The organism is Mechercharimyces mesophilus (genome assembly GCF_059818345.1).
Genome location: NZ_JCBAPH010000004.1, coordinates 57,672 through 115,342 on the forward strand (window position 1 = coordinate 57,672; position 57,671 = coordinate 115,342).

Annotated in this window: 54 protein-coding genes and 3 tRNA genes (2 of these 57 cut by a window edge); 43 read left to right on the plus strand and 14 right to left on the minus strand. The window is 45.2% G+C overall.

The genetic code is table 11. The features are described 5' to 3' along the window. The 4 genes in view from AC6RGY_RS11630 to AC6RGY_RS11645 are tightly spaced (at most 19 nt apart) and all read right to left on the minus strand, a layout consistent with a single transcriptional unit that may run on beyond the window. Positions 1-146, minus strand: partial view of a YheC/YheD family endospore coat-associated protein gene (locus tag AC6RGY_RS11630; RefSeq protein ID WP_499863192.1) — the start only. 1,165 nt of this gene lie to the left of the window's left edge; only the first 146 of its 1,311 coding nucleotides appear in the window; its start codon is at positions 144-146; the stop codon falls past the left edge of the window. A gap of 19 nt (positions 147-165) precedes the next feature. Continuing rightward, positions 166-1,545 (minus strand): YheC/YheD family endospore coat-associated protein, encoded by a 1,380-nt coding sequence (locus tag AC6RGY_RS11635; RefSeq protein ID WP_499863193.1) that lies wholly within the window; start codon positions 1,543-1,545, stop codon positions 166-168. Next, positions 1,542-2,663 (minus strand): YheC/YheD family endospore coat-associated protein, encoded by a 1,122-nt coding sequence (locus tag AC6RGY_RS11640; protein WP_499863194.1) that lies wholly within the window; start codon positions 2,661-2,663, stop codon positions 1,542-1,544. Before AC6RGY_RS11640 ends, AC6RGY_RS11635 begins: the two co-directional genes overlap by 4 nt. Continuing rightward, positions 2,660-4,087, minus strand: a complete 1,428-nt coding sequence (locus AC6RGY_RS11645; protein WP_499863195.1) for a YheC/YheD family endospore coat-associated protein — start codon at positions 4,085-4,087, stop codon at positions 2,660-2,662. Before AC6RGY_RS11645 ends, AC6RGY_RS11640 begins: the two co-directional genes overlap by 4 nt. A gap of 165 nt (positions 4,088-4,252) precedes the next feature. On the opposite strand from AC6RGY_RS11645, the gene AC6RGY_RS11650 reads away from it, so the two are divergent. The 4 genes from AC6RGY_RS11650 (at position 4,253) to AC6RGY_RS11665 (ending at position 7,316) form a co-directional block, all read left to right on the plus strand. Then, positions 4,253-4,594: a YlbF family regulator gene (locus AC6RGY_RS11650; protein WP_499863196.1), complete on the plus strand. Its 342-nt coding sequence runs from the start codon at positions 4,253-4,255 to the stop codon at positions 4,592-4,594. Between the two features lie 18 nt (positions 4,595-4,612). Next, the gene (locus tag AC6RGY_RS11655) at positions 4,613-5,302 is read left to right on the plus strand and encodes a metal-dependent hydrolase (protein ID WP_499863197.1); all 690 of its coding nucleotides are present in this window, start codon (positions 4,613-4,615) and stop codon (positions 5,300-5,302) included. A gap of 217 nt (positions 5,303-5,519) precedes the next feature. Continuing rightward, entirely contained in the window at positions 5,520-5,804 is a 285-nt protein-coding gene (locus AC6RGY_RS11660) for a hypothetical protein (protein ID WP_499863198.1), read from the plus strand. A 198-nt stretch (positions 5,805-6,002) separates the two neighbouring features. Then, positions 6,003-7,316, plus strand: a complete 1,314-nt coding sequence (locus AC6RGY_RS11665) for a DRTGG domain-containing protein (RefSeq protein ID WP_499863199.1) — start codon at positions 6,003-6,005, stop codon at positions 7,314-7,316. Between the two features lie 55 nt (positions 7,317-7,371). Here AC6RGY_RS11665 and AC6RGY_RS11670 read toward each other — a convergent pair whose 3' ends face one another. The 4 genes from AC6RGY_RS11670 to AC6RGY_RS11685 all read right to left on the minus strand — a co-directional run bounded on the left by AC6RGY_RS11670 (position 7,372) and on the right by AC6RGY_RS11685 (position 8,994). Further along, positions 7,372-7,671, minus strand: a complete 300-nt coding sequence (locus AC6RGY_RS11670; protein WP_499863200.1) for a YtpI family protein — start codon at positions 7,669-7,671, stop codon at positions 7,372-7,374. 38 nt (positions 7,672-7,709) lie between these two features. Beyond that, on the minus strand, positions 7,710-7,910 hold the full coding sequence (locus AC6RGY_RS11675; protein ID WP_499863201.1) for a YtzJ family protein: 201 nt from the start codon (positions 7,908-7,910) through the stop codon (positions 7,710-7,712). 250 nt (positions 7,911-8,160) lie between these two features. Next, positions 8,161-8,661, minus strand: a complete 501-nt coding sequence (locus AC6RGY_RS11680) for a hypothetical protein (RefSeq protein ID WP_499863202.1) — start codon at positions 8,659-8,661, stop codon at positions 8,161-8,163. Between the two features lie 3 nt (positions 8,662-8,664). Next, positions 8,665-8,994 (minus strand): YtrH family sporulation protein, encoded by a 330-nt coding sequence (locus tag AC6RGY_RS11685; protein WP_499863203.1) that lies wholly within the window; start codon positions 8,992-8,994, stop codon positions 8,665-8,667. Between the two features lie 511 nt (positions 8,995-9,505). On the opposite strand from AC6RGY_RS11685, the gene AC6RGY_RS11690 reads away from it, so the two are divergent. Further along, the gene (locus AC6RGY_RS11690) at positions 9,506-10,567 is read left to right on the plus strand and encodes a serine hydrolase (RefSeq protein ID WP_499863204.1); all 1,062 of its coding nucleotides are present in this window, start codon (positions 9,506-9,508) and stop codon (positions 10,565-10,567) included. Positions 10,568-10,712: 145 nt separating this feature from the next. On the opposite strand, the gene AC6RGY_RS11695 is transcribed toward AC6RGY_RS11690, so the two are convergent. The 4 genes from AC6RGY_RS11695 to AC6RGY_RS11710 all read right to left on the minus strand — a co-directional run bounded on the left by AC6RGY_RS11695 (position 10,713) and on the right by AC6RGY_RS11710 (position 14,828). Next, complete coding sequence (locus AC6RGY_RS11695) at positions 10,713-12,257, minus strand: L-lactate permease (RefSeq protein WP_499863205.1); 1,545 nt, start codon at positions 12,255-12,257, stop codon at positions 10,713-10,715. Positions 12,258-12,494: 237 nt separating this feature from the next. After that, complete coding sequence (locus tag AC6RGY_RS11700) at positions 12,495-12,893, minus strand: hypothetical protein (protein WP_499863206.1); 399 nt, start codon at positions 12,891-12,893, stop codon at positions 12,495-12,497. Positions 12,894-13,085: 192 nt separating this feature from the next. Beyond that, positions 13,086-13,829 (minus strand): MBL fold metallo-hydrolase, encoded by a 744-nt coding sequence (locus AC6RGY_RS11705; RefSeq protein ID WP_499863207.1) that lies wholly within the window; start codon positions 13,827-13,829, stop codon positions 13,086-13,088. A gap of 81 nt (positions 13,830-13,910) precedes the next feature. Next, a complete protein-coding gene (locus AC6RGY_RS11710; protein ID WP_499863208.1) occupies positions 13,911-14,828 on the minus strand; it encodes a helix-turn-helix transcriptional regulator in 918 nt (305 codons plus the stop codon). Between the two features lie 375 nt (positions 14,829-15,203). On the opposite strand from AC6RGY_RS11710, the gene AC6RGY_RS11715 reads away from it, so the two are divergent. The 10 genes from AC6RGY_RS11715 (at position 15,204) to AC6RGY_RS11760 (ending at position 27,660) form a co-directional block, all read left to right on the plus strand. Further along, positions 15,204-15,764, plus strand: coding sequence for a GNAT family N-acetyltransferase (locus AC6RGY_RS11715; protein WP_499863209.1), 561 nt, complete (start codon positions 15,204-15,206; stop codon positions 15,762-15,764). Between the two features lie 206 nt (positions 15,765-15,970). Then, positions 15,971-19,483 carry a DNA polymerase III subunit alpha gene (locus AC6RGY_RS11720; protein WP_499863210.1) on the plus strand — a complete coding sequence of 1,171 codons (3,513 nt, stop codon included), beginning with the start codon at positions 15,971-15,973 and terminating at the stop codon, positions 19,481-19,483. A gap of 119 nt (positions 19,484-19,602) precedes the next feature. Then, on the plus strand, positions 19,603-20,109 hold the full coding sequence (locus AC6RGY_RS11725) for a phosphatidylglycerophosphatase A family protein (RefSeq protein WP_499863393.1): 507 nt from the start codon (positions 19,603-19,605) through the stop codon (positions 20,107-20,109). A gap of 140 nt (positions 20,110-20,249) precedes the next feature. Further along, a complete protein-coding gene (gene ystJ, locus AC6RGY_RS11730; RefSeq protein ID WP_499863211.1) occupies positions 20,250-21,488 on the plus strand; it encodes an NADP-dependent malic enzyme in 1,239 nt (412 codons plus the stop codon). Positions 21,489-21,516: 28 nt separating this feature from the next. Then, positions 21,517-22,182 (plus strand): FadR/GntR family transcriptional regulator, encoded by a 666-nt coding sequence (locus AC6RGY_RS11735; protein ID WP_499863212.1) that lies wholly within the window; start codon positions 21,517-21,519, stop codon positions 22,180-22,182. Positions 22,183-22,270: 88 nt separating this feature from the next. Continuing rightward, positions 22,271-23,131 (plus strand): acetyl-CoA carboxylase, carboxyltransferase subunit beta, encoded by an 861-nt coding sequence (gene accD / locus AC6RGY_RS11740; RefSeq protein ID WP_499863213.1) that lies wholly within the window; start codon positions 22,271-22,273, stop codon positions 23,129-23,131. Further along, positions 23,128-24,093 (plus strand): acetyl-CoA carboxylase carboxyltransferase subunit alpha, encoded by a 966-nt coding sequence (locus AC6RGY_RS11745; protein WP_499863214.1) that lies wholly within the window; start codon positions 23,128-23,130, stop codon positions 24,091-24,093. Before accD ends, AC6RGY_RS11745 begins: the two co-directional genes overlap by 4 nt. An 89-nt stretch (positions 24,094-24,182) precedes the next feature. Beyond that, a complete protein-coding gene (gene pfkA, locus AC6RGY_RS11750; RefSeq protein WP_499863215.1) occupies positions 24,183-25,142 on the plus strand; it encodes a 6-phosphofructokinase in 960 nt (319 codons plus the stop codon). 15 nt (positions 25,143-25,157) lie between these two features. Further along, positions 25,158-26,912 carry a pyruvate kinase gene (pyk, locus tag AC6RGY_RS11755; RefSeq protein ID WP_499863216.1) on the plus strand — a complete coding sequence of 585 codons (1,755 nt, stop codon included), beginning with the start codon at positions 25,158-25,160 and terminating at the stop codon, positions 26,910-26,912. Between the two features lie 355 nt (positions 26,913-27,267). Then, a complete protein-coding gene (locus AC6RGY_RS11760; RefSeq protein WP_499863217.1) occupies positions 27,268-27,660 on the plus strand; it encodes an FxsA family protein in 393 nt (130 codons plus the stop codon). 113 nt (positions 27,661-27,773) lie between these two features. Here AC6RGY_RS11760 and ytvI read toward each other — a convergent pair whose 3' ends face one another. After that, positions 27,774-28,931, minus strand: coding sequence for a sporulation integral membrane protein YtvI (gene ytvI, locus AC6RGY_RS11765; RefSeq protein WP_499863218.1), 1,158 nt, complete (start codon positions 28,929-28,931; stop codon positions 27,774-27,776). Positions 28,932-29,345: 414 nt separating this feature from the next. Between ytvI and AC6RGY_RS11770 the strand changes: the two genes are divergently transcribed. From AC6RGY_RS11770 to AC6RGY_RS11835, 14 genes are all read left to right on the plus strand, one after another. Next, positions 29,346-30,458 carry a citrate synthase gene (locus AC6RGY_RS11770; RefSeq protein ID WP_499863219.1) on the plus strand — a complete coding sequence of 371 codons (1,113 nt, stop codon included), beginning with the start codon at positions 29,346-29,348 and terminating at the stop codon, positions 30,456-30,458. Positions 30,459-30,579: 121 nt separating this feature from the next. Next, positions 30,580-31,878 carry an NADP-dependent isocitrate dehydrogenase gene (gene icd / locus AC6RGY_RS11775; protein ID WP_499863220.1) on the plus strand — a complete coding sequence of 433 codons (1,299 nt, stop codon included), beginning with the start codon at positions 30,580-30,582 and terminating at the stop codon, positions 31,876-31,878. A 17-nt stretch (positions 31,879-31,895) separates the two neighbouring features. After that, positions 31,896-32,831, plus strand: a complete 936-nt coding sequence (gene mdh / locus AC6RGY_RS11780) for a malate dehydrogenase (protein WP_499863221.1) — start codon at positions 31,896-31,898, stop codon at positions 32,829-32,831. A gap of 77 nt (positions 32,832-32,908) precedes the next feature. Beyond that, the gene (locus AC6RGY_RS11785; protein WP_499863222.1) at positions 32,909-33,385 is read left to right on the plus strand and encodes a PH domain-containing protein; all 477 of its coding nucleotides are present in this window, start codon (positions 32,909-32,911) and stop codon (positions 33,383-33,385) included. Then, complete coding sequence (locus AC6RGY_RS11790) at positions 33,378-34,850, plus strand: PH domain-containing protein (protein WP_499863223.1); 1,473 nt, start codon at positions 33,378-33,380, stop codon at positions 34,848-34,850. Before AC6RGY_RS11785 ends, AC6RGY_RS11790 begins: the two co-directional genes overlap by 8 nt. 186 nt (positions 34,851-35,036) lie before the next feature. Further along, the gene (locus AC6RGY_RS11795; RefSeq protein ID WP_499863224.1) at positions 35,037-35,507 is read left to right on the plus strand and encodes a MaoC/PaaZ C-terminal domain-containing protein; all 471 of its coding nucleotides are present in this window, start codon (positions 35,037-35,039) and stop codon (positions 35,505-35,507) included. A gap of 267 nt (positions 35,508-35,774) precedes the next feature. Further along, positions 35,775-36,485, plus strand: a complete 711-nt coding sequence (locus AC6RGY_RS11800) for a response regulator transcription factor (protein ID WP_499863225.1) — start codon at positions 35,775-35,777, stop codon at positions 36,483-36,485. After that, on the plus strand, positions 36,486-38,258 hold the full coding sequence (gene pnpS, locus AC6RGY_RS11805) for a two-component system histidine kinase PnpS (RefSeq protein ID WP_499863226.1): 1,773 nt from the start codon (positions 36,486-36,488) through the stop codon (positions 38,256-38,258). Between the two features lie 143 nt (positions 38,259-38,401). After that, on the plus strand, positions 38,402-39,355 hold the full coding sequence (locus tag AC6RGY_RS11810) for a PstS family phosphate ABC transporter substrate-binding protein (protein ID WP_499863227.1): 954 nt from the start codon (positions 38,402-38,404) through the stop codon (positions 39,353-39,355). A gap of 92 nt (positions 39,356-39,447) precedes the next feature. Next, positions 39,448-40,380 carry a phosphate ABC transporter permease subunit PstC gene (gene pstC / locus AC6RGY_RS11815; protein WP_499863228.1) on the plus strand — a complete coding sequence of 311 codons (933 nt, stop codon included), beginning with the start codon at positions 39,448-39,450 and terminating at the stop codon, positions 40,378-40,380. Between the two features lie 14 nt (positions 40,381-40,394). Next, a complete protein-coding gene (gene pstA / locus AC6RGY_RS11820) occupies positions 40,395-41,297 on the plus strand; it encodes a phosphate ABC transporter permease PstA (RefSeq protein WP_499863395.1) in 903 nt (300 codons plus the stop codon). Between the two features lie 15 nt (positions 41,298-41,312). After that, positions 41,313-42,071, plus strand: a complete 759-nt coding sequence (gene pstB, locus AC6RGY_RS11825; protein WP_499863229.1) for a phosphate ABC transporter ATP-binding protein PstB — start codon at positions 41,313-41,315, stop codon at positions 42,069-42,071. Positions 42,072-42,088: 17 nt separating this feature from the next. Next, the gene (gene phoU, locus AC6RGY_RS11830; protein ID WP_499863230.1) at positions 42,089-42,745 is read left to right on the plus strand and encodes a phosphate signaling complex protein PhoU; all 657 of its coding nucleotides are present in this window, start codon (positions 42,089-42,091) and stop codon (positions 42,743-42,745) included. Positions 42,746-43,013: 268 nt separating this feature from the next. Then, positions 43,014-44,516, plus strand: coding sequence for an SBBP repeat-containing protein (locus AC6RGY_RS11835; RefSeq protein ID WP_499863231.1), 1,503 nt, complete (start codon positions 43,014-43,016; stop codon positions 44,514-44,516). 30 nt (positions 44,517-44,546) lie between these two features. On the opposite strand, the gene AC6RGY_RS11840 is transcribed toward AC6RGY_RS11835, so the two are convergent. After that, positions 44,547-45,023: an acyl-CoA thioesterase gene (locus AC6RGY_RS11840; RefSeq protein ID WP_499863232.1), complete on the minus strand. Its 477-nt coding sequence runs from the start codon at positions 45,021-45,023 to the stop codon at positions 44,547-44,549. Positions 45,024-45,311: 288 nt separating this feature from the next. Between AC6RGY_RS11840 and polA the strand changes: the two genes are divergently transcribed. The 14 genes from polA to AC6RGY_RS11910 form a co-directional block, all read left to right on the plus strand. Beyond that, positions 45,312-47,960 (plus strand): DNA polymerase I, encoded by a 2,649-nt coding sequence (gene polA / locus AC6RGY_RS11845; protein ID WP_499863233.1) that lies wholly within the window; start codon positions 45,312-45,314, stop codon positions 47,958-47,960. Between the two features lie 41 nt (positions 47,961-48,001). Then, the gene (mutM, locus tag AC6RGY_RS11850; RefSeq protein ID WP_499863234.1) at positions 48,002-48,826 is read left to right on the plus strand and encodes a DNA-formamidopyrimidine glycosylase; all 825 of its coding nucleotides are present in this window, start codon (positions 48,002-48,004) and stop codon (positions 48,824-48,826) included. Between the two features lie 91 nt (positions 48,827-48,917). Beyond that, on the plus strand, positions 48,918-49,583 hold the full coding sequence (gene ytaF, locus AC6RGY_RS11855; RefSeq protein ID WP_499863235.1) for a sporulation membrane protein YtaF: 666 nt from the start codon (positions 48,918-48,920) through the stop codon (positions 49,581-49,583). 13 nt (positions 49,584-49,596) lie between these two features. Continuing rightward, complete coding sequence (gene coaE / locus AC6RGY_RS11860; RefSeq protein ID WP_499863236.1) at positions 49,597-50,220, plus strand: dephospho-CoA kinase; 624 nt, start codon at positions 49,597-49,599, stop codon at positions 50,218-50,220. Next, positions 50,169-50,807: a lytic transglycosylase domain-containing protein gene (locus tag AC6RGY_RS11865; protein WP_499863237.1), complete on the plus strand. Its 639-nt coding sequence runs from the start codon at positions 50,169-50,171 to the stop codon at positions 50,805-50,807. The genes coaE and AC6RGY_RS11865 overlap by 52 nt, the downstream gene beginning before the upstream one ends. Positions 50,808-50,907: 100 nt before the next feature. Continuing rightward, the gene (locus tag AC6RGY_RS11870; RefSeq protein ID WP_499863238.1) at positions 50,908-51,948 is read left to right on the plus strand and encodes a glyceraldehyde-3-phosphate dehydrogenase; all 1,041 of its coding nucleotides are present in this window, start codon (positions 50,908-50,910) and stop codon (positions 51,946-51,948) included. A gap of 66 nt (positions 51,949-52,014) precedes the next feature. Beyond that, a complete protein-coding gene (gene nrdR, locus AC6RGY_RS11875; RefSeq protein WP_499863239.1) occupies positions 52,015-52,512 on the plus strand; it encodes a transcriptional regulator NrdR in 498 nt (165 codons plus the stop codon). A 71-nt stretch (positions 52,513-52,583) separates the two neighbouring features. Then, the gene (locus AC6RGY_RS11880; protein WP_499863240.1) at positions 52,584-54,119 is read left to right on the plus strand and encodes a DnaD domain protein; all 1,536 of its coding nucleotides are present in this window, start codon (positions 52,584-52,586) and stop codon (positions 54,117-54,119) included. Beyond that, a complete protein-coding gene (gene dnaI, locus AC6RGY_RS11885) occupies positions 54,116-55,045 on the plus strand; it encodes a primosomal protein DnaI (RefSeq protein ID WP_499863241.1) in 930 nt (309 codons plus the stop codon). The genes AC6RGY_RS11880 and dnaI overlap by 4 nt, the downstream gene beginning before the upstream one ends. A 72-nt stretch (positions 55,046-55,117) precedes the next feature. Continuing rightward, a tRNA-Phe gene (locus AC6RGY_RS11890) sits at positions 55,118-55,193 on the plus strand. A 3-nt stretch (positions 55,194-55,196) separates the two neighbouring features. Then, positions 55,197-55,271: transfer RNA gene (locus AC6RGY_RS11895), tRNA-Gly, on the plus strand. Between the two features lie 5 nt (positions 55,272-55,276). Next, positions 55,277-55,365: transfer RNA gene (locus AC6RGY_RS11900), tRNA-Leu, on the plus strand. Positions 55,366-55,800: 435 nt separating this feature from the next. Further along, positions 55,801-56,394, plus strand: coding sequence for a nitroreductase family protein (locus AC6RGY_RS11905; RefSeq protein ID WP_499863242.1), 594 nt, complete (start codon positions 55,801-55,803; stop codon positions 56,392-56,394). Between the two features lie 1,276 nt (positions 56,395-57,670). Continuing rightward, position 57,671, plus strand: partial view of an HBL/NHE enterotoxin family protein gene (locus AC6RGY_RS11910; RefSeq protein ID WP_499863243.1) — a 1-nt sliver only. The gene runs 1,181 nt beyond the window's last position; a 1-nt sliver of its 1,182-nt coding sequence is all that appears in the window; its start codon straddles the right edge of the window (only 1 of its three bases is visible, at position 57,671); its stop codon lies beyond the right edge, outside the window.

Consider the following 57,671-nt stretch of genomic DNA (forward strand, 5'->3'; position numbering starts at 1 on the left):
TTGGCATGGGAGAGCGAAAGGTTGGTCGTAAATTTTTTTCCGATCTGGGCCGAAAATGTGCTGGGAAGTTGTAATTTAGACCGCTCAGAGGGAATGAAAACGGGTGATTTCACCTGTCTACTTAAAGAAAGCCATCCTGTCTGCATGGTAATGTTTCTCCTCCCATCAAACGAAATTCGTTAATTTGAGGCTGTACTCAGTGATCAAGCGTGCAGATTGCACCCCGGCTTCTCGTAAACTAGGATGAACAAACATATGTCTACCCGGTTTGGAGTTTACTTCAAATAACCAAACATGGTTATTTTGATCAATTCCGATATCCAGTCCTAACTCTCCGATGGGACCGTCAATATATTTTTCGACCGTCTCCGAAATGAGAATGGATGACTTTCGTAGCGCTTTTTCTGCAAGGGAGGCTTGTGAGCCAAAGATATCGCGTAAGAGATTGGTGGTGGAGACGAGGGAGCCACCTGTACGAACATGAGTGGTCACGCTTCCCGTTCCGGATACTTTGGAACCAATACCGACAACTTGCCATGCGCCTTCGCGATTTTTGTTCATGTGTATCCGAAAGTCCACAGGGCGATCGTGGTATTTCACCAAACGAATGCCTTGTTGCACAAGGTATTGATTGAAGCGGACTTTTTGATGTCCGAAATGTTGTTGAATCAGTTGATCAATAGTGGAGAACTTGCGTAAGATGTTGCGCTCACCATTGCGGAAGCGACAGAAGTAACCTTTATTCCTGTTCTTTGTAATTCGTAAAATGCCCAACCCAAGGCTACCGCGATTGGGTTTGAGATAAACCATGTGGTGTTTATTGATCATGTAACGAATCAGCTCGATCGTAGGAGAGATATAAGTTTCAGGGATAAAGTAGGAGGTCTGGGGCTGTTGATAAAGAATTTCATGAATGGACCATTTGTTAAAGAAACCTTGGTTAAAGACAGGGCAAGTACCCATGTTTTTGATTCGAGAAAGGCAGGATTGAACTTGTGGGAGTGATTCCGCTTTTCGATTGGGAATGCGCTCATAGATTACATCGGGCAGGGGAGCCGTTCGTTTGCTCCATCCATACTCGCCATCGGAGTTTCTTTGATAAAACCAACCTGTCGTGGTTTGACTACTCCAGTTCACCATTTCTGGAGTGAAAACATAAAACATGGGATGTTCTTGCTTAGAGGCAAGTAGAAAGCTGCGAAAGGTTTTGGAGCGTTCACCGAAGGGCTTAACATAAGATCCGGTGTAGCCGGTGGTCAATATTGCAATAACAGGTCCCAGGCGAAGATGACGAGCGTGATAATGAACACGTAATTCCGATAGAGGAGGGAGGGCCAGTTGACGGGCGATACTAGGGTGAAAATAGACGGCTTTTTTTTCACTGTTTACCGTGCTTACACGCATGATGAGCGTCTTCTTGCCCACGGAGACCTTAATGGACTGTCCGCGTTTACATTTCCATTGTTCAAACAAAGGTTGGGATAAAATAATCGCTTTGGTGGGGGCTTTGGAAACACATTGGACTTTACAGATGAACGAGCTCATTGTTTCCCTCCTACTGTGCCTTCCAATAATGTGTTGGCGTATTGTATGGGAAGCTCGATGGAACGAATACGAACCTTACGTTCTCCTGTTCGTACGAATACCGAGCGTCCAGGTTTAGAATTCGCCTCTAACAACCATACTTTTCCTGTTCGATCAACACCAACATCCAGTCCGAGCTCAATGAGTCGCCCGTGTTTTTGTTCAATAGAAGAGGGGACCTTTTTGGCCAGCCAATCGATGGCATGCAAGATCTCTTCTTTTTGACGAGGAAAGTTTCTTGTTAGAAATGGATTTAAGCGCTCTGCGCTCCCTCCACCGTGCAGATTGGAAGTGAGCGTATGGGGTTTTCCCAATCGAACAGCCTTACCCGTGGTTTCCCACTGTAACTTGCTGTTTTTCTGTACGAGAATTCGAATATCGAAGGGACGATTGTCTTTGGTTGAAAGGGAGAGGAAGGGTTGATATATATAGCGAGTGGTACCGATGAAAGAGTTAAGCCAATGCTCCATCTGTTTTGACTTATGAAAATTAAAGTGGAAAGGTTGGTTTTCTTGTGATCGTCCACGCACGAGGATGGATTGGTCTTCCGGAGTAATCGAGACAATTCCTCGGCCATGGCTTCCTCCATTTGGTTTGAGCAAACAGGAGCCTTGTTTTTTCAGAAACTGTAGAACTTGCTGTGCTTCTTTCCAGCGATAGGTGAGGGGTAAGTAGGGAGTTAGTTCTGGGAAGCTTTTTAGAAGTTCATACGTTCGCCATTTTCCACTCAGTGGCCTTCCGAGTATTTGGCATTCCGAATCGTGATGTATTTTGGAGACGTACGGTTTGTAGTAGAGGAAATGCTGCGTGCTGATGTAATAACAGCGATCGTAAATAATCTTAGGAATAGAGCTTTTTGTTTCTATCCAACGATCCTTCTTCTTATGATAAGTCCAGCCAATAACAGTGCGTGTACTCCAGTTGACTGAACGGGGAGAGAAAACGATGAGGCCCACTCTTAGCTTTTCCCCTTCACGTGTGAGAGCACGAAAATAACTTTCCTCAAAGAAGGGGGGAGAATGGTTGGCTTTACAGACGATCACTCCTAATTGTTTTTTATATGGATGATGTTCATTCATATCGACTTCCTCCATGACCTCAAATTGTTTGAGCGGCTCGGTTTAGGTACAAGTATCTCTTGTTTGGATAGATAAGAGGTGTACTCGATAAGCTTTCTCGCGGAAGGACGGGGAATGTTCTGTTCTTCAGTAACAGTATCATCGGTTTTGGAGGGTTTGGAGTTAATCTCTAAAAGCCATGCTTTTCCATTTGTATCTAATGCCAAGTCGATTCCTAGTTCAGCAAAATGACCGGGACAAATCTGATCGAAGGATTCAACGATCGTTTTTGCTTGGTGAGCCAGGTGCTTCACAGTGGGTTTATTGGGTGTGATCAGTTCAGATAACACTTCACTTGCCTTACGAACGATCCCTCCTCTGGCTAGGTTAGATACGACATGTTGATCATCGGCTACCCGACCTACAGCGGAAGTGATTGACCAGTCCCCTCGGCGGTTCTTTTGTGCTAGTACGCGAAAATCGACGGATCGCCCTTCTAAGCGCACGAGATTGAGTCCTTGTTGAATGAGATAGGGGTTTTTCCCTATTTTCTTTCTTAGAGCACGGAGGATGTCATTAATGGATTCAAAGGTGTGAACAATGGGGGTACCATCTCGGTTGGTATATTGCACGGTATAGGTTTCATTGGGGTAACTAACACGCATGACCCCACTTCCGTGACTGCCGTTGTTGGGTTTGAGGAAGACGGTTTTGTATTTATTGAGAAGAGGAAGGAGCAAAGGTGCTGAATAGACATGGGTTTCGGGAAGCATATCCTGTACTTCTGGCACATTTTTCAACAAGTCGTGTACTTGTTTTTTATTTAAAAACCGTTCGTTGAACAAAGGGATATAAAAAATATCTTGTATTTGTTGTAAGGTGAGTTTTAGAGAGGATTTGTTTTCTACACGACGGGAGGTAATCCGGTTATAGATGATATCGGGTAGCGGGGTTTTTTTTAATGTCCATTTGTTATCATGGAACATCATTCCATATGCTGTTTCTGCATTCAAAGATATATCGGAAGGTTTAAAGACAGTAACAAGAACGCCTTGATTTTGACCAGCAACGACGCATTCCTCAAAAAAACGTGTCATCCTCCCTGCTTTTGCATCGTCAGAATCGGGATGAATATCGGTATTAATTAAAATACCTAACAGGGTTCCCAGCTTGAGAAGGTATCGTTTTGGATTGTATTGTAGAGAGAGGTTCGTTCCCGTTATGATATTTAAACGGTTGACCATACGAGAGCCCATACTAATATATGAGGTCTGGGTTTGCTCTGGGTATGCCACGCCTTTGAGCATGGTAGATCCAAATGAAACCCATATGGGGTGCGGAGGAAGGCCCAGTGACTTAGCTACTTGTAGGTTGATAACAAAATGCATGGGGGATGGTAACCAATGATCAGGAACCATTCTTATTTTCTTACGTATTTGACCCATCGAGATCCCCTTCCCCTGTAAGTGACTACTTCATCGTATGAAGGCATGTATCTTGCGGTGAAAAAAAGAGGCTTGTCAAACAGGGATGATTTGGCTCTATGTGGTATAACCATAAGAAGAGGGGCATAAAGCTGGTGATGTTCGCTATTAGAAAGGGTGAAAAACATGAAAAATCCGTACGATGCTGCGCATGATTTGGCCAAGGTTTTAAGTGAGACAGAAGAATTGCAAGCGTTGGAAAATGCATTGAAAGCAGTAAAGTTGGATCCAGCACAGGAAGCGCTCTTAAATGAGCTACGACAAAAGCAAGCCGAATTGACAAAGAAACAAATGAGCGGAGCGGGGCTGAGTGATGAAGAGAAACAAGCCGTGAATGCATTGATGGAGAGGGTAAACGGCTCTCCGGCGGTACAGAATTTCATGCAAGTAGAACAACGAGTCGGTCTCTTAATTCAGGATATCAATAAAATTGTATCGGAGCCGATCGAGAAGATTTTTCAGCAGTAGAGAGAGAAGGAGGAACCCATGCAAATCACATTCCATGGTCAAAGTTGCTTTGAAATTCATCAGAAAAATCATCGCCTCATCATCGATCCCTTTCTTGAAGGGAATCCCATCGCTGTAGCGAAGCCAGCAGAGATCAAAGTAGACACCATTTTATTGACACACGGTCATGGAGACCATGTAGGTGATACTGTTACGATCGCCAAGCAAAATGATGCTACGGTCATTGCTCCTTTTGAGCTGGCCACCTGGATTGGATGGCAAGGAGTAAACGTGCATCCCATGCATATTGGAGGAAGCCATTCATTTGATTTTGGCCGAGTCAAATTAACTCCTGCGTTTCATGGGTCTGCCTATATCGATGAAGAGAAGAAGGAAATCATCTACACAGGAATGCCTTGTGGACTATTGCTAACTCTTGAAGAGAAAACGATCTATCATGCGGGAGATACTGCGTTATTCCAGGATATGAAAATGATCGGTGAGCGTGCGGATATTGAACTGGCACTTTTGCCGATTGGCGATAATTTTACCATGGGACCAGAGGATGCAATGACGGCAGCCCATTGGTTACAAGCGAAACGGGTTATCCCGATGCACTATAATACGTTCCCCCTCATTGAACAAGATGGGGACGGATTTGTGGACCGTTTACGAGGAGCAGGGATTGAAGGAATGGTCCTCGAACCAGGAGAGATGACTACTTTGTAGTTTATTTTACCATTACAGAAACTCAACGACTCTTCAACGAAGGCTCACGAAATTGTTACTAAGTCGTAATCTCATTGTAATCAAGAAATCGTATAATGAAAGCAAGATAAAACCCCCTTATAAAAGAGATGTGCTTTCGTGGCACATCTCTTTTTCTGCATAGAGGAAGAGGCTTGTACATAGATATGAAAGAGGAGAAAGAGAGAAGTGAAGGAGCGTGAAAATAGTGTGGAATCGTTTTGGATTGGCTCTAGTCATGGCATTAAGCCTGCTGGTTATTGCCGTGATACGCATACCGTCCCCCGGATGGGAAAAACCCTCTGCACTTTTTTCTACTTTATGGATTGGCTTTGCCCTGCTAGTCATAGCAGCAAACTGGCGGAGGGTGCTGACTGAGAGTGAATTAAAGAAGAGGAAGGCCGAGCAAGCAAGACGAAAGCGATGGCTGCATACGCAAAGTGAAAGCTCCCACCGTTCATTACGCAAGGCAAGCGGAAGATAAAAAAAAGAAGCAATCGGACCTCAAAAAAGAGCGAGAAGGCTCTCAGTTCCACATAAAACTTCCTTCCTTGTGAGGAAAGGAAACACTTTCCGAGAGGAGAGCATGGAAGATGCCTCTTCTTTTTTGTTCTGATTAGGGATTGCGTGTATAATGTGGATAAAAAGCGTGCCAGCGTGACTTAAGAAAGAGGGTTTTCCAGTGGCCACGAAACATGAACAAATCTTACTTTTTATTGAGAACCTCGAAGTGGGTCACAAAATCTCAGTACGCCAAATTTCGCGCGAATTGGGAGTCAGTGAAGGGACGGCCTATCGTGCGATAAAAGATGCCGAAGCAAAAGGGTTGGTAAGTACCATCGATCGTGTGGGGACGGTGCGCATCGAGAAGAAACAACGATCGGAAATTGAACGCCTTACCTTTGCCGAAGTGGTTAATATTGTAGAGGGTAATGTATTAGGAGGACGTTCAGGATTACATAAATCTTTGAACCGATTTGTCATTGGGGCGATGAAGCTGGAAGCGATGATGCGCTATGTGGAACCAGGGCACTTATTGATTGTGGGTAATCGCGACAATGTTCACCGCATTTCATTGGAGCATGGGGCGGCGGTGTTGATTACGGGAGGCTTTGACGCGACGGAGGAAGTGAAAGAGTTGGCAGATGAACTGGACTTACCCGTCATCTCTAGTAGTTACGATACCTTTACCGTAGCCTCCATGATCAATCGGGCCATTTACGACCGCTTGATCAAGAAGGAAATCCTTTTGGTTGAAGATATGTTGGGTGATGAACCCGAACCTGTCAGCTTAGCGCTCACGGATCCTATTTGGAAATACGATCAAAGTGTACTAGACTCCGGTCACAGCCGTTATCCGATCGTAGATGAAGCGGGGCGCGTGCAAGGGATCGTAACGGCAAAAGACGTCATGGGGCATCCCTCTCATGAACGTTTGGAGAGAATCATGACCAAAGACCCGATTACGGTTCATCCGCAGACCTCGCTGGCAACAGCGGCACATAAGATGGTGTGGGAGGGAATAGAGCTTCTACCAGTAGTAAATGATCAGCGCCATCTCTTGGGTGTGATCAGCAGGCAGGATGTTATTAAGTCCCTTCAGTATATGCAGAAACAGCCTCATGTAGGGGAAACGATCAATGATTTGATCTTCCAGCGGTTTGTCGAAGAAGAAGATGAACAGGGTGTACAAGTTTTCCGTGGCCGCGTAACGCCACAGATGACGGATGCTTTAGGCAACATGAGTACAGGGGTGTTGTCGGGATTGATGACCGAGGCCGCTTTTCGTCAGCTACGCCATCGTCAACGGGGCGATATGGTGTTAGAGAGCTTAACGATCTATACGCTAAAGCCGGTACAACTGGAGAGTGAAATTTATATTCGTCCCCTGATCATGGATGTTGGGCGCAAAGTAGGCAAGGTGGATGTAGAGGTCTACCATGAGGGACAAATTGTAGCGAAAGGAATTCTGAGTGCGCAGATGATGGAGCGTTGAGAGGGGTACTCAGGAAACGAAAAATGATCACCCCGGTGGTTACTCCCGGAGGTGATCATTTTGTACTTGTGTCCGTTTGCGCATGGTTTTTAAAGAACTGCCAGTTTCGAATCCCCACGATCAGATTAAACCCTCCAATAAGGCAGATGAAGCAGATAATGAGTAATCGGAGGACGCCACCGCTATAGAGAAAATTGACTGCGCCGATGGCAAGAAAGAGTAGCCCCATAAAGACATTCATCTTTGCCTGGTGTAGGCCGCGTTGCTGCGTATTGGTGGCGCGTCGGAAACGAATGCTGTGGTAAGTGGTGAAAACGAGCGTTACGATTACAAAAGTAACAAGTAGGGTATTCACTGCGGTGCCTCCTGATACAGCTTAGTAAACATGACGGCTTAGCTGAGAGTCCGTTCTTTGCTTTCCTCAGGAATAAACCAATTGCCATGAGGGGTTCGATCGATATACACAGGGATATCCAGGTGTTGGAGTTCCTTGATGAGCAATTGGGTAATCTCATCCGACTCTGTATAAGCAGAATAACCGTCCAACAATCTTCTCAACTTTGCTTTGCAGATACTTTTACGGTTGATAATCATACATGGATTCCCCCTTTCCTTACCACTTTATTATACCTGATTAAAGTGGTTTTTGCGACTACATTTGTGCTTCTGTAACCAGTTTGTTAACATTTTATTTTTATGCATAAAAATCTGTGAATGATGTATGTCTCTGTTTTACTTAAGCAATAGGATCTGCTTCTGAAGACAAAATGTCTGTTTGAAAATCTATTTTGATGTTGCTTTCCATCAGGTACAAAGGTACATAGGTACAAAAAAAACATATCTTTTACTCCTCTACTTTGACTGCTTCTACCCAAATACGCAAAGTGGAGTTCTCGAAAATCAGATATTTTAAGGTCAATGTGACTTTTATTGTTGCATTTCCTGTGCCAGAGATGGAGAGCGTGCGGTCGGTAAGCATGTTATCCAGCGCTTCGGGGTTGGTGCTGATCCATTTCATTGATTTGCCAATAAATGGGTCGAGGATGTTGCCGACTTCTTCTTTAATATCTTCTTGTTTGAAGCGCTGTTCACTCAGTATTTCTATTTGAAATTTCTCGATGATATCGGCTTGTTCACGACGATTCTGATCTTTTTCTGCATATTTTTCTAGGTCATCTCCCAAACGGATAATCTCTTTTTGCTTCTGGTTATTGGAATAGTAAAGTTGAGCTCGTTCTAAATAGAGACTGTCGATTTTTTGCCCTGCATGAAACAGGGTGAAAGCAGCTCCGACCAAGGCTCCGAGGAGAAAAGAGACGAATAAGCGCATACGGATTTTCATCATTTCCTACGAAGGCTCCCCGATGAGCCAGCGGATGAGAATGGTACCTGTATGAGCACCGATGAAAGCACTTAAGATAAAGATAAATTGTTGTGCGACTTGGCTTAGTTCCCCTCCCAATATATTAACTTCAAACGCACGAATGGTGTCAAAGGTGCCACCAAGTGCGGCGACCAACGCCCAAATCTTTAATTGGTCCGCCAGGTTCCACATCGCATCCATAGGAGGCTGATTGGTTAAAAAAGCTCCTAGGCCACCAAGTACTGAGCCACCTAACACCACTCCGAGAGCAATAAAGAAATCCAAGACGGTTGTTGACCAAAATTGCCCCATCATCTAAGCTCCCTCCTCATTGCTTGTCTATTTTTATCCTATGAAAAGGAGAAGAGGGGTATGTTTAATTGGAGGTAGGAAGTTGGAAGCAGGATGTTAGAGAGTGGAAGATCTGCTTTTAACACTTGGTTTTTTAAGAGGGGAGAAAGGGTGAAAGCTCCCCTAAAAGTGGTTGGAATATTTATCCTCGAGAGACTCTGAGCCCTGGATCAGGCAGTGAAAGGAGATGCCGCCGCCCATCAACCAGGCAGTGAGAGAACATGGTGCTCTCATGTTAACTGCTTTCATAGACTATGCGGGTTTTCTATATCAAAGTTATATAGGTTCTGCTTTTCTGTTATTGGGAAGTGTGGATGAAAGCGGACTGACAGATTGGGACAAATATGTTGCTGAAACATATCGAATAAATTCACCTTTAACCCTGGTAAGGTAGATGGAAGGATCAGTGAGTGTCAATAAAAGAATTTGGGAGTCTGAAGGATGAGGGAGAAGGAGAGGAAGGAGAAGAGATTCCTTGAAGATTATATTGTGGATCGTTTTAACGATTGTTTGTCTTCTTTTCATTGGTTTCGTGGCAATCAATAAGTATGCGCAAGGCAAGAATCGGGTGTTGGAATTAATCGTGAAGGACCCAAATCATTTTTCCCTTGTGATTAATAGAGAAGGGAAGAATATTCTTTCCCATAATGGTGATCAACCCATGCCTTTGGCAAGCACGATGAAGGTGGTTATTGCACTTGAGTATGTCAGGCAAGTAGAAAAAGGGATCATGAATCCGCAAGAAGACATTCCAATTGCTGCGTTACGGAAATACCATTTCCCTAAAACAGATGGAAATGCTCATCGAGAATGGCTATCGAACGAAATGGAGGGCAGGGATATGGTGTTGTTGGAGGAAGTCGTTAAAGGGATGATCCAGTATAGCTCGAATGCGAACACCGAATACCTTTTGGATCGATTGGGATTGGAGAATGTCAATCAGGTACTGAAAGAATATGATTTGTCTTCTCATGATCCCGTTCATTACATTAGTCCGTCTGCGTTACTCGTTCCATTGTATCTGAAGAGAGAGGGTGGCTATACCACTGAGGATGAGCTAACAGACGCCCTTCAATCGATGCCGATAGAGGAATATCATAAAATCACTCAATGGATCCATGCAGAATTAAAAAGTGGCGAACATCGTTACCCAACGGATCTGCAAAATTCACTGGTATTACAAAAAATTTGGTCTGATCGGCTGACGAAAGCCTCAGCAAACGATTATGCCAAGCTCATGTCCCACATCAGTCGTGGGGTGGGTTTAAATGAGAATGAGAAGAATCGGCTACAGGGGATTATGGAGAGAGAGCTGGGTGAACGTAAGGTAGGAGGAAAGGGAGGATCGACGGCTTTTGTCCTTACTCATGCTATGTACATAGAAGAGGATGGTTCCAGAAGTGAGATCGTATTCTTTGCCAATCAACTAGAGCCAAACTATTCTTCGATGCTTCATTCGAAAGGAGCCTTTCAGCGTTTTCTAAGAGCCGTAATGGATGATGAATCATATAGAGAGAAAGTGAAAGAAGCTTTATAGTAGATTCATATAGAACGAGAGAACGATAACAAAATGTACTTGGCAAGGAATGGATAAAGGAGCTTTACCCTTTCTCACAAAGTACTCGCCCCTTTGAGCTTACCTGATTGACAATCCTCTGTTCAATCAGATAAGCTCTTTTTTCTCACGAGAAGAAACCAGCAATCAAGTAGACTTCGACCATAATCAAGATGAGTGTTCCCACACCGATTCGAAAGACGGTGCGTAGTAGTTGACTCTCTCGCTCTCTTACACCACCAATGGCAGCGACTAACACAATGCGTGAGGGAAAGGCCATTGTCAAATGGGATGAACTCGTATTTTGAACCCACACGACCAGATCATCCGCAAGTCCCAACTGCTGAGCAGTTTGTAACTGAAGTTGAATAAACATGGCGTTGGAACCGGTGTTGCTACCCGTGAGAAAGCCACCCAGTCCGCCGATGATGGGAGCGAAATAGAGGTAGGCGTGTCCGAAAAGGAGAGCGAGTGATTGAGAGAGTGTTTGTGTCATGTTAGTAGCTACCATCACTTTTGAGAGAACGACAAAACCAAGGGTGGAGAGAAGGACAGCAGATAACTGGTGTGCGGACCGCTGGATGCTATCCACCATCACGGTTGGTTTCAATCGAAAGAAGGCTATTGTATACAAACAAGCAAGCAACAAATAAAACCCCGGTGCAAACAGCAGGGGAAGGGTGAAATCATATTTAGGTAGAGCAAGAACAGCTTCTTGCTTAAGAATGCTCTCTATGATGGGGACCATCCGAGTCAGAGAGAGAGAGAGTATCAAGAAAAGATAAGGGCTCATTGCTCGTATGAGAGAGGCTGCTGTGGGAGATGCGCTGTTACGTAAATTCTCTCCTTCTTTTCTTTCCCACCTCTCTTGCTCACCCTGCTGACTAATCACTTTCTTATCTCGCTGACGGAGCCACCACAACCGTACGAGATATAGAGATAGTGCCAGAAAACCTCCGAAAACCCCTGCAAGCTCTACACTTATGTAGGTACTAAAAAACCAGATTGAGCAGGAGAGCGTTCCGCTTACCATAAAGGCTTCCAGCCCGTACGTCTTCAATGCGGACCGCCCTCCACTAATCACCAGGATAAGCGTAGTGAAATAGAAAAAGATGGGGATGGATAGCAAAGCCGTTCCCGCTCCTAATTTGGTGAGAGAGTAATCGATCAGATTGGCTCCGATGACGCTGCCCGTTGCAAGGGCTCCCCATGGTACAGCAACCAGTCCGATGATAGAGAGCAAGACCGCTTTGAAACGATCGAACCCCAAAGAAATTAAGATAGGGGCAATCACGATGGCAGATACTCCGAAACCGCTTGCTGACTCCAATAAGGGGGAGAAGGCGATAACCAGTAAAATGACTTGGCGTATCGGATGCTGGGTAACTTGGGAGACGAACTGAGCGAGTACCTGGATGCTACCAGCCGCATTCATCAGGTGGTACAAGAGCGTTCCGAAGATGAGGACATAGGCGACAATACTGGTCGTAAGAAGTCCGTCGATGAAGGCGTCTGTCAGCATAGAGAATGAAAAGTTAAATGTTTCATAACCAAATCCGATAGCAATGGCCATCAAGCAGGCAACAATCGCTGCTTCGACCGCGGTGCGCTTAAGAAGGAAAAGTAGCATAAATATGAATACGATGGGTAGCAAAGCGAGAAAAAAAGTCATCCTAGGTCAATCCTTTTTCTATTGATTATCCTTTCTTGAAAAACACAGCGAAATTTAGTGAGGAATGACAAATAGCTTCATCGTGTATCCAGTCCTTATCATTAAGATATCGTTTGTTATCTACTTCCTGCAGATAGATTGCTAGATTGCTATGTAGTGGTCTGTGAAGGAAGATGGTCTCCTTCACAGCAACCGAGATCGCTCTATAGAAATGAAAACTTTAAATGGCTTATTTATCTACTTCTTTTTTAGGTTATAGCCTGCTTTTTTCATTTTACCATTCTTCATCTGTTTATTGGGAGCACCTTGTTCTTGTGTGCCTGTACTATTGACAAGGGTGGCATTAGAAACGACATCCACATGATCCAGCTCGATCCAATCGGTTCCCCCTGTTAAGGAGGAATCGGATATGGTTAGCACAGTGTTTCTCACATTGACGAAGATTCCTTGGACGGCAAAATAGCCGATTTCACTTCCTTCGATAAGAACTAAAATTGGATCTCCCTGTTGAAAATTAGCTAAAATGGCCTTCTGTAATCCGACAGCACTTCCTTGAAAGGTAACGACAGAAGGTGCTTTACCATCTGCGTGAATTTTTTTGGGGTTTTTAACAATTGGGTAATGGAATTTTCCCATAAACACTCCACCTCTCCTTCACACTACGGTAGTATATGATAGTAAAAAAGGAAGTGGTAGTTTAGATGACGGGGGTATTGAAAAAAGGCGAATGAATAAGAGTATTGTTTTTTCTGGTTTGATTCATTACATAACACGATCTAATATTATACACGATCTAATATTATCTGAAATTTCTTTTGATACATAATTCTACTTGCAGTTTGACTCATGCCATTCCAAATGAAGAAAGGGGGTATGGCAATTAGCGGTTGCTTTCTCAATCGAAATCTTTTTGTCATGAACCAACATCTTATTCAAATAAGAAAGTCGGTTATCTATTTCAGATAGAATCTTTTCTTTTCCTTCAAGGGGAACACCGTGACTAGGAATCATCGTGTAATCACCATATCGTTTTAGTACCTCGAGTGACTGGACATGATCCTGAATGGTATGAGTAATAGATGGTAGAAGAGGCGCTCCATCATTCGAGGTCATGATTTCATCTGCCACATACAAGTATTGACCATTAATATCAATCACCATGGTGCAGAGGGAGTGACCTGGTAAAGGAATCATGGTAATTTCAAAGCTCCCAAAGTTAATTTGTGTCTCTTTTTGGATCGCAACCGTTGGCAGAATAGAAGGATGTTCCTCTTTTGCTGTCCATTGATCTAGAGTAATTTGCCCATTCTCATGTCCATATCGAGGAACATCAGGAAGTGCCTTTAAACCGTCAATATGGTCACCATGGAAGTGACTAATGATGATGCCTTCAAGGATAAGCTCATTTTGTGCTAAGTCTATATAAACGTTGCGAGCATGTTCCTTGAGAGCCGTATCGATTAGAAGAACTTTATTTTCATGAACGAGTGCAAGAATATTAAATCCGCAGTGACCTGTTTGGGGCGCAAATTGATATAAATGGATTCCGTCTGCTATCTTTTGTTTTCGCATAAAATTCTCTCCCTTTTTCGTTTCTCATTCATCTTAAGCGAATAAGGCTGACAACATATTGTCAGCCAAGTTAAATTCATTTTAGTAGAGGGTCATCATCTCTTTGAGGTATTCTTTTATTTCTTCTCGTAAATAAGCAGGCTCTATCACTTCGCACTCTTTTCCAAAAGATAAGATAAAGCGAAATAGCCCTTCATCATGGGGATATTCATGTTTGATAAGAAAGTTCCCATCCTTGTCCCGATGTATGCTTGATAAGGGAAAGTACTCTGGAAGATGTGCTCCTATATTCGCAGAAAACTTCAGTTTTACTTTTATACAGTTCTGGTAGTAACCCTGACTAAGAGCCAGTTGCCATTCTTTAGATGAGATCGGTTTCTGATGATAGCTCTCACCAACAGAGACCATACTCATACGTGATAATTTAAAGCGACGGTAATCATTTCTCAAACGACAAAAAGCGACTACAGACCAATACCCATAGTGAAAGTCGATTTGAAGAGGTTCGACAATTCTTGTCTCCTGCTTGAAGTGACGATTGATATATTGAAATTGAAGCAAGCGGTTTTCTTGCAATGCACGATTAACATAGATGAAAATAGATTGTATCTCTTCCTCCATGTTAAGTTGTGAAATATCGATATGAATACTGTCTTGTTTGATCCTTTGAGCTGGATACTGCACGGCTAGTTTAAGAAGTATTTTCTCATAGATATCACTTTTACCGACTAGAGTAGAGACGGAATTCATGAGTGGTAGAAGTGCCTGGATCTCAGCATGATTGAAAAATATCTCGTTTAATTTATAGTGTTCCATGAGTGAAAAGCCTCCCCCATGACCTCCCATGGAAGCAATCGGTACCCCTGCTTGACACAACTTATCGATATCACGGTAGATCGTCCTTAAGGAGACTTCAAATTCATCTGCCATTTCTTTTCCCGTGACAACGCCCCTTTTTAACAACAGAAGAATAATAGCTAATAATCTTTCGACTCTCATTCATTTTTCCTCCAACAAATAATGTGCCATTCATCTGTCCGCTACGGTTTCCTTTCAGATAGACGCTCTTGTGGATGATATGACCTGTGTCAATCCGATTACGGAAAATGTGAGCGGATGCGGTTCGTATTAATAAAAAGATAGCGACGTCAGGAACAATCTAGGTTTCTTGTGTCCATTCTATTGAACGAATCTCATTTTCATTATGAATGATTTCTCTTGTATGGGCTAATAGTGAAAAGAGTATTGTTTTTTCTGTCTTTATTCAATATACTAAAAATCAACTTACATAAAGGGGCTCTGACCTATGATTTGGCTTAGGATATTGTCGTTAGAAGGTGAGGTGACCAGATAACATACAAAGGAGAACAGAAAATGATCAAGCATCCCTCTTCTCTCTTTCAAGGAGAGAGAATTCGATTGACTGCCATTCAGGCGCAAGATACGCAGGAGATGGTCCAGTGGGGACAAGACGCAGATTATCTGCGTCTGCTGGATACGGATCTTGCTTTTCCCTCCACAATGGAAGAACTACAGGCAAGAGACAAGGGAGGAAGTCGTTCTTCCAATGCGATTGAGTTTCGCATACGCACCCTTGCTGAAGATAAACTCATCGGGTTTGTGGCTGTACACAGCATTGAGTGGAACAACCAAGCAGGCCTATTGGCGATCGGTATCGGCGATGCTTCTTATCGCCATCGAGGATATGGAACAGATGCGATGCAAGTGATGTTGCGGTATGCTTTTCACGAATTAAATCTGAATCGTCTGGGGTTAGATGTGATCCAGTACAATGAAAGTGCGATTCGTGCGTACGAGAAAGTGGGTTTTCGCCAAGAAGGAAAAATGAGAGAGGCGGTCTTGCGTGATGGAAAGAGTTATGACCGCCTCATTATGGGAATCTTGCGTCGGGAATGGGAAGAAAATCATAAATAAGTATGATGGTAGGCCACTTTTACCCATCATGGTGAGGCTTTGAAAGTGAGAGACTAAAAAGGGATGGAGTGGGGGGAAACAGCCAGCTGGAAGAAGAAAGTTCCAGCTGGCTGTTTTTGATGGATAGCCTAAGGATTGGGAGAATGGAAAAGTGATGGTGCTTACGTTATAATGAAAGCGATCATAAGTTCGGGGAGTGCGATCCGATGAAGGGATCTTTTGTTCACTTACATGTACATACAGAATACAGCCTCTTGGATGGTGCCGCGCGCATAGAAGAATTGGTGAAGGAAGCGAAAGTGAAGGGAATGGATGCGCTTGCAATGACCGATCATGGGGTTTTGCATGGGGCTATACCCTTCTATAAGGCGTGTTGTGCTCATGGGATCAAGCCGATTATCGGTTGTGAAGTCTATCTAGCAGCTGGTAGTCATCAAGAAAAAGCAGCGACTCGGGGAAAAGATATTACCCATCTCCTACTCTTAGCAACCAATATAGAAGGGTATCGAAACCTGATAGCCCTAACCTCACTAGCTCATCTGGAAGGCTTTCATTATAAACCACGAGTGGATAAGGAACTGCTACGTCAATACCACAGTGGCCTCATCGCGACCAGTTCCTGCTTGGCGGGGGAGATTCCGCAGGCCATTTTGGAAGACCGACTTCAAGATGCGCGTCAGCTCACAGAAGAGTACCAAGCGATTTTTGGAGAAGAGAATTTTTTCTTTGAGCTACAAGATCATGGGTTGTCGGAACAGCAGAAAGTGAATCGTCGATTAATCCAGTGGTCCCAGGAGTGGAATGTTCCTCTCATTGCGACCAACGATGTGCATTATATTCAGCAACATGACAGCAGTGTTCACGATTGTCTCCTCTGTATCGGTACCGGTCGGAAATTGAGTGAGCCCAACCGCCTACGTTTTCCTAGCGATCAATTTTACCTACGGTCTTCAGAAGAAATGTCCTCTCTTTTTCGTCATGTGCCCCAGGCAATCGAAAACACCCGCCGCATCGCAGATCGTTGCCAACTGGAGATTCCTTTGGGCGAACGTCTTTTGCCCCAGTATCCGGTTCCTGCAGGAGAATCAGCAGCCTCTTATCTGAAAAAATGTTGCATGAAAGGGGCGCAAACCCGATACCGAGAAATGACAACGGAAGTGAAAGAACGGCTTCAGTATGAACTGTCCGTGATCGATCAAATGGGGTTTAGTGACTATTTTTTGATTGTGTGGGACTTGATTCGTTATGCTCATCAGCAGAAGATTGCTACGGGACCGGGCAGAGGGTCAGCGGCCGGTAGTTTGGTCGCCTATGTGCTCTACATTACGGATGTAGACCCACTACGTTATGAACTTCTGTTTGAACGGTTTTTAAATCCAGAACGCATTAGTATGCCTGATATCGATATTGACTTTAACGATGAACGACGAGATGAAGTGATCCATTATGTGAAAGAAAAATACGGAAAGAATCGCGTCGCGCAAATCATTACCTTTGGAACGATGGCTCCTCGGGCCGCAGTACGGGATGTGGGACGTGTGATGGGACTTCCCTATCACGAAGTTGACCATGTAGCGAAGCTAATTCCAGGCAAGCCGGGGATGACCTTAGCGAAGGCTTTTGAACTGGAGCCTAAACTGCAAGAAGTGTGTGATCAACAGCCGGCTGTGGCCAAGTTGATGCAAGTCGTTGAGCGGGTAGAGGGCATTCCAAGGCATGCCTCTACGCATGCGGCGGGTATCGTGATAGCGGCCGGTCCGTTGACCGAGCATGTTCCCTTGATGGAGGGAAGCGAAGGCATTCCCCTTACCCAGTACCCGATGGGGGACTTAGAAGAGATTGGGCTCTTGAAAATGGACTTCCTGGGATTGCGCAATCTAACAGTGATTGAACGAGCCTTTCAATTGATGGAAGAGGCAGGGGAACAGCCCGTTCATCTCCAAAAAGAGAAAGAGTATGAGGATCAGGCGACGTATCAACTACTCGCTCGCGCGGATACGACGGGAGTCTTCCAGATGGAGTCAGCAGGAATGAGAAGGGTTTTAAAGGAACTGAAGCCCACAGAGTTTGAAGATATCATTGCTGTGCTGGCACTGTATCGACCGGGTCCAATGGAACAGATTCCACGCTTTATTCGGGCCAAACATGGCAAGGAACGTGTCTCTTATCCCCACCCTGACCTGTCTCCGATTCTCGCGAATACGTATGGAATTATCGTCTATCAGGAGCAAATTATGCGCATCGCTTCGCAGATGGCGGGTTTTCGCTTGGGAGAAGCGGACATGCTCAGGAGAGCAGTTTCCAAGAAAAAGCGGGAGCTATTAGACGAAGCGCGGGTGAAGTTTGTCAAGGGATGTATGGGTAAAGGGTATTCAGAAGAGATTGCGACCGAAGTGTATGATCTCATTGTGCGTTTTGCTGACTATGGCTTTAACCGTAGTCATTCCGCAGCGTATGCCGTGCTTGCGTATCAGACGGCCTTTCTTAAAGCCAACCATCCGTTATTTTTTATGGCGGCTCTACTCACCTCAGTGATGGGAAGCCATACCAAAATGGCGGAATACATTGAAGAGAGTCGACGGATGGGAATCGAGGTGATATTACCTGATGTGAATGCCAGTGGGCGTGATTTCTCGGTTGAAGAAGGTCGGATTCGCTTTGGACTGGCAGCAGTAAAGCATGTGGGCTTTCATGCTATCGATGCGATGATTGCTGAACGGCGACAACGTCCGTATCGTGATCTGTTTGATCTGTGTGCACGTCTTCCTCATCGTGTGGTCAATCGTCGGGTGTTAGAAGCACTCATTCAAGCGGGAGCAATGGACTCACTTCCGGGGCATCGTGCGCAACATTTAGCGATGCTGGATGAGGCTATAGAGAAAGCTGGGGGTAAATACGCTTCACGTGACCAGATGAGCTTGTTTACGGAAGAGGAGACGCCACGATCCCAACCGGATTATCGCTATGAAGAGGTTTCTCCTTATTCCGCACAGGAAAGAATGAAAGCAGAGCGAGAAATGTTGGGTCTCTATGTTTCCAGTCATCCTCTCGATGCTTACGCGAGCAAGGTGAAAGCTTTGGTTACGCATTCACTTACCGAAGCCGAGGAAGAAAAAGAGGGTGCGACGGTTCGTGTGGGGGGGTTGATCACTCATGTAAAAGCAATCACGACGAAGCGAGGTCAAGCAATGGCTTTTGCAACCTTAGAAGATCAAGTGAAGAGTGTGGAATTAATCTTCTTTCCCAAGGTTTATAGCCAAGTTCAGGGGAGTATCACCAGCGATGAACCGTTTTTGGTAGCGGGTCGCGTTCAACAAGATGAGAAAGGTATGCGTTTGATTGTACAACGGATGAAGTGCTTAGATAGAGTAGACATGCCAATGGAAGAGGAATTGAAAAGGAGCACTGAAGGGTACAGGAGTATGGGAGAAACACGCGGACAGGAGAAGTTGGGTCGTCCGAAAGTGTATCTGCGCATCTCCCAGGAAAGAGAAACCTCTTTAGTGGCGTTAAAAGAAGTGTTGCAACGGTGCCCAGGGAAGGTGCCTGTTAATCTCTATTATGAAGAAGAGCAGAAACTGTTAGCTTTACCTCCCGATAAATATGGGATCTCACCTTCAGTAGAATGTAAGGAGCGCATTGAGTCCATCCTAGGAAAGCATACGTTTCGTTTGATTCATGGCAGTGATGCAGATGGAGCAGACACGGGAATGCCATGAGTGACATACGATGAGGTATCTGTATTTGAGAGAATTCCTCTGCTGGAAGTACTTTTTTTGAGGAGACGTGGAGAGATCCATGGCGGTTTCCCATAAATATAGGAGAATAGGTGATGACAATGTTTTACGAACATGCGATCCAGCTTTTAAATGGACGTGGAGTGACCATTGAAGCAATTGCCGAGATCGTGTATGATTTACAATTAAAATTTCATCCAGAATTAACAAAGAAAGAATGCATTGATAGTGTTGATACGGTGTTAAAGAAGAGGGAGGTCCAGCATGCCATTATCACTGGTGTGGCCTTAGACGAATTAGCGGAGAAAAAACAACTTCCCTATCCACTGCAGCAAATGTTGGAGATCGATGAGCCTCTCTATGGCATCGATGAGATTTTGGCTTTAAGCATTACCAATGTTTATGGAACGATTGGCCTTACTAGTTTTGGATACTTAGATAAGAAGAAGGTTGGGATCATAAAGCAACTTAATAGCCATGGTGGAAAGGTGCATGCTTTTTTGGATGATTTGGTTTCGGGGATCGCGGCAGCTGCTTCTGCCAGAATTGCACATGAATATCCTGATTTTAGCCACTATGAGAACCCGGCGGAAAAGGATTCTCTTTGATTTTGTCGAATTCCTAGCCCAAGGGGACCCTTGGGCTCTCTTTAATGATACTTGTTGAAATTTTTTTCATAGAGAAACTCTGCTATAATACTAATTGATGAGGTGGTCAGACCACTGCACGGGAAAAGGAGTGAACCTGTTTGTCTTCATTTCGCGAAGAATCGCTCAGCTTACATCGTGATCACCAAGGAAAGTTACGTGTAGAATCAAAAGTTCCTGTTAAAAATACGAAGGATTTAAGTTTGGCTTATTCACCGGGGGTGGCAGAGCCTTGCAAAGAGATTCATACCCAACCGGAGACCATCTATGATTACACGATGAAAGGGAATATGGTAGCCGTCGTCTCTGATGGTACGGCTGTCTTGGGACTAGGTAACATTGGACCACATGCTTCTCTGCCAGTAATGGAGGGGAAGGCCCTTCTTTTTAAGTCATTTGCCGGAGTGGATGCTTTTCCACTCGTGCTAGATACCAATGATATCGATCAGATTGTGGAAACCGTGAAGTTGGTCGCCCCTGGATTTGGTGGAATTAATTTAGAAGATATTGCTGCTCCCAAGTGTTTTATCATTGAAGAGCGCTTAAAGAAAGAATTGGATATACCGGTGTTTCATGATGATCAACATGGAACCGCCATTGTTACGTTAGCGGGTTTAATCAATGCCTGTCAATTGGTCGACAAAAAGCTAAGTGAGATTCGGGTTGTAGCAAATGGCGCAGGCTCAGCAGGTATTGCTATTATTAAATTGTTATTAAACATGGGTGTGCGCGATGTTATCATGTGTGATAGTAAAGGGGCGATCTATGAGGGTCGGCCATATGGAATGAATGAAGTGAAAGAAGATCTAGCTCGCCTGACCAATCATCAGCGGGTTCAAGGAGAGCTGGCGGAAGCAATGAAGGGTGCAGATGTCTTTATTGGGGTATCGGTAGAGGGAGCCGTGACGCAAGAGATGGTTCGCTCGATGAATCGTGATCCGATCATCTTTGCAATGGCCAATCCGGTTCCGGAAATTATGCCAGACCTAGCTTATGAAGCAGGTGCAAAAGTAGTGGGAACAGGACGTTCGGATTTCCCTAATCAAGTAAACAATGTATTGGCTTTTCCTGGGATATTCCGGGGTGCGTTAGATGTACGTGCTCGTTCCATCAACGAAGAGATGAAAGTAGTCGCGGCATATGCGATTGCGGACTTAGTAGATCAGGATGAATTGTATCAATCTCATACCGTTATTCCTACTCCCTTTGACCGAAGGGTAGCTGCCCATGTGGCACAAGAGGTGGCGCGCGTAGCGATGGAAACAGGCGAAGCACGAGTCCAAGTGGACCCACAGGCGGTCTATGACAAAACGATGCGCTTGACAGAGGAAAAGAAGTAGCCGTGTTTGATGGAGAGAGGGGATCATCGTGTTACCTACTGTTGGATCCAGTAAGTTTCAATCTTTGTTAGTAGAAATCAACCAAATTATAGATGAAGACCAGATCCAACCGGGTAGCCGCCTTCCCTCAGAACGGGAATTATCGGAACGTCTTCAGTCGGGTCGCTCCACTGTGCGTGAAGTATTGCGCTCCTTAGAGTTGCTGGGCATCATTGAGACCAAGCGTGGGGAAGGCACCTTTCTCAGTACTGTGGAAAATTCTCGCTTTGTTGAGATCCTTGCTTTTTACATTTTACGAGAGCAACAAGCGCAAGATGAGCTTTTGGAGCTATGGGTGATGTTGGAGGCATGTGCTGTTTTTTTGGCGAGCGAACGAGCGGTCGACTCTGACTTTATCGAGTTGGAACGAATTTTAAAGCAGATGGAAAAAGAAACGGAAGAGATGGATCGTTATATCCAAGTTGAAAAGGAATTTCATTATACGCTCGTCCGCTCTGCCCATCACTCTCTATTGCTCCGTATGTGGCAACTGGTAGAGCAGTATGGCTCGCAAATTTCTCCTCCTTTTTGGCGTGACGGAGAAATAGATAGAGAAACCTTTACTTTGCGGTATTCTTTGCTTGAATCCCTGCGTGCAAGAGAGTGCTGGTCAGCATTGGGTACGCTTCTGCAATTAGCACAATGGAAAGCATGACTCTTTTTTCTGTTTGTTTGGCAATAATAGTATGATGGTTACTATTCTCATCGTAGAATACTTGGCATCATGCGGAAGAGGTGTTATCGTGCTGAAGGATTTATTTCGTAAGAAACGTAAATACGCAAGCGTTCCCTCGGATCAAGCTAAGCGGGAGGTACCCGAGGGCATTATGCAAAAGTGCCAGGTTTGTGGAACGATCAGTTATGCCAAAGAGCTAGAAAAGAATCTAAGAGTATGTAAGAACTGCGAAGCCCATATGACGATGACCGCTCCCGAACGGATCGCAGCCATGATTGATGAGGGACGCTTCTTTGAATATGATAGAGACTTGATCTCAGGAGATCCCTTGCACTTTCCAAGCTATCCGGAAAAGTTGAAGCAAGATATGGAGAAGACAGGCCTACGAGAAGCCATCATTACAGGCGAAGGGACGATAGGTGGATTCCCTGTAGTTATTGGAGTGATGGATGCGCGCTTTCGGATGGGGAGCATGGGTTCCGTAGTGGGAGAAAAAATTGCTCGCGCAGCAAATCAGGCGGCGACGAAAAAATATCCCTTCCTGTTGTTCTCAGCCTCAGGTGGAGCCCGTATGCAAGAAGGCGTCCTTTCGCTCATGCAGATGGCAAAAACAAGTGTCGCTCTCCAACGCCTTCATGAAGCCAATGTGCTCTTTATCTCCGTCATGACCTACCCTACTACCGGGGGTGTGGCTGCTAGCTTTTCTTCGTTAGGAGATATTAATCTAGCGGAACCGGGTGCGCTGATCGGGTTTGCTGGCCGACGTGTCATTGAACAAACCGTAAGAGAAAAACTGCCGGATGATTTTCAAACGGCAGAGTTTCTTCTAAAGCACGGACAATTGGATCGCGTTGTGCCTCGTCATCAAATGCGAGAAACAGTCCTGACGATCTTAGATCTGCACTGTGAAAAGAGGGATCTCCTATGATGAATAATGGACATTTACCTTTTGAACGTCCGCTAAACGAACTACGGGAGAAGATAGCAGAACTTCAGTCTTTCACAGAGGCGAAAGAGATTGATATGTCTGCGGAAATCCGAAGCTTAGAAGAAAAGGCGAAGCGTTTAGAGGATGAAATTTATGGTAATTTAAGCCCTTGGCAAAAAGTGCAGATTGCTCGTCATACGCAGCGCCCAACTACCAAAGACTACATTGATAAGATCTTTACAGACTTTCTTGAGTTTCATGGCGATCGTCTTTATGGCGATGACCCCGCTATTATTGGAGGGGTGGCAAAATTGGGTGGTCGTCCGGTTACCATCATCGGACATGAGCGAGGGAAAGATACCAAGGAGAAGATCGCTCGTAATTTCGGGCTTCCACATCCTGAAGGGTACCGTAAAGCCTTGCGATTGATGCAACAAGCCAATAAGTTTGGTCGACCCATCATTACCTTCATTGACACCCAAGGAGCTCATCCAGGGGTGGAAGCAGAAGAGCGAGGGCAAAGTGAAGCGATTGCTCGCAACTTACGTGAAATGGCTGGCTTTAAAGTTCCGATTTTGTCGGTGGTAACGGGTGAAGGCGGAAGTGGGGGGGCTCTTGCCATCGGTGTAGGCAATCGCTTGTTGATGCTGGAGCATGCTTACTACTCTGTGATTTCTCCAGAAGGAGCGGCCGCTATTTTGTGGCGTGATGCTGCCGAAGCGCAAAAGGCAGCGAGTGCTTTAAAGATTAACGCCCAGGATCTAAAAGAATTAGGGGTTGTCGATGAAATCGTCTTTGAGCCTAAGGGAGGCGCACACCATCATCCGGATCAACAGGCGAAGCTCCTAAAGGATTCTCTTACTACCCAACTGGAGTCACTAGTGCAATTGGATGAGAACCAACTATTGGAAGATCGCTACCTAAAATATGCCCAGATTGGCGTCTACTCTACCGTGGGGTAATCCCACGGCTTCTCTATTTCATCTAGCGTTATGAATGGAAGGTGTGACAAAATACGTTTAAGAGTTGTTTTCAAGGAGGGATCACGAACATGAAACGAATCGCGGTATTAACCAGTGGGGGTGATTCTCCTGGCATGAACGCGGCTATCCGTGCGGTTGTTCGCAAAGGGATTTACCACGGAATGGAGGTTTATGGAGTCCATCGAGGTTATATGGGGTTAATCGAGGCGGATTGGAAACGTTTAACCATCGGTGCGGTAGGGGATATTATCCATCGTGGAGGGACCATGTTACATACTGCACGGTGCGAAGAATTTCGGACGGATGACGGACAAGAGAAAGCCTTAGAAAATTTGCGAAGAGAAATGATTGAAGGATTGATCGTGATTGGAGGAGATGGCTCTTTTCGCGGTGCACAAAAGTTAGCTGAGCGTGGGTTTCCGACAGTTGGCGTACCGGGTACCATTGATAATGACATCGTGGGAACTGATTTTACCATTGGCTTTGATACCGCTGTCAATACAGTGATCAAAGCGATTGATAATATCCGCGATACGGCTTCTTCGCATGAACGTACCTTTATTATCGAAGTGATGGGGAGAAATGCAGGGGATATCGCGGTGTGGTCAGGGTTAGCTGATGGAGCAGAATCTATTCTCATACCCGAAGCTTCTGTTGAATGGGAAGAAATTGCGCTTCGCTTACAAAGAGGGGATAAACGAGGGAAGCGACATAGCATTATCATTGTAGCGGAAGGCGTTCATAGTGGCGCAGATGTAAAGGAGAAGATCGAATCGCTAACGGGTTTTGATACCCGTGTTACGGTGTTGGGTCATATTCAGCGAGGTGGGTCGCCGACAGCGATGGACCGGGTATTGGCCAGTCGGATGGGGGCGAAAGCAGTTGATATTCTTCTCACCGGTGGGACCGGTGAAATGGTAGGCATTCAAGGGAATGAGTTGAAAGGAATGCCATTACAAAATACGCTTGATAGCGAGCGGAAAATAGATCTTTCGATGTATGATTTAGCTGGAATACTGGCTATATAAGGCGGGGTGGAGAAAATGCGTAAGACGAAAATCGTATGTACTATTGGACCAGCAAGTGAAGGGTTATCTGAGCTAATATCACTGATGGATGCGGGCATGAACGTTGCCCGTCTGAACTTTTCACATGGCACACATGAAGAGCATCAGCTTCGGATCAGCACGATCCGCCAAGCAGCGAAGGAGACTGGTAAGAATATCTCTATTCTTTTGGACACCAAGGGACCGGAGATTCGCACCGGGAAACTATCTCCGGAAAGTAGCTGGGAATTGGTTGAAGGAACTGAATTTACACTGACTACGGAAGAGATTCTTGGTGATTCTTCTCGCGTCTCCATTACCTATACAGGACTTCCGGATGATGTGAGTGAGGGCTCCACCATTCTCATCGATGATGGACTAATTCATCTTCAAGTAAAAGAAGTGAATGGGCATGAAATAAAGTGTACCGTGATCAACGGGGGAGTGTTAAAAGAGAAAAAAGGGGTTAATGTACCGGGTGTAAGAGTAAATCTACCTGGTATTACAGACAAAGATGCGAGTGATTTGCTATTTGGAATCGAGCATGGAGTGGACTATATCGCGGCCTCTTTCGTACGCAAAGCACAGGATATTCTCGATTTAAGGAAAATATTAGAGGAACGCGACGCGGATATCCCGGTGATATCCAAAATTGAGAACCAAGAATCACTCGAAAATCTAGATGAGATCCTCATGGTATCTGATGGCTTGATGGTTGCCCGGGGAGATCTTGGTGTGGAAATTCCGGCAGAAGAAGTACCGCTTGTACAAAAGGAAATCATCCAAAAGTGCAATCAGTTAGGAAAACCCGTGATTACGGCAACGCAGATGTTGGATTCGATGGAGCGAAATCCTCGCCCGACCCGTGCGGAAGCGAGTGATGTTGCCAACGCTATTTTCGATGGTACGGATGCGATTATGTTGTCTGGCGAGACAGCGGTGGGGAGATACGCGCTGGAAGCCGTGGAAACGATGGATCGTATTGCCGAGAGAACGGAGTCTTCCTTGCGTTACCGCGAAATGTTTAAGGAAAGAGCTCGTCAACATAAATATAGTGTGACCGATATTATCAGCCAGTCGGTCGTTCACTCGACAGAACATCTTCCCAGTTCAGCGATAATCTGTCCGACAGAGAGTGGATATACCGCACAGTTGGTATCCAAATACCGCCCTCGTGTTCCGATCGTGGCTGTTACCACTCATGAAAAAGTTTTGCGCCGTTTGTCATTGATCTGGGGGGTTTACCCGGTAAGAGGCCAACGAGTGGAGAACACGGATGAAATGCTACAGAAAGCGATTGATTCGGCATTAGAAAGTAAGATTGTAAAAATGGGCGATGTAGTGGTTATTACCGCTGGCGTTCCTGTGGGCACCTCAGGTTCGACCAATTTCATGAAAGTGCATATCATCGGAGATATGATCGGCAAAGGGCAAGGGATTGGCGGAACAGTAGTGACAGGAAAAGTGGTGGTCGGAACCACTGTTGAAGAATTGGCTCGCAAGATGGAAGAGGGCGATATTCTGGTTACTTATGGAACCGAACGTGAAATGATGCCGTTCTTTGAGAAAGCAATGGCAGTTGTTACAGAAGAAGGGGGATTAACTTCGCATGCAGCGGTTGTTGGTTTAAGCTTGGGAATTCCGGTCGTGGTAGGGGTCAAAAAGGCGACGGAAATCATGCAGGATGGAATGGAAATCACCTTAGACGCGCAAAAAGGACGAATTTATTCCGGACGAGCGAATGTGCTCTAACGAGTGAGTAAACATGACAAAAGCTGACGTACCTTGAGGCATTCCCTCTTGGAGCGTCAGCTTTCCCTCATCAAGCTTAAATGACACCTAAATGTGGATATATCCACCAGCGTAACCGCCTTCGTTTCTTTCGCATGCGCTCTTTCACGTTAGAGAACTCCTTTCGCTTGAATACTGTTTTCATATAAATCTGTTGGATTGATGCAGAGCGAGCCGTGAAGGTTTTCTATATCATATGGATGACAGCTGAGATGTGTTTATTTACAGTATGTGTGTTGGAGTATAAAAATATTGATACCTACAAGGAACTTTTAACGTTATCTTATGGAAACGGCTAAAAAGGAGGGGGAAGCAAATGTTACGATGGGTGATGCTCTTGTTAATTGTCATCCCAGCCTTGGAAATATGGGGCTTGGTTAGCATGGGAAGGTGGGTTGGAGCACTGCCGACCGTGTTGATGGTGATTGGAACGGGGATTATTGGAGGATATTTGGCACGTGCAGAAGGGTTGAAGACTTGGCAATTAGCCAATCACCGGCTTTCTAGAGGAAAGCTTCCCGGTGATGAGGTGTTGGATGGCATCTCTATCTTGAGTGGAGGTCTCTTGCTTTTAACGCCAGGTTTTTTTACCGATGCGATTGGTTTCTTCCTCTTGATTCCCTATACGCGTGGGATTGTGAAGTTATGGGTCAAGCGTTGGTTATTGAAAAAAGTGGAGAACGGAAGCATTCAGTGGCGTCGTTATTAATCACGCAATCGATCCGTTGATGTTTGAATCAATGGGGGAGAGGTGTCGTCTGTGGTTTGAATTAAAGCCATACAGGAGACACTTCTTCCCCTTTGCAATATAAATGGATGAGACTAGAACCGAGGAGAGTCTTTATAGTTGTCAGGGGACTGAATGGGTGTCCCACGAACATAACGCCAGATATCTTGAAACACATGTGCTCGGTAGAGAGTAAGAATAATCACCATCACCACAGGACCGACAATTAAACCGATAATTCCCATCAACTGAAGTCCCATGAAGAAAGCGATGAGGGTGAGCAAGGGGTCCAATCCAATATTGGTTCCGACTAACTTTGGCTCAATCATTTGTCGCACCACGACGATCACGGTGTAGAGGATTAAGAGGCCAACTCCAAGATGGATGTTACCGGAAAGGAAGAGGTAACCGATCCAGGGAACCATGACGGCTCCTACTCCTAAGTACGGTAAGAGATCAACCAAGCCAATAATAATGGCCAGTGTAAGGGCATATTCAATTTGTAAGATCGATAAGCCAATAAAGACCAGCAGAAAAGTGATGCTGATTAAAGTTAATTGAGCCCGTAAAAATCCAAAGAGTGCTCGACGAAGATCCGTGTAGATGACCCCAATAGTGGAGTGTATTTTATCGGGGACGAGATCTTGTCCTTTTGCCTTTAGTCTTGGCCACCGTAGGGAGATGAAAAAGGAAGCGAGAATAATAAAGATGAGGACAGTGAGGATATAAGGGAGCTCACCGAGAAAAATGGCGATCCAATTAATAATGGAAGTAAGTAGCTCTGTCCCTTTTTCAGTGAAGACACCTAAGTTGGCTCGAATACTATCCATGATTTGTGTTCTTTGACTGGGGTTGTTTGCTAGGTAATCTTGTGTTTGCGAAATGATCTGCGAAATGGTTGAATCTTCATGGAGGAAGGTGCTGAATAGATAGTGATTTAGATCGTTAAAATAGGTGGGTAGGTGTTCGGCTAATCGGGTTAACTCTACAACAATGCGGGAAACGATAAACAAAAAAGTAGCAGAAAAAGCACCCACGACAATGGTTAAAAGCAAGCTGACACTGGCCCATCGCGGGAGACGAGCTCGCCGATGTAACCATCGCACCATGGGTTCGATCATCATAGCGATCAACCCACCGATCAGAAATGGATAAAGCAATGGGATGGATATGAATAAGGTAAGAGCAATCAATAAAGATGTCACAATGACAATGATTCCCCGTAAGAGTTGCCCACGTAGCGGATTATTCATCGAAACTCCTCCGTTCGTCCTTCCAGTTTATTATACTATGAAATGCTTGGGCAAAAAAGAAAAAACAGCATGAATGATCGAAATGAAAATAAGGGCAGATTCTACTTCAATGGATGATATGAAGCGATATTTATGGTAAACTAAAAGGGGCAAAACAGTCAGGATTCATTTTCGCTTTTGAGGTGAAGCATCTGATTAATTTTTACATACTGAGTCTGAATCAAGGTTTTTCTGGATGGTGAAAATTGATCGATGACTTTCACGTTGCTTTCTTCCGTTCTCGGTTTACTCTAAGATTGAGTAAACAGGGAAATTCGATAAACGGCTTTAAAATACACTTTGGTAGGACCGGCTGTTCGACCGTGGCGCTAAATTGTGCGCCGTAAACGTTCAAGTAAAGGAGCGACCAATCATATGTCAAATGCAAAAGGTCTTGAGGGTGTTGTAGCTCTCACTTCCCAAATTAGCTCAATCATCGATGGTGTTTTGACCTATCGCGGGATTAACATTGATGATTTAGCCAATCATGCCAACTTCGAAGAGGTTATTTATTTATTGTGGAATGGGAATTTACCCACCCGTTCTCAATTGGATGAGCTAAAAGGACAATTGGATGCACATGCGGCCCTTCCAGAGGCTATTATAGAACAATTGCGTGCCTATCCAAAAGATGTTCATCCGATGGCAATTGTACGTACGGCTGTTTCAGCTCTTGGCTTATACGATCCAGAAGCTGACGATAATAGTGAAAGTGCCAATCAGCGCAAAGCGATTAACCTGACGGCGAAGTTGCCGGCGATCGTTACCACCCTTCATCGTCTGCGCAGTGGGTTAGAACCAGTAGCACCACGAGTAGGTTATGGATTTGCGAACAACTTCATATACATGCTAACGGGTGAAGAGCCGGATGAGATCGCTGTGAAGGCAATAGATAAAGCGCTTATCCTGCATGCCGATCATGAATTGAATGCTTCTACTTTTGCTTCACGTGTCACCACAGCTACTTTATCCGATATGTATTCTGCCATTACGACGGCCATTGGCACACTGAAAGGACCGCTTCACGGTGGTGCGAATGAACGGGTTATGGCGATGCTAGAAGAGATTGGTACGCTAGAAGAAGTGGAAACAGCTATTTCCACTAAGCTAGCTAATAAAGAAAAAATCATGGGCTTCGGACACCGTGTGTATAAAGATGGAGACCCACGAGCAAAGCACTTGCGTGAAATGTCTCGCCAATTGGCAGAGCAGACCGGCGAAAAGAAATGGTATGAGATGTCCACCATCATTGATGATATGATTGTGGAGAAGAAAGGCTTAAAGCCAAACGTCGATTTCTATTCGGCATCTGTCTACAACTATTTGGGATTGCCACGTGATCTTTTCACTCCAATTTTTGCTATGAGTCGGGTAACGGGGTGGACAGCTCATGTGATGGAACAATACGCAGACAATCGCTTGATCCGACCTCGTGCAGAGTATGTCGGTCCAACACATCAGCCTTATATTCCAATCGATGAGCGCTAAGAAGTGCAGTAAGACAGGGGCGGATCTTTAATTAGGTCCCTGTTTTTGTGTAGAAATCCTATAAACATTTAAATATAAACCTGTAGAAATTACCTATGTCGAAGAAAAAGGGGTTAGAAGAATGCCGGAAACCGATGTGAAATTGAAGCAACCCAATGTTGGAGAGAAAATCACCTTTGACCATGGAGAACTAAATGTTCCTAACCATCCCATCATCCCATTTATCGAAGGAGATGGCATTGGACCGGATATTTGGAAAGCAGCACGTCGTGTGTTGGATGCGGCGGTTGAGAAAGCATTTGCAGGCGAAAAAAAGATTGCTTGGCATGAAGTGTATGCAGGTGAAAAGGCGCACACCAATCTGAATGAATGGCTACCGGAAGACACCTTGCAATTTATTCGTGACTATCACGTAGCGATCAAGGGTCCTCTTACGACGCCGGTAGGAGAAGGGATTCGCTCACTTAATGTGGCCTTACGTCAAGAGCTGGACCTGTATGTTTGTTTGCGTCCTGTTCGTTACTTCGAAGGGGTTCCATCTCCGGTGAAACGTCCGGAACAAGTGGATATGGTTGTATTCCGGGAAAACTCCGAAGATATCTATGCGGGTATCGAATGGCAAGCGGAAACCGCTGAAGCCAAGAAAATGATTCAGTACTTACAGGATGAAATGGGAGTGAAGAAAATCCGTTTCCCGGACACCTCGGGGGTTGGGTTGAAGCCTGTTTCGCGTGAAGGAACCGAACGTTTGGTGCGCTCTGCCATACAATATGCATTGGACCATGGTCGCAAGAGTGTCACGCTCGTCCATAAAGGCAACATCATGAAGTTTACCGAAGGTGCCTTTAAGCGTTGGGGCTATGAATTAGCAGAGAAAGAGTTTGCCGAGCAAACCTTTACTTGGGCAGAGTACGATCGCATTGTGGAGGAGAAAGGGAAAGAAGCAGCCAATCAAGCACAAGCAGAAGCTGAAGCAGCAGGCAAAGTGATTATTAAGGACTCAATTGCGGATGCCTTCTTGCAACAAATTTTAACACGTCCCAATGAATATGATGTCATTGCTACGTTGAACTTGAATGGAGATTATGTTTCGGATGCATTGGCCGCTCAAGTAGGTGGTATTGGAATCGCACCCGGTGCGAACATCAACTACCAGTCTGGTCACGCCATTTTTGAAGCGACTCATGGAACCGCTCCCAAATATGCAGGGATGGATAAAGTGAACCCTGGCTCCTTGATTCTATCTGGTGTGTTGATGCTAGAGCATCTCGGATGGCAAGAAGCAGCAGATCTCGTCTACGCTGCGATGGAGAAAACCATCTCGCAAAAAACCGTCACATATGACTTCGCCCGCTTGATGGATGATGCAAAAGAAGTGAAGTGTTCCCAGTTTGCTGATCACTTGATTGAAAACATGTAACTTGGGAGGAATCGATGATGGCAATTAAAAGAAGAAAGATCTCCGTGATTGGTGCTGGATTTACCGGTTCGACAACGGCTTTAATGGTTGCTCAAAAAGAGCTAGGGGATGTTGTCTTGGTAGATATCCCTAAGGTGGAAGATCCGACAAAAGGAAAAGCACTGGATATGCTGGAAGCGAGTCCTGTACAAGGGTTTGATTCTAACATTGTTGGGACGGCGGATTATCAAGACACGGCTGATTCCGATGTTGTCATCATCACTGCGGGCATTGCGCGTAAGCCAGGCATGAGTCGAGATGATTTGGTGTCAACCAATGCGAAAGTCATGAAGAGTGTGACGGAACAAGTGGTGAAGCATTCCCCTAATAGCATCATCATTGTCTTAACCAATCCGGTTGATGCGATGACATACGAAGTGTTCCGCACTTCTGGCTTCCCGAAAAATCGTGTCATCGGACAATCTGGTGTACTGGATACTGCCCGCTTCCGCACGTTTATAGCCCAAGAACTAAATGTATCTGTAGAGGATGTAAGTGGATTTGTACTGGGTGGTCATGGAGACGACATGGTACCGATGATTCGTTACTCCCATGCAGGTGGCGTTCCGCTAACGAAATTGATTTCGCAGGATCGTTTGGATGCGATAGTGGAACGGACACGTAAAGGCGGTGGTGAGATTGTAGGCCTAATGAAAAATGCGAGTGCCTACTATGCACCAGCTGCTGCTTTGGCACAGATGACAGAAGCCATTCTTAAAGATAAGAAGCGGGTACTACCTACAATCGCCTACCTAGAAGGTGAGTATGGCTATAAAGGGATGTACCTCGGTGTTCCCACCATTATTGGTGGCGACGGCATCGAAAAGGTGATCGAACTGGATCTAACAGAAGAAGAGAAAAAGTCACTGGATCAATCCGCTGACTCTGTTCGTAATGTCATGAAGTTATTATAGAAGCATAGAAAATAGAAGATCAAAAACCCAGGAGGCGCTCTGTTTCCTGGGTTTTTGTCAAAAGAGGAGGAGCCTTCGTGAGGGCTGAACCGAAACATCGCATCGCTGATCGGGCGTTAACGGTCTGGTATTGGACCGGTGCGCTGACGGCATTGGTGTTGCTGGTTGTTGCAACGGCTTTTACTTTTGGAATGATTCTACTGGAGCTTCCGATTTGGTTAGTAATCCTTGGGGATGGATTGCTTTTAGTTGCTGCTTTCTGGCACGGACGGTTGCGTCCGCAATTGTATTGGAAACGCTGGAGATATGAAGTGATGGAGCGGGAGATTGATTTACAATATGGGGTATGGATCGTAAGGCGAACCCTCATTCCGATGGTACGTGTCCAACACGTAGACACAAAGCAAGGTCCTCTGCTTCGTCGCTATGGATTGGCTAGTGTCACGATTTCTACTGCTTCAGGGACGCACGAAATTCCTGCGCTCACTGTAGCGGTGGCGGGCGAGTTAAGGGACCGTATCGCCGCATTAGCGAGGGTGAGCGATGATGTCTAGTATGCGTCGCCTTCATCCGCTCTCGATGATCTTGCAGGTATTACAAGTGATTCGTCAAGGTATTTTCCCCATCGTGATTCTTTTGTTTTCCATTTTCTCATCTGATCAGGTAAGTGGATGGGTGGCTGGATTGGTAGCAATCGGTTTTCTTCTCCTGTTAGCGTTAGCGAGTCTCTATGGCTATCTTTGGTGGAAGCGATATACATATAGTGTGGAGGGAGATGAACTTCTCATCCGACAAGGAGTCTGGGTGCGAAAGCGTCGAACCATTCCTCGTTCGCGTATCCAGTCCATTGACTTCGTCGAAAAAGTGCCTCATCGCATTTTGAGATTGGTCCGTGTCCGCATAGAAACAGCAGGAGGATCGGAACCAGAAGTTTCTCTTAACGCATTATCAAGGCAAGATGCGAAATGGTTACAAGAAATTCTGACAAGTGAAGTTGAGAGAATAGAAGAAGTAGAAGAGGGACAAGAAAAAAAGCAAGTTGTTCCGCGGAGAAAGTTGAGTTGGAAAGCACTATTGATCGCTGGAGCCACTTCGGGCGGTATTGGCATTGTTCTTCCTTTTATCGGAGCACTCTTCTCCTTTCTAGACGAAGGAATGCAAATCATGGATGGTTGGCTTCCTTTTAGAATAGAGTGGTCGACTTTCGAGTCTTCTTTTACCGCGCTCTCCTTGGTATGGATTTTATTCCTACTCGTTTTTGTGCTCTTGATTTCTTGGGGGGTTGCTATTCTGGGTACGGTGCTTGCTCATGCCAACTTCACCATTCGGCGAGAAGGAAATGATTTACGCTTGGAACGAGGGCTGTTAGAAAGACGGCGAGCGACGATTCCATTATCGCGCATTCAAGCTATTCGAGTAGTGGAAGGAATCCTTCGCCGTCCCTTTGGTCTTGTTTCCCTTCATGTAGAGAGTGCAGGGTATGGAGTAGAAGATGGAAATTCGGCGGTCTTGTTTCCCTTGCTTCACAGAAAAGAGGTAGCGACTTTTCTAGAACAATTCACACCCGAATTTGCATTGGAAACTCCAATAACGAGGCTACCGCTTCGCGCACGTAGACGCTATCTCTTGCGCTCGACACGCATCCCGTTGTTAGGAATGATTCTGCTATCCATTGCCTTTTATCCATGGGGAATGCTTTCGTTTAGCTTGCTCCCACTGTTTTGTCTTTGGGGCTTATTCAAATACCTCGGTTCTGGCTATGGAAGGCGTGGGGATATCTATCAATTGCGCGTGTGGCGCTTGTTGGGCCGTATGACAGTCATCCTCACTCGTCGGCGTATTCAATCAATCTCACATAAGGAAAACCCTTTGCAAAGACGTGCCCATCTTACCACGTTAGAAGTGCAAGTGGCGTCAGGTATTGGAAAAGGACGTTTTAGCCTGATGGACATGGATGAAGCAGTGGGAGACGAATGGATGAACTCGGTCCGGGTTGAGACAAAGCAACCGGGTTTATGAAAAACCAATTTTGAAGACCAGGGTAGTAACTCTTCTTTTTCATCAAGCTGGTGGAGATTCATCTCTTGCCAGCTTTTGTATTTTTGATGCTTTCTTCGAAGTTCTTACTAAAGGTGATCCCTCCGCTATTGTACTGGTTTTTAACAAATAGTATAATGTAAGCGCATACAAAAAGGGGCGATCAAGTTGAGTAACCAAAAAAGAGAGTGGGAACAAGAGCGGAAAGAGCTGAGCAAGGGAACGCGTATCCAGATAGAGAAACAGATTGTAGAACGTGATATTCGGCTTTATCTGGGTCTGACTGATGATACGAACCCCATTTTCTTAGAGGAGAATTATGCACAACAAACTCCGTATGAACGGCTGGTCGTGCCATCGGGCCTTCTAGTGGGATGGCTAGAATCCCTTGTTTCCACGCAAATACCGGGTCCAGGTAGTGTGGTGTGTGGACAGTCTCTTTCTTTTCCGAAGCGGGCCTATCCTGGAGAAACCGTTCAACTTTCGCTACAAGTGTTAGATAGGGATCATTCCACTTCGTGTATTCGTTTGGGTGTTTCTGTTCGAAATGAACGACAGGAAGAAGTGGTGGTTGGGGAAATCGAGGTTATTCCACCTCGGGTCACCTCGATTTTGGCACAAACCTATGACAACTTTTAAGGAGCATTCGCGCTTTCTAGAGCACAGTAGAAGAACCCTCCATCACATAGAGAATAGAGGGAATGATAAGAGTTAGATGATTGGGTCTTCCTCTCTTCCGTTATGGAAGAAGTAAGAAGGCTATTTTTTATGTCTTCGCTGAAGAGGGAAGAAAAACGATTTTCCCGGTCGACCTCTATTCTGTCTTTTGTGCTATGATGGTGAATGGAGAGAGCTTTCAATTTCTCAATAAAAATGCATAGAGACAAAAGATAGGGGGAGCTGTTGGTGATGAAGCGGATTCTTGTCGTAGATGATGAGCCATCCATCGTCAAATTGGTCCAATTTAATTTAGAGAAAGAGGGACACAAAGTAGAAGTTGCTACAGATGGTTCAACAGCACTAGAACTAGCAAAAGAACAAAGCCCAGATTTAGTTGTACTCGATTTGATGTTACCACAAATGGATGGACTTGAAGTTTGTCGCCGCTTACGTCAAGAAAAGCACTATATGCCTATCTTAATGCTGACGGCTAAAAATGAAGAATTTGATCGCGTGCTGGGCTTGGAACTGGGTGCCGACGATTATATGACAAAACCCTTCAGTCCCCGTGAATTGGTTGCTCGTGTGAAGGCAATCTTCCGCAGAGTAGAAGTGGCACATGCTCCGGCTACAGTGGAACAGAGCGAAGAAGTGATGCGTATCGGTGATTTAACCATTCATCCGGAAGGATACGAGGCCAAACTGGATGAAGTTTTGTTAGAATTGACACCAAAAGAGTTTGAACTATTGGTATTTATGGCTAAAAGCAAGGGGCGCGTTCTCTCGCGTGATCAACTATTAAATGCGGTATGGAATTATGATTTTGTAGGAGATTCAAGAATCGTTGATGTTCATGTCAGCCACTTACGTGAGAAGATCGAGAAAGATACCCGCAAGCCGATTTATATTAAGACGGTTCGCGGGATTGGGTATAAATTTGAAGGGCCGAAATCGTAAATGAAAACCATGCGTAAACGGTTGACAAGCCAGTTTTTATGGGCCATTGGGATCTCTATTGTAACCACTGGCCTGTTTGTGGTTTGGCTCGTCAAATCTTCCTACCATGATACCTTGGGTCAGCGACTACAGAAAGAAGGCGCAGTTGTAGCGGATGCTGTTCAAATGCAAGCGGAACGCGGTGAAACATTTGATTATCAATCGGCGGCGGATCGTTATGCGGCGTTATTACAGGCGCGTATTACTTTTTTTGATGCGGACGAACAAATGGTAGCAGATTCTGCGGAAGAGAAAGCGCAGGCAACAGATGTTGCTACCGACGATGGACTGCAAAGAGCATTGCAACAGGGAGAGACCTATATCACTCCTTCTATTTGGGAGGAGCCATTGATAGTCGTTATCCCAATGATAGAAGGGGACAAGGTTCAAGGTGCTATACGGATGGAGATAGCAGATGAAGTGACGGATAGTGAACTGGTCCGAATCTGGACCTTTTTACTCATAGGTTGTGGAATTGCCTTTCTATTAGCGGCTTGGGCTAGTTCTAGGATGGCCTATGGTTTGACGCGTCCGATAGAAGAAGTGACCAAGGTGGCAACCGATATTGCAAAGAAGAATTTCCAGCGCATTGTGACGGTTCAAGGGGAAGATGAGATTGGTCGTTTAGGTCAAGCGATCAATCGAATGGCAAGTAGTCACCAGAAACAGATGGCTTCCATACGCAAAAGCAAACGACGCCTCACGACGGTGATTGAAACGATGGAAAGCGGTCTGCTCATGGTAAACAGCAGAAAGGAAGTGAATCTTGCCAACCGAGCGATCGAAGAAATGCTAGGGGTTGCCAATGAGAAAGTCGTTGGCGTCAACGTTGGATACATTCCTTATCCCTATGAATTAAGGGCGTTGCTCCATCGCTGTATCGAGAGTGGGGAACGAATTCGCGAAGAGATCCATCTCTATTTCCCTGAAGAGCGAACCATTGAAGTAAGGGTTGTTCCTATCGGAGGAGATGCGGAAGGAATGGGTGTCGTTGCTGTTTTACATGATATTACAGCGATTCGTCGCTTAGAGAAGATGCGGACAGAATTTGTTGCCAATGTTTCGCATGAATTGAAAACGCCAGTTACTTCTGTGCGTGGCTTTGCTGAAACGTTATTGGATGGGGCTTTGGAAGATGAAGAGTCTAGTCGGCAATTTATTCATATCATCTTAGAGGAAAGCTTACGGCTGGAAAGATTGATTAGTGATTTATTGGATTTATCACGGATTGAGTCTAAGAAGCTGACATTGGAATGGGAATGGATTCGTACGGATGAGCTTATCATGCCTACGGTACGTACATTGAAGACCCAAGTGGAAAAACGCAATCAAACATTAAAATTAATGACTACAGACACCTTTCGTGTTTATATTGATAAAGATCGATTTGGACAAATCCTACTTAATCTCCTCTCCAATGCGATTGCTTATACACCAACAAATGGTTCGATAGCAGTGGAAGTCATACAGAAGAAGAAATCATGGCAGTTGAGGGTTTCTGACACGGGAATCGGGATTCCGCAAGCAGATTTGCCACGCGTATTCGAAAGATTTTATCGAGTAGATAAAGCGCGCTCCCGTGAGTCGGGGGGAACGGGATTGGGTCTTGCGATTGTCAAACATCTAGTAGAAGCGCATGAGGGAACGTTGGAAGTAGAGAGTAAAGTAGGAGAAGGAACGGTATTTACGGCAACCTTTCCCTTGCCCAAAGAACAGCCACAAATACGGGAGTAATCACGGTTGTAGGGATAAAAGTCGAATAGAATTCTAGCAACTTAACATAACCTTTACATTTCGTTTATGATCACGCAAAACGGGAAAGCTATTCTATGAACTGTAGAAGTTATCTCATATTCACCCAAGGGGGAAACATGGTTATGTTAAAACGCACCATACTTCTGATAGGAGTCATTGCTCTCTCTTTCGGAATGATTATTGGTTGTAATGCGAACAATGAGGGAGAGAACGGAAGCAGTGGCGAGAACGGTGAAGCATCTGAAAGCTTGTCTGGAAAAATTATGGTGGATGGTTCCAGCACCGTTTACCCCATTACACAAGCAGTAGCAGAAGAGTTTATGGCCCAACACCCTGAGGTTCAAGTAAATGTATCAACATCTGGAACCGGCGGTGGATTTGAGAAATGGGTAAAAGGTGAAACAGATATTAACGATGCTTCACGTACAATTAAACCAGAAGAAAAAGAAGAAGCATCTGCTAATGGTATTGAGCCACTTGAAATCCCCGTAGCGTTCGATGGGATCACGGTGGTTGTTCATAAAGATAATGACTTCGTCGAAGAGTTGACGATTGAAGAGTTGCAAAAGATTTGGGAACCAGATAGCAAGGTGAAAAACTGGAGCGACGTTCGTTCCGACTTCCCAGATGAGCCCATTAAATTATACGGTCCAGGAACCTCCTCTGGAACCTTCGATTACTTCACAGATGCAGTTGTGGGAGAAGAAGGTAAAAGCCGTACGGATTATACACAAAGTGAAGATGATAACCAGTTGGTGTTAGGTGTATCTGAAGATAAATACAGCTTGGGATACTTCGGTTATGCTTACTACGTGGAAAACCAAGAAAAGCTAAAAGCGGTCAAGATTAAAGGTGAAGGTGACGCTGTAGAGCCAACAGACGAAACCATTAACGATGAAACCTACCCGCTTGCTCGTCCGGTCTTTATCTATCCAAGTAAGCAATCTCTTGAAAAAGAAGAAGTAAAGGCGTTTATTGAGTACTACCTCACTGATGGTACAGAATTGATCCCCTCTGTGGGTTACATCAAATTACCAGCAGAGAAGTACGAGGAAGGCCTGAACATGATTAAGTAAGGGATAAGTAACGAGGCGGAGCGTGTGGCGTTCACTGGGAAGCACCCTGTGAGTGTCGCACGTTTGCCGTGTTTATGAAAGGAGAGAAAAAGATGGATCGAACGGCACAAACTAGCGGGAATCGGTTCCGGACACCCAAAACTAGGAAGAATCGAGTGGAAGCACTCATTCCAAAAGTGCTATTATTGATGGCACTTGTTTCTGTTTTTACGACCATCGGTATCGTTCTTACTTTGTTATTTGAGACGATGGCCTTTTTTAAGGAGGTCTCTTTCATTGAATTCGTGACGGCCGATCAGTGGACGGCACTCTTTAGTGGAGAGCAACAACAATTTGGTGTGAAGTCGCTTGTTGCGGGTACGCTATTGATTACAGTAGGAGCATCCTTCGTAGCCATTCCTATTGGAATGGGTAGTGCCATTTTCCTAAGTGAATATGCTCCAGAACGTTTGCGTCGTGTGATAAAGCCAATTTTAGAAGTACTCGCTGGGATTCCTACCATTGTTTACGGTTTTTTTGCCTTAACTTTTGTTACGCCGATCTTGCGAAGCTTTTTTCCGGACATGGGAGTCTTTAACGCGTTAAGTGCCAGCCTTGTAGTGGGAATCATGATTATCCCCATGATTGCTTCTTTATCGGAAGACGCGATGCGCTCTGTCCCTCGAGGAATGAGAGAAGCAGCCTATGCGCTAGGCGCGACGAAGTTGGAAGTAGCGATAAAAGTGGTTGTGCCAGCAGCCTTATCGGGTATTGTGGCTTCGTTTGTACTCGGTATATCGCGAGCCATTGGAGAGACAATGATTGTAACCATTGCCGCCGGATCGACCCCTAACCTAACCTTAAATATGACTGAATCGATTCAGACGATGACAGGCTATATGGTGCAGGCTGCAACAGGGGATAATACGTATGGTAGTACTCCTTATCTATCCATTTATGCTGTGGGAATGACTTTATTCCTATTTACTTTCTTAATGAACATGTTGGCGCAGTTTATTGCTCGTCGCTATAAGGAGGAATATTGATGCGGGGAGAATCGATCAGCGAAAATCAAAATGTATCTTCACAAGGGAATCATTCGGCCAATGCAGAACGAAAGCGGATTGCGCTACGTCGCATGAAAAACCGCTTAGCCCATGGGCTGTTTTTATTAGCGACACTATTTGGCATCGTTGTGCTTGTGATCTTGTTATTCGATGTCTTTCGTGATGGGTGGGGATGGATTACTCCTCACTTCTTTGAAAACTTTGCCTCTCGTCTTCCTGATAGGGCAGGGATTAAAGCAGCCTTATGGGGCTCGATTTGGGTAATAAGTTTGACTGCGCCTCTTACATTTATCTTTGGGGTGGCAACTGCGATTTATCTAGAAGAATATGCGAAAAAGAATTGGTTTAGCCGTTTGATTCAATTAAATATTAGTAATCTGGCAGGGGTTCCGTCGATTGTGTTCGGGATATTAGGTCTCACCTTGTTTGTGCGGCAGTTGGGTCTTGGTCCAAGCATCTTGGCAGGAGCATTTACGATGTCATTGCTCGTGTTGCCGATTGTGATCGTAGCTTCTCGTGAAGCGATTATTAGTGTACCCTCCGCTTTACGTCATGCCTCCTTTGCAATGGGAGCGACACGCTGGCAAACCATTCAAAAGGTGGTTCTTCCTTACGCTATGCCAGGAATTTTGACCGGGACGATTCTGGCGCTTTCGCGTGCGATTGGAGAGACAGCTCCGCTCATTATGATCGGTGCAGCAACTTATGTTGCTTTTACACCAGGTAGTGTGATGGATTCCTTTACTGTACTCCCCATCCAGATTTATAGTTGGGTCGGTATGCCGAAAGAAGAATTCCAATACTTGGCGGCGGCCGGTATCATTGTCTTATTAGGTGTCTTATTAACTATGAATGCATTAGCTATTTTTCTACGTAATAAATTCCAGCAAAAATAGGGGAGGGCTCTGGTGATGGCAGATGTAGCAATTTCAGTGAACAATCTTGATTTATTCTATGGAGAGAAACAAGCGCTCAATCAAATTTCGATGGATATCGAACCTTATTCCATTTCTGCGCTAATCGGCCCATCGGGCTGTGGAAAGTCAACTTTTTTACGTACGCTAAACCGTATGAATGATATGATTGAGGGTGTCCGTATTAAAGGGGATATCACGATTCATGGCGAAAATATATATGATAAACAAGTGGACGTAGAATCTCTACGAAAGCAAGTGGGCATGGTGTTTCAATCCCCCAATCCCTTTCCCAAGAGCATCTACGATAATGTCGCTTATGGCCCGCGCATTCATGGCATTCGCGATCGTAAAAAACTGGATGAAATCGTGGAGAAGAGCTTAAAGCAGGCGGCTTTGTGGGATGAGGTGAGTGATCGCTTAAAAGATCGTGCGACGGGGCTTTCTGGTGGACAGCAGCAACGGCTTTGTATTGCCCGTGCATTAGCGGTGGAACCGGAAATTATCCTGATGGATGAGCCTACATCGGCGTTGGACCCGATCTCGACAGCGAAGATTGAAGAATTGCTGCAAGAGCTGAAAAGCGATTATACGATTGTGATTGTTACGCACAACATGCAACAAGCAGCCCGCATCTCAGATAAGACTGCGTTCTTTCTAAATGGAGACCTGATTGAATACAATGAAACCCAGCAACTATTTTCTAATCCTGATGACCAAAAAACGGAGGATTATATTACGGGACGGTTTGGGTAATGGAAGGAGTGAATGGGATGATGAGGCAGTTTGATCAATCCCTACAAGAATTGAAGCAAGCCCTTTTAGCAATGGGTGAAAAGCTAGAGATCGCTATTGATAAGGCGGTTCGGTCGTTGGTTCATCTTGACGCGAATTTGGCACAAGAGGTTTTAGACAAGGATTATGTCATTGACGATATGGAAAATGATATTGATGACATGGTATCCTTGCTCATCGCCACCAGACAACCTGTCGCCACCGATTTACGCAAGGTGATAGCGGCGATGAAGATCGCATCCGATATGGAACGCATGGCTGATTTGGCCGGCAATATTGCACAGATCACGATTAAGTTGGTTAGTGGTGACCAGAAGCTATTTAAAGAGCTAGTTGATATCCCTGAGATGGCGAGAATCACGCAAAAAATGGTGCATGATGGCATCAATAGCTTCATTGATGGAAATGTAGAGCTAGCGCGTGAACTAGCCAAGACGGATGACGAAGTGGATCAAATTTATGAACGAGTGGTGAAAGAGCTACTTCAGCACATGATTGAGCAACAGCAATATACCGAAGTGGCGCTCCAGCTCTGCTTCGTGAGCCGTTACTTGGAACGGATTGCTGACCACGCGACGAATATCGCTGAGAGCATCGTCTATATTGAAACAGGCAAGCGTGTCGATCTAAATTAAAGATAAGAAGAAAAAGGCATGTCGATCGTTGATCCTCAACAGGGTATAGACGATGTCATGCCTTTTTTCTATGGTTTCCTATATCTGAATGGTCTTAGACGCCAACTTCTTTCCCATCAGAGGGAGTCCATTTGCTCTTATTTCGAAGTGGCAGCACGAGCTGAATCTAGTTTGATCGTGTATGCGTGTTCGATATAAGAATCATGTGAATCATGAATCTTCTCTATCCTTGGGGCATAAACTAGCGGGAGAGAAGGGGAGATGTTTAGTGAATATTCTATATTCTACTTACCTTGCGGGAAGGGCATCAGATGTTGGGCTGGCTATCACGGCCGATTCAGACGGGAATGCGTATGTGACGGGCGGGACAAGTTCAAGTGATTTTCCGCTGACGACAGGTGCATTTCAGTCGATTTTTGGCAGGGGAACGGATGTATTTATTACAAAGTTGAATAGTACGGGAACCTCTCTTGTGTTCTCTACTTTTTTGGGTGGCAACCGAGAAGAGCGGGCCTTTGGAATTGCACTAGATGTCTCTAATAATGTATTCGTCTCGGGGACGACCATTTCTCCTAATTTTCCAGTGACGGCGGGTGCATTTCAGACTAGGCTACGTGGACCCTCTGATGCTTTTGTCTCTAAGCTAAATCAGACAGGAACTTCACTTATCTATTCCACCTACTTAGGGGGGAGTAGCTTTGAGCCAAGTGCGAGTATTGCAGTGGATGCGGTAGGAAGTGCCTATGTGTCTGGAGCAACGGAATCAGCTGATTTTCCTGTCACGACAGGTGCTTTTCAGACAACTTTGAATGGAAGTGAAGATGTATTTGTGACGAAATTAAGTGTCACCGGGAGTTCGCTTCTGTATTCTACCTATATTGGAGGCTCTGAAGAAGACTTTGGCGAGGATATTGCTATTGATGAGTCCAATAACGTGTATGTTACCGGATTTACGGATTCTCCAAACTATCCGGTCACGTCAGGTGCTTTTCAGACGATTACGCAAGGATTAACAAGTGCCTTTATTACCAAGTTAAATGCAACGGGCTCTGCCCTTGTCTATTCGACATTTCTAGGGGGAAGCGGTGGTGATGGTGGCTGTGGAATTACGGTCGATTCCTTCGGCAATGCCTATGTGACTGGAAGTACGTTTTCGGGAGATTTTCCGATTACGGAGGTTGCCTTTCAGACGTTCAACACTGCGGAAAGTGGGATTACCTTTGTCTCAAAATTAAATGAGGCGGGAAGCAATCTGAAATTCTCCACTTTATTAGGGGGCAGTGTGTCAGGTGGAGGGAGTGCGGTGGGGCTTGATTCTTTTCGTAATGTGTGGGTGATTGGGTTTACACTCTCCCCTAACTTTCCTCTTACTTCGGATGCGTATCAGGCGCATATAGGGAAAGTAGGAATGTTAGGGAATATGAGTTTTTTTGTTACGCAATTAAGTTCTAGTGGTAGAGGCATCATGTATTCTACTTTCTTAGGAGGAACAGAAAATGATCTGGGAACGAGCCTCTTTGTTGATCGCAGTGACAACGTCTACGTAACCGGTATTGTTCAGTCTGCCAATTTCCCTACAACAGACGGTGTCTTTCAGGAGAGTCCTCCACCCAAAGAGAATTTTTTTGATTCTTCTGTTGCGGTTACCCGATTTTCGCCTACAGATGCAAGGGGCCCAACGGGTGCCACGGGTCCTACAGGCCCTCGCGGTCCCCGTGGGCCCAGAGGAGCGCGAGGGCCACGAGGAGAGGGAGGGGAGATTGGGGGATAGGTTGCTTGATGGTTCCAGCTTTGCTGCTTTTTAAGAGAAAGAATTCTTCTTACGCTTTTTTCGTTCTTGTTGACGAAGGGGAGCCGTTTGATGAAGCTTCTCTTCTTCTGGTGTGGTCGGAAGAACAGGCGGGACAGGAGTGGATTTTCCATTTTCATCAATAGCAACCATGGTTAAAAAGGAGGTCGTGGTCACCTCTCGATTGCCTGTGGAAATATCCTCATGGAGTACTTTGCAATAGACTTCCATGGATGTTCGTCCTGTCCAGGAAACAAACGCTTCGAGGGTTATAATATCTCCTTCGCGGACCGGAGAGAGGAAATCGACGGAATCGATGGATGCGGTGACGACGGTTTTGCCACAATGGCGCATAGCGGCGATCGCGGCCACTTCATCAATAAAGGCAAGAACTTTGCCACCAAAAACATTGCCTAGGTAGTTGGTGTCTGGAGGCAAGACAATTTTGGATTGAATGGTACGAGATTGCTCACATGTGACTGGTTTCAAGGAAAGTCCTCCTCACCTTTGTGTTAAGTAAATGATTTTCTTCTTTCATCCTGTTTATTTTATCATAGTAGGTATAGATGAATATATGTAGGCAGTCATCAAGGGTATGAACGACGTAATTAGTACGTGTGGGTATTTACGCTCATTCGTGATTCCGTGTTCGCATGTGTCTTTGTCCTGGAAGCACGATAAGCCTGCATGGTACAATAGAGGCAGAATAGTAGGCCGTTTGTTTTGGTTCAAAACGGGTTCTCCAAGGAGGTTTAGGCTGATTTTAAGCCGTATAAAATGAAGAAGTTGATCTTAGTCGATGGCAACAGCATTGCCTTTCGTGCCTTTTATGCACTCCCATTATTGTCGAATAAGTCGGGGCTGTTTACCAACGCAGTGTACGGTTTTACGATGATGTTAATGAAGCTGATGGAGGAAGAGAAACCAACCCATCTGTTTGTGGCTTTTGATGCGGGTAAAGAAACCTTTCGTCATAAACAGTACAAGGAATATAAAGGGACCCGTCAGAAAACGCCGGGGGAGTTGTCGGAACAATTACCTCTAATGAGAGAAGTATTAGATGCATTTGGCATTCATCATTATGAGAAAAAACAATATGAAGCAGATGATATTATCGGTACACTGGCTCGCACGATGGGGCAAGAAGCGGATGAAACGTTGATTGTGACAGGAGATAAGGACTTGTTGCAGTTAGTCAATGATAAAGTCACCCTTCTGATGACCAAAAAAGGAGTGACGGATGCGATCCGTTATGATCCCGCCAAAATCGAAGAACAGTATGGTCTAAAGCCAGATCAGATCCGTGATTTGAAAGGATTGATGGGGGATTCTTCCGATAATATCCCGGGGATTCCTGGAGTGGGTGAAAAGACGGCACTTAAATTGTTGCATCAGTTCGAGACAGTGGAAAATGTATTGACTCATATTGATGACCTTCCAGGAAAGAAACTGAAGGAAAAGGTGGAAGAGTATCAAGAACAAGCCCGTTTGAGTAAAGAACTAGCAACGATCTATCGAGAAGTGCCACTCGATTTGACGCAAGACGATTTGCGGTGTGATGAACCCAATCACGATTCCCTACGTGAGCTATTTCAAAAATTAGAGTTCAAAAAGCTGTTGGAGAGGCTAGAACCAGGCACTGGACAAGCTGATGAGAAGGAAGAAAGCTTGGATGAGGTTTCGTATGAAATCATAACCGAGCCAAATGCCACATGGGAAGAATGGTTACAACAAGAGAAGCTTGCTCTCTTTGTCGAATTAACCGATGAACATTATCATCACGGCGAGGTGGTGGGTCTCTTTATCTCGGATGGAGAAAAAGGAATGTATGTTTCCTCGGAAGTACTCTCCAGATGGGAGGCATGTCAAAATTGGCTGGCGAATGAGAAACAAGCAAAAGTGGTGTATGATGCGAAAAGAACCCAAGTAGCATTGGCAAGAGAAGGCATTGACACGATCGGACTTACCTTCGATATCTTATTGGCGGCTTATCTATTAGATCCATCCGAATCAGGGCCTTCTTTGAGTGGGATTGTGAGTCAGTATTTAGGTGGAGGTCTTCCTGATGATGAAACCGTTTATGGTAAAGGGGCTAAGCGGAAAGCCTTAACTGGGGAAGCCTTAGCCGAACATCTCGCAAGGAAGACGCAATCCCTTATCCGTTTGCAACCCATTTTGGAGAAAGAGCTTAAAAACGATCAGTTGGATGAGCTTTTCTATGGGATAGAAATGCCGTTAGCGGATGTATTGGGACGCATGGAGAGAGATGGAGTGAAGATTGACGTGGAGCAGCTCCATGCGTTAGGCGATGAGTTGCGAACGCGCTTAGAAGAGCTGACCCGTACCATTTATGAGTTGGCTGGTACAGAGTTTAACATCAACTCTCCCAAGCAGTTGGGTGAGATCTTATTTGATAAGTTGGGCCTTCCCGTCATGAAAAAGACGAAGACGGGGTATTCCACCAGTGCGGATGTACTAGAAAAACTGGCACCACAGCATGAAGTGGTAGAGTATATCTTGCATTATCGGCAAGTGGGCAAGCTGATTTCCACCTATGTGGATGGATTGTTAAAGGTTATTGAACCCGAGACAGAAAAGATTCACACCCAGTTTAATCAGGCGATTACGGCCACGGGACGACTAAGTAGTACACATCCCAACTTACAAAACATCCCCATACGTTTAGAAGAAGGTCGCAAGCTTCGCCGCGTATTTGTACCCACGGAACCGGAGTGGTTCATGTTGGCGGCGGACTATTCACAAATCGAATTGCGTATTCTGGCTGATATTTCGGGAGACAAGAATTTGATCGAAGCTTTTACTCAGGGCCGGGATATTCATACGCAAACGGCAATGGACATCTTTGGTGTCGATGATGATGAAGTAACCCCTCTTTTGCGGAGTCAAGCGAAAGCAGTGAATTTCGGGATCGTCTACGGGATAAGTGATTATGGTCTATCACAAAACCTGAACATTACGCGCAAGGAAGCAGGCGCGATCATCGAAAAATATTTTGAGAGTTACCCAGATGTGAAAGCCTACCTAGATGGAGTGATCGAGCAAGCGAAAAAAGAAGGCTATGTGACAACGCTCTTTCATCGTCGCCGCTTTTTGCCGGATATTCATTCGTCTAATTTTAACCGCCGTAGCTTTGCTGAACGTACAGCCATGAATACACCGATTCAGGGCTCCAATGCCGATATCATCAAAAAGGCGATGGTAAGCATGGATCGCAAGCTACAGGAACAAGGATTAAAAAGCCGTATGTTGCTACAAGTTCATGATGAACTGGTCTTCGAAGTGCCACCGGAGGAACGGGAAGAATTGACCGCCTTGGTGACGGAAGTGATGGAAAGTGCGATTCAGCTTTCTGTCCCGCTCAAGGTGGATGTGAGTAGTGGTGCTTCTTGGTATGAAGCGAAGTAAGGAAGAGGTTGCGATAGACGTAAAGGAGTAGGAGATAGAAAATGCCAGAATTACCAGAAGTGGAAACGGTAAAACGTACATTAAGTGAATTGATCATCGGAAAAACGATTGAAGATGTGGTGATAACGCTGCCACGGATTATTCAGGAACCACAAGAACCGGAAGCTTTTCGCCTTTGTTTGCTCGGCACCACGATTCGTGGACTGGGGCGGAAAGGGAAGTTTCTCCTGATTCATTTTGACGATTGGGTGCTGGTTTCTCATTTGCGTATGGAAGGCAAGTACCGTGTGGAAGAAAAGACAGAACCGGTTGCCAAACACACCCATGTTCGTTTCACTTTTACTGATGGCACGGAATTACGCTATTTGGATGTACGTCAATTTGGGACGATGCATATTTTTCGTCGAGGAGAAGAAGAGGAAGTGGCTCCGCTCAATAAATTAGGTCCGGAACCGCTCACCCCTGATTTTAATTTACAACGTTTTTCAGAAGGGATGAGCAGACGAAAAACGTCCATAAAAGCACTGCTCCTTAACCAGTCCTTCATTGCGGGCCTGGGGAATATCTATGTGGACGAAGCTTTGCATTTAGCGAAGATTGATCCGGCGCGAACCGCCCCCTCCCTTACACCGTTAGAAAAGGAGAAGCTCTTTCATAGTATTGAGGCGACGCTGGAAAAAGCGATTGCTGTTGGAGGCTCTTCTGTTCGTTCCTACGTGAATGGAAATGGGGAGATGGGGATGTTCCAATTGCAGATTCAAGTTTATGGCCGCAAGGAGGAACCGTGTCTCCAATGTGGAACCCCCATCAGGCGCACAGTAGTAGCAGGACGAGGAACGCATTATTGTCCCCAGTGTCAGGGGTAAAGAGTGTTCGAGGTTCATTGCGGTTCAGCACACCTTTCCGCCCTTTTCCATAAGATAGGTTAGGATATCGGTCGGAGGGAGAGGATGGAAGGTGTGGACCCTGCTACCGTTGCTTTTTATTTCTTTTGCTATCAGTATGGATAGCTTTGGTGTCGGTTTAACCTATGGAATGAGAGGTATGCGGCTTCCACTTACATCCATTGTGATTATTGCCGGTTGCTCAGGTCTCATGATGGCCCTATCGATGGCGGCCGGACAATGGTTGGAGTATTGGTTTTCTGTCGACAGTAGTAGGTATTGGGGAGCATCGATATTGATTCTACTCGGTGCATGGAGTCTCGTACAAGGATGGAAACAATCACGGAAAGCAGAAGATCCGAGTCATATGGTAACGCTTTCGAAGGAAAGAGAGATTTTCTCCCTTGAATTGCGCGCGTTAGGTTTAATGATCCAAATTCTAAAAAAACCGATGACAGCGGATCGGGATCAATCGGGGACAATTTCTTCTCCAGAAGCTCTCCTCTTAGGAATGGCCTTATCTCTAGATGCTTTTGGAGCGGGAATAGGAGTAGCACTGCTGGGGTACCCATCTTGGCCGGTTGCTATTATGATTGCTATCATGTGTGCTCTTTTTCTACGTGTGGGTATGGAAGTGGGTTTTCACTTGCAACACCGGGGCAAGCTACGCTTTATGAAATATGTTCCAGGATTGATCCTTATCCTGATTGGCATAGTAAAAGGCTTAACTAGCGTATAAAGGAGGGTGGTCCATGATTATTGGTTTGACGGGGGGAATCGCAACGGGGAAAAGTACCGTTGCTGATTGGCTAAAGGAGAGAGGGGCGATCCTCATTGATGCGGACCAAGTGGCGCGAGATGTGGTTGAGCCAGGTACCGTTGGGATACAAAAAGTAAGAGACCGCTTTGGTGAAGAAGTGATTACTGCTGACGGTGCGTTGGATCGCAGACAACTACGTGCCATCGTCTTTCAGGATAAAACACTGCGTTTGGCGTTGAATGAAATCTTGCATCCACTGATTCGACAAGAAATGAAGAGACGAATGAAACAGTACGCCGAAGCAGACCCGGAAGCCATCATCGTTCTGGATATCCCTCTTCTCTACGAGTCAGAATTGACGTACATGGTGGAAAAGGTGATCGTGGTTTACGTTCCAGAAGAGCTACAGCTGGAGCGCCTTATGGCGCGCGATCAAATGGGACAAGCTGAGGCGATAAAGATGATAAAGGCGCAACGGCCCATTGAGGAGAAAAAAGAGTTAGCCGATTATTGTATCGATAATTCCGGTGAGTTAACGGAAACAGAAAGTCAGGTGGATCAACTATGGAAACAACTCGAACAGATCAAAAGCGGTCCAACTCTCGGCGGAGCATGATTTCCTCAGTCCGGACAATTCTGATCGTCGTGCTAGTCGGTCTTACTCTGATTGTCTTGTTGACACCCTATTATAATAAATGGATGTATCCACTGGCGTATGAAGAGGAGATATCCTATAGTGCAGATGCCCATGGGATTGACCCCTACCTCGTAATGGCCGTTATTCGTGTGGAGAGTCGTTTTCGACCAGAGAATGAGTCACATAAAGGAGCACAGGGTCTCATGCAATTGATGCCCGATACGGTGACGCATATTGTAGATGATGCTGAATTCTCTCCATCATTTAGCCAATCGGTCAATGACCCAGCTATTAATATTCATATGGGAACGTGGTATTTGTCTTGGCTGGAACAGGAGTTTCATGGGAACCAATTAGCGATGATTGCCGCCTATAATGCAGGACCAGGAAATGTGAAGAAATGGATGGGAGAAGGTACTTGGGATGGAACAAAAGAGAATATTGACCAGATCCCTTTTGGTGAAACAAGGAACTATGTACAAAAAGTTATGTTTTATTACGAACGCTATCAAACCGTATACGGAGAGGTAAATATGGACCCAATTTCCCGCGATCAGCAAGAATAGACGCGGGTTTTCCTTTATTTTGCATTGCAATATGTGTCATACTGATTATAATAATAGGAGGAATTATTGTGTGATATTTGAGGGAAGGGGTTTTTTTATTATGACTACACGCATCGCTATTAATGGATTTGGACGTATTGGACGCATGGTCTTTCGTAAAGCCATGCATGATCAGAATATAGATATTGTAGCCGTCAACGCAAGTTACCCAGCAGAAACCCTGGCTCATCTTTTGAAGTATGACACGCTTCATGGGGCACTAACAGATGAGATTCAAGCGGTTGAAGAAGGTTTATTAATAAATGGGAAGTTCGTACAATTAGTTTCTGACCGGGACCCTGCTCGGTTGCCTTGGAATGACCTCGATATTGACGTCGTAGTAGAGGCGACCGGGAAATTTCGTGATCGTGAAGGAGCAGGTCGTCACCTGCAAGCGGGAGCGAAGAAAGTAGTGATTACGGCTCCGGGGAAACAGGAAGATGCAACCATCGTCATCGGTGTGAACGAGAAAGATTACAACCCACAAGATCACCACGTTGTTTCCAATGCTTCTTGTACCACGAACTGCCTCGCACCCGTAGCCAAGGTCCTGCATGACACTTTTGGGATTGAACACGGGTTGATGACAACGGTTCATGCGTATACCAATGATCAAAAGAACTTGGACAATCCGCATAAAGATCTTCGGCGGGCACGTGCCTGTGGACAATCCATCATTCCGACTAAGACAGGTGCCGCTCGTGCAATTAGTCAGGTATTGCCAGAGTTAGAAGGCCGTATGAATGGGATTGCCTTACGTGTTCCGACACCCAACGTTTCCATCGTCGACTTGGTCGTTGACTTGAATCAAGAGGTTACGGCAGAAGAGGTTAACCGGGCTTTGAAGCAAGCGGCAGATACATCAATGACTGGAGTTCTTCAATATACAGAAGATCCGTTGGTTTCTAGTGACTTTAATGGGAATGATCATTCTGCCATTGTGGATGGACTATCGACGATGGTGACGGGGAAAAAACAAGTGAAAGTGCTTGCATGGTATGACAATGAGTGGGGTTACTCTTGCCGTGTGGTTGACCTCGTACATCTTGTCGGCAAATCAATTGATAAGAAGATTGAAGAAGGGACAACGAGCAAGGCATAAGACCTTGACAACCATCTATGAAATTGGAGAGACTTAAAGGGTAGTCGGATTCGGGAGGGAAAACGAATGCGGTGCCCTTTTTGTCATTTTACAGGTAGCAAAGTATTGGACTCACGGCCCGTGCATGAAGGCCGTTCGATTCGCAGGCGACGTGAATGTGATTCATGTGAACGCCGCTTTACCACTTTTGAGATGGTGGAGATGAAGCCACTCATTGTTGTGAAAAAAGATGGACGACGTGAAGAGTTTGCACGGGAGAAGCTTCTCCATGGTTTGATTCGAGCTTGTGAGAAGAGACCCGTTCCCGTCGGGGAATTAGAAGAAATGGTGGATGATATCGAGAAATCTCTCCGTGAACAAGGAGAAGCGGAAGTCCCTTCACGTGAAATTGGTGAGCGAGTGATGGAACACTTGATTCACGTGGATGAAGTTGCTTATGTGCGCTTTGCTTCTGTTTACCGGCAGTTTCGTGATATCAATGTTTTTGTACAAGAATTGGAAGATTTATTGGATCGATCACGTGATCCCAATTCCCTTACGAAGGAAGAAGAGGACCCCTCGTAAGGGTGACAGCAAGGAAGGTCATTTTGTGATAGTATGGGAAGACAGTTTTGTAGAAAGGCAGGGGGAATGCGATGAATTGGAAAGAGTGTTCACCGCTGGATCTTTTCCGCGTGCGGACAGATCGTCCGCTTCACTTCCATGACATCAATGGGCTTTTGCATCTGTACCAACCCATGATTGGAGCAACAGCCGCTGGTTTATTCTTGACATTGGCGTATCAATCCTCTTTGCATGGTGCAGGAAAAACGGATTGGTACCCTCATCGCTATCTCATGAATTTAACGTCACTCACATTTACACAGATGCTTCAAGCACGCTTTCAACTGGAAGGAGTGGGCCTCATCAGTACCCGTCATACTTATTACCAGGAGAAGCGTTGTTTTGAGTATGAGTGGATTGCGCCCCTTTCCCCTGCGGACTTTTTTGCTAGTGATGTATTAAATGTCACCCTCTATCATCGATTAGGAAAAGAACGTTATCTTCAATTGCGTGAAGCGATGCTTCCTTCTAAAGAAGGAGAGGAGGAAGAGGATACATGGATGGATATTACCAAATCCTTCCAAGAAGTCTTTGGAACCCTCTCTCCTTCAGAGATGAGCGTGGCTTTTGACCTGGAAGCGCCGGCACTCCAAGTGAAATCACCACAAGCTCCATCATTATCACAAGCGGATTCCTTCCTTTCGCCTGTGTCACAAGCAAGCAAGTCGGTAGAGGGCATGCAGGTGAAGAACTCATCCGAGACGGAAGGACCGGATTGGGAATTGATCTACACACGAATGCGTCCGTTACTTAACACAGATGGATGGAATGAATCGGTTAAAGAGCAATTAAGTCAAATCCAACTTTTGTATAAGTTAAGTGATGGGGATTTATTGCGTGCTTTGCAAAATCCTGAGGTGACCGGTGATGGTCAAATTCACATTGAACGCTTGCGATTCTTTGTGCGTAGTGAATTTCAGCTCCAAGCACGGCGATCAGGCGAGTGGATGCAGACTGATTCATATGATACACATGAATCGTCTGCTAAAGTAGAGATTGAAACTCCTACCGTGGCAGAGGAATCAAAGAGAAAAGAAGAACAGAAGGAAGAGACAGAGGAAGAGAAGCATTTTCGCCAATTGGAATCGATCTCGCCTTTGGAGTTTCTATCCTACTACCATCAAGGAACACGTATCCCTAATGCAGATTTAGAGTTGGTTGAGTGTTTGATGAAAGATTATCGTTTGCCACATGGGGTAATCAATGTTTTACTTGATTACGTCCTGCAGACGCATAACAATAAATTGCCACGACCCTTGGTAGAAAAAATTGCGGGACACTGGAAGCGCCAACGTGTGCAAACAGTGACCGAAGCGGTTGAGTTAGCATTGGAGGAACGGCAGACACAGCAAAGTAAGAAACCGTCTGCTAAAGGAAGGCGATCGACTCCTGTTAAGACGGACAAGCTACCTGCTGCAGTCGCTAAAACGAAGAGCGGAGAGAAGCCATCCCCAGCGAAAGAAGAGTGGGAGGCAGATCCGCAAGCACAGGCAGAGATTATGGAGCAACTAACGCGTATGCGTAGCAGGTTGGATCAACGAATGCGAGAAAAGAGGCAAAGTAAATGAAACGAGTAGGGGAAACCTTGGGGAACAAAGAGGTGCATATCGGGAAAAAAAGAGCGAGTGAGCATCTTCAGTCCCTGCTCCAGCATCCGCTTCTGCAGGAATTCCGAGGTCATCATCCTCAGCTTACTCGCGAGGTCTACGCTCGATCTCTCTTGCACCTTCGTCAATATGTAAAAGAGCAGGAAAATTGCATGCAATGCCCGGGCTTGGAGAAGTGCCCAAACTTGATGCAAGGGCACCAGCCAGATTTGGTATATCAAGCCCAATATCTTGAAGTGCGTATGCGTCCATGTGCCAAGTGGAAAGCCCATCAACGACGACAACAAAAAGAGAAGTTAATCCAGAGCCACTATATTCCTAAGGATATCTTGGAGGCTACGTTTGAAACGATTACCGCCAATCCAGCGAGGATTGCAGCGGTGCAAGCAGCGATTCATTTCTGCGATCAATTTGCCGATGAAATTCCGCCGAAAGGGCTTTATCTCTACGGTGACTTTGGTGTGGGGAAAAGTCGGATTGCCGGCGCAATTGCACAAGATTTAACGCGTCATGACGTTGATTCGCTGATGGTGTATGTACCCGACTTTATGCGAGAGATCCGTGATGCTATTCATGATGGTTCCCTAAGTGAAAAACTGGATGCATTGAAGAAAGCAACGGTTTTGATTTTAGATGATATTGGGGCAGAAACACTCACACCATGGATTCGGGACGAAGTGTTGGGAGCGATCTTGCAATACCGTGTGGCAGAAGGCTTACCCGTCGTTTACACTTCCAATATGGCTCCGGAAGAGCTGACGGATCACTTGGCGTATTCCAATAAAGGTGGCGTAGAACGTACCAAAGCGCTACGGATTATGGAACGTATTTCTCATTATGTGAGCCCCGTTTTGGTAGAGGGACCCAATCGGCGTGGAAAAAAATAAAATTATTTTAGATAAAATGCTTGCACAGGGTATAGGATCGTGGTACAATATTTTTTGTCAGCAAATAAAAGTGGTTCGATAGCTCAGTCGGTAGAGCAGAGGACTGAAAATCCTCGTGTCGGCGGTTCGATTCCGTCTCGAACCACCATAAGCGGAAGTGGCTCAGCGGTAGAGCATCGCCTTGCCAAGGCGAGGGTCGCGGGTTCGACTCCCGTCTTCCGCTCCATGTTTGCCGGGGTGGCGGAATAGGCAGACGCACGGGACTTAAAATCCCGGGGTGGGTTCCCACCGTGTCGGTTCGAGTCCGACCCTCGGTACCAAGCGCAACCTTCTTTGATCAAAGAGATCAAGGAAGGTTTTTTGATGTGTTTAAAAAACTGTGGAAGTGACGAGTGGCTTTAGAGGAAGGGACATTTTCGGTAGAGAAACTTCCTTTTAGGAGAGAGGCACGATTCTTATAGCTAGGAAGGATGCGGTTTCCTTCTTATGAGTGGAGAGAATGGGATTGAGGCTTGACAGATGAACGGAAAGTGGGTAGGATTGTGAATGAGAATCATTTTCAATTCAATTATACCAGAGTCTCTCAAGGGGAAACCGCTGGCCCATCTCCCAATCACTCTAAGGATGAGTTTTCATCCCTATCTTCAACGGCCGATTTCTCATCAGTGGAAATGAGTTGCATCACATAGAGGCTTTTCATAGAAAACTTTTTAGGTGACAAATATAACTACTTTACATATGAGAGGAAGAGAAAAATGCATACCTTAGAAGCGATTAAAACCAGACGAACCATTGGCAAAGTGAAACCGGACCCTGTACCCAAGGAGGTTATTTTAGAGTTGTTGGATGCGGCACGGTGGGCACCGAACCACTACTATACCGAACCTTGGAAATTTTTTGTTCTTACAGGAGAAGGACGCCGTCCTTTAGGGCGAACCCTCGCTGAGATCGCCAAAGAAAAATTGGATGATCCCACGAGTGCAGAAGGTCAAGAGAAGTTGGAGAAGGTAAGTAAGAAGCCTTTTCGAGCTCCGGTTATTATCGCAGTGGCCCTCACTCCGCCAGAGCATCCCAAATCGATTTGGCTGGAGGACATGGCTACCGTGAGTGCGAGCATCCAGAATCTATTATTAGCAGCGCATGATCAGGGCTTGGGAGCGATTTGGCGTACAGGAAAACCGACCTATCATCCAAAGATGAAAGCGTTGTTTGGATTAAGAGAAGCCGACGAGATGCTGGGCTTTATCTATCTCGGGTATCCAGATATGATGCCGAAAGAAGGGAAGCGTAGACCGTTAAAAGAAAAGACGGTATGGGTAAATGATGATGTGGCTTATGTAGGGTTATAGGGATTATTGATAGTGTAACAGAGGCAAAAACCACCACGACCTGAGGTGGTTTTTGCCTCTGTTTAGTTGGAATGAAATGAACAAAAGGGGAAATCTAACTTCATTGGTATCCGATAGGTAGGGGGTAACCTTTTTATGAGAAGTTTGCCTAACTAACACCACTTACAGCCTTATTCGAAAGGGGGTCAAATCATAAAGAAAATCCAAACGTCGTGTCCATAACAGTCGCTGTGTCTATACAGAAGGCTAAAAACATTAACGCAGTAAAGAATTTGATCCGCAATGGAAGAAGCCATCTTTATGCCTTGATTTACAATAGTGAACGAGGAACCTTGATACTAAGGGAAAGCGAATATAAGCCAACGATGGGTTCCTCTCCCCCGGAGAAGGTTCCGATTGCCGTGATGCTTTTAATATTGCGGAAGGATCTTACGATACCCACATTTTGATTGTCGACGGGTGGTAGTGCGAAACTTCTTGTTCCACCGTTTATCAGTGTTATCACGATGGTGAGAGGTACAGTGGAGGAGGAGGATAATCTCTCCACGGATAGGGTACCTGATAGGATTGGAAATGCGGTTACATTGTTGTATATCTCTAATGAAGGGCTATCCTCTGTTAAAGCAAAGTTTAGCCCTCGAACGGTATCGTTTATCGTAACTTGTGAAGAGAGTTGATTTACTTTTGTGATATTAAACGCTAGTGCCCTGCTTTGGCTGACAGACCTCGTCCTACCCCGTGTCGCTTTTTTAGTGGGTAAAAGGGGAAGAGCCTTACGAGTATACATGTCTTATTCTCCCTCCTTTCTTATATATTTAGTATATTAATAGATAGTGGAAATGGAATAAGCGAATGACTTGTGTGAGGGTGGAGTTTTTTACGATCGCTTAATGCGCTAGGTAATATTGTAAATACATCAAATATAAAATAATTAATTCATATTTAATGGAATTAGTAGATAAATAGGGATCTGTCTCGATGAGAAGAAATCAAATTCTTATATATAATACTATACTATTTATGAATATCTCTAGGTATCTGATAGAATTAGTCGGCGCAAAATGTAGGAATCCTTCATCTCTTGATGTGACAAGGATTGGAGAATGAGCCCTTATATTTTACTCAAATTAATAAAAAAACTCATTGACCCATAAAACTATCGCTATTTATAATCTGGTTATGATTTTAATGACATGGCCAGTTAGAATATGGCAAGTCATGAAAGTCATGAATAGAAGAAGAAAAGTAGAAACTGGGAAGAGGAGTGGACACAGAAA

What these genes read in the sequence shown, in the direction of transcription:
- AC6RGY_RS11725 (WP_499863393.1), top strand. Translation starts at nt 19,603, where the DNA reads ATGTTTTACGAACATGCGATCCAGCTTTTAAATGGACGTGGAGTGACC.
- AC6RGY_RS11905 (WP_499863242.1), top strand. Translation starts at nt 55,801, where the DNA reads ATGCATACCTTAGAAGCGATTAAAACCAGACGAACCATTGGCAAAGTG.
- AC6RGY_RS11720 (WP_499863210.1), top strand. Translation starts at nt 15,971, where the DNA reads ATGAAGGGATCTTTTGTTCACTTACATGTACATACAGAATACAGCCTC.
- pstB (WP_499863229.1), top strand. Translation starts at nt 41,313, where the DNA reads ATGGCAGATGTAGCAATTTCAGTGAACAATCTTGATTTATTCTATGGA.
- pfkA (WP_499863215.1), top strand. Translation starts at nt 24,183, where the DNA reads ATGAAACGAATCGCGGTATTAACCAGTGGGGGTGATTCTCCTGGCATG.
- pstC (WP_499863228.1), top strand. Translation starts at nt 39,448, where the DNA reads ATGGATCGAACGGCACAAACTAGCGGGAATCGGTTCCGGACACCCAAA.
- AC6RGY_RS11880 (WP_499863240.1), top strand. Translation starts at nt 52,584, where the DNA reads ATGAATTGGAAAGAGTGTTCACCGCTGGATCTTTTCCGCGTGCGGACA.
- icd (WP_499863220.1), top strand. Translation starts at nt 30,580, where the DNA reads ATGCCGGAAACCGATGTGAAATTGAAGCAACCCAATGTTGGAGAGAAA.
- AC6RGY_RS11710 (WP_499863208.1), bottom strand. Translation starts at nt 14,828, where the DNA reads ATGAGAGTCGAAAGATTATTAGCTATTATTCTTCTGTTGTTAAAAAGG.
- AC6RGY_RS11790 (WP_499863223.1), top strand. Translation starts at nt 33,378, where the DNA reads ATGTCTAGTATGCGTCGCCTTCATCCGCTCTCGATGATCTTGCAGGTA.
- AC6RGY_RS11715 (WP_499863209.1), top strand. Translation starts at nt 15,204, where the DNA reads ATGATCAAGCATCCCTCTTCTCTCTTTCAAGGAGAGAGAATTCGATTG.
- pnpS (WP_499863226.1), top strand. Translation starts at nt 36,486, where the DNA reads ATGAAAACCATGCGTAAACGGTTGACAAGCCAGTTTTTATGGGCCATT.
- polA (WP_499863233.1), top strand. Translation starts at nt 45,312, where the DNA reads ATGAAGAAGTTGATCTTAGTCGATGGCAACAGCATTGCCTTTCGTGCC.
- AC6RGY_RS11760 (WP_499863217.1), top strand. Translation starts at nt 27,268, where the DNA reads ATGTTACGATGGGTGATGCTCTTGTTAATTGTCATCCCAGCCTTGGAA.
- AC6RGY_RS11685 (WP_499863203.1), bottom strand. Translation starts at nt 8,994, where the DNA reads ATGATGGGGCAATTTTGGTCAACAACCGTCTTGGATTTCTTTATTGCT.
- AC6RGY_RS11770 (WP_499863219.1), top strand. Translation starts at nt 29,346, where the DNA reads ATGTCAAATGCAAAAGGTCTTGAGGGTGTTGTAGCTCTCACTTCCCAA.
- AC6RGY_RS11870 (WP_499863238.1), top strand. Translation starts at nt 50,908, where the DNA reads ATGACTACACGCATCGCTATTAATGGATTTGGACGTATTGGACGCATG.
- AC6RGY_RS11635 (WP_499863193.1), bottom strand. Translation starts at nt 1,545, where the DNA reads ATGAGCTCGTTCATCTGTAAAGTCCAATGTGTTTCCAAAGCCCCCACC.
- nrdR (WP_499863239.1), top strand. Translation starts at nt 52,015, where the DNA reads ATGCGGTGCCCTTTTTGTCATTTTACAGGTAGCAAAGTATTGGACTCA.
- mutM (WP_499863234.1), top strand. Translation starts at nt 48,002, where the DNA reads ATGCCAGAATTACCAGAAGTGGAAACGGTAAAACGTACATTAAGTGAA.
- coaE (WP_499863236.1), top strand. Translation starts at nt 49,597, where the DNA reads ATGATTATTGGTTTGACGGGGGGAATCGCAACGGGGAAAAGTACCGTT.
- mdh (WP_499863221.1), top strand. Translation starts at nt 31,896, where the DNA reads ATGGCAATTAAAAGAAGAAAGATCTCCGTGATTGGTGCTGGATTTACC.
- AC6RGY_RS11865 (WP_499863237.1), top strand. Translation starts at nt 50,169, where the DNA reads ATGGAAACAACTCGAACAGATCAAAAGCGGTCCAACTCTCGGCGGAGC.
- AC6RGY_RS11745 (WP_499863214.1), top strand. Translation starts at nt 23,128, where the DNA reads ATGATGAATAATGGACATTTACCTTTTGAACGTCCGCTAAACGAACTA.
- ytvI (WP_499863218.1), bottom strand. Translation starts at nt 28,931, where the DNA reads ATGAATAATCCGCTACGTGGGCAACTCTTACGGGGAATCATTGTCATT.
- AC6RGY_RS11675 (WP_499863201.1), bottom strand. Translation starts at nt 7,910, where the DNA reads ATGATTATCAACCGTAAAAGTATCTGCAAAGCAAAGTTGAGAAGATTG.
- pyk (WP_499863216.1), top strand. Translation starts at nt 25,158, where the DNA reads ATGCGTAAGACGAAAATCGTATGTACTATTGGACCAGCAAGTGAAGGG.
- AC6RGY_RS11655 (WP_499863197.1), top strand. Translation starts at nt 4,613, where the DNA reads ATGCAAATCACATTCCATGGTCAAAGTTGCTTTGAAATTCATCAGAAA.
- AC6RGY_RS11650 (WP_499863196.1), top strand. Translation starts at nt 4,253, where the DNA reads ATGAAAAATCCGTACGATGCTGCGCATGATTTGGCCAAGGTTTTAAGT.
- AC6RGY_RS11645 (WP_499863195.1), bottom strand. Translation starts at nt 4,087, where the DNA reads ATGGGTCAAATACGTAAGAAAATAAGAATGGTTCCTGATCATTGGTTA.
- AC6RGY_RS11640 (WP_499863194.1), bottom strand. Translation starts at nt 2,663, where the DNA reads ATGAATGAACATCATCCATATAAAAAACAATTAGGAGTGATCGTCTGT.
- AC6RGY_RS11705 (WP_499863207.1), bottom strand. Translation starts at nt 13,829, where the DNA reads ATGCGAAAACAAAAGATAGCAGACGGAATCCATTTATATCAATTTGCG.
- AC6RGY_RS11680 (WP_499863202.1), bottom strand. Translation starts at nt 8,661, where the DNA reads ATGATGAAAATCCGTATGCGCTTATTCGTCTCTTTTCTCCTCGGAGCC.
- AC6RGY_RS11695 (WP_499863205.1), bottom strand. Translation starts at nt 12,257, where the DNA reads ATGACTTTTTTTCTCGCTTTGCTACCCATCGTATTCATATTTATGCTA.
- AC6RGY_RS11810 (WP_499863227.1), top strand. Translation starts at nt 38,402, where the DNA reads ATGTTAAAACGCACCATACTTCTGATAGGAGTCATTGCTCTCTCTTTC.
- AC6RGY_RS11700 (WP_499863206.1), bottom strand. Translation starts at nt 12,893, where the DNA reads ATGGGAAAATTCCATTACCCAATTGTTAAAAACCCCAAAAAAATTCAC.
- phoU (WP_499863230.1), top strand. Translation starts at nt 42,089, where the DNA reads ATGATGAGGCAGTTTGATCAATCCCTACAAGAATTGAAGCAAGCCCTT.
- dnaI (WP_499863241.1), top strand. Translation starts at nt 54,116, where the DNA reads ATGAAACGAGTAGGGGAAACCTTGGGGAACAAAGAGGTGCATATCGGG.